Source organism: Pseudomonas parakoreensis (genome assembly GCF_021602155.1).
Taxonomy (GTDB): domain Bacteria; phylum Pseudomonadota; class Gammaproteobacteria; order Pseudomonadales; family Pseudomonadaceae; genus Aquipseudomonas; species Aquipseudomonas parakoreensis.
Map to the genome: position 1 here is coordinate 281,926 of NZ_BQHY01000007.1, position 57,671 is coordinate 339,596.

Annotated in this window: 48 protein-coding genes (2 of these 48 only partly in view); 19 read left to right on the forward strand and 29 right to left on the reverse strand. The window is 62.3% G+C overall.

Features of this window, described 5'->3' with window-relative positions:
* Together L6D63_RS13530 and L6D63_RS13535 are read left to right on the forward strand one after the other, a co-directional pair.
* Positions 1-577 carry the 3' portion of a chemotaxis protein CheV gene (locus tag L6D63_RS13530; RefSeq protein ID WP_003226705.1) on the forward strand. It extends 359 nt beyond the left edge of the window, so 577 of the gene's 936 nt are visible here — the last part of the coding sequence; its start codon lies beyond the left edge, outside the window; the stop codon is at positions 575-577.
* A 198-nt stretch (positions 578-775) separates the two neighbouring features.
* Entirely contained in the window at positions 776-1,582 is an 807-nt protein-coding gene (locus L6D63_RS13535) for an MOSC domain-containing protein (RefSeq protein ID WP_041069662.1), read from the forward strand.
* 72 nt (positions 1,583-1,654) lie between these two features.
* On the opposite strand, the gene ppnP is transcribed toward L6D63_RS13535, so the two are convergent.
* The 8 genes from ppnP to L6D63_RS13575 form a co-directional block, all read right to left on the reverse strand.
* Positions 1,655-1,939: a pyrimidine/purine nucleoside phosphorylase gene (ppnP, locus tag L6D63_RS13540; protein ID WP_003226701.1), complete on the reverse strand. Its 285-nt coding sequence runs from the start codon at positions 1,937-1,939 to the stop codon at positions 1,655-1,657.
* Positions 1,940-2,053: 114 nt separating this feature from the next.
* A complete protein-coding gene (locus tag L6D63_RS13545) occupies positions 2,054-2,596 on the reverse strand; it encodes a 3'-5' exonuclease (RefSeq protein ID WP_047295400.1) in 543 nt (180 codons plus the stop codon).
* A gap of 70 nt (positions 2,597-2,666) precedes the next feature.
* A complete protein-coding gene (locus tag L6D63_RS13550; protein WP_047295397.1) occupies positions 2,667-4,628 on the reverse strand; it encodes an acetyl/propionyl/methylcrotonyl-CoA carboxylase subunit alpha in 1,962 nt (653 codons plus the stop codon).
* Positions 4,629-4,746: 118 nt separating this feature from the next.
* On the reverse strand, positions 4,747-5,544 hold the full coding sequence (locus L6D63_RS13555; RefSeq protein WP_047295395.1) for an enoyl-CoA hydratase/isomerase family protein: 798 nt from the start codon (positions 5,542-5,544) through the stop codon (positions 4,747-4,749).
* Positions 5,541-6,698, reverse strand: coding sequence for a citronellyl-CoA dehydrogenase (gene atuD / locus L6D63_RS13560; protein WP_047295393.1), 1,158 nt, complete (start codon positions 6,696-6,698; stop codon positions 5,541-5,543). Before atuD ends, L6D63_RS13555 begins: the two co-directional genes overlap by 4 nt.
* Positions 6,699-6,728: 30 nt before the next feature.
* On the reverse strand, positions 6,729-8,345 hold the full coding sequence (atuC, locus tag L6D63_RS13565) for a geranyl-CoA carboxylase subunit beta (protein WP_047295391.1): 1,617 nt from the start codon (positions 8,343-8,345) through the stop codon (positions 6,729-6,731).
* 3 nt (positions 8,346-8,348) lie between these two features.
* The gene (locus tag L6D63_RS13570; protein ID WP_131671630.1) at positions 8,349-9,218 is read right to left on the reverse strand and encodes an SDR family oxidoreductase; all 870 of its coding nucleotides are present in this window, start codon (positions 9,216-9,218) and stop codon (positions 8,349-8,351) included.
* A 12-nt stretch (positions 9,219-9,230) separates the two neighbouring features.
* Complete coding sequence (locus L6D63_RS13575) at positions 9,231-11,021, reverse strand: acyclic terpene utilization AtuA family protein (RefSeq protein WP_131671629.1); 1,791 nt, start codon at positions 11,019-11,021, stop codon at positions 9,231-9,233.
* 183 nt (positions 11,022-11,204) lie between these two features.
* Between L6D63_RS13575 and L6D63_RS13580 the strand changes: the two genes are divergently transcribed.
* From L6D63_RS13580 to L6D63_RS13590, 3 genes are all read left to right on the forward strand, one after another.
* Positions 11,205-11,840: a TetR/AcrR family transcriptional regulator gene (locus L6D63_RS13580; RefSeq protein WP_145594058.1), complete on the forward strand. Its 636-nt coding sequence runs from the start codon at positions 11,205-11,207 to the stop codon at positions 11,838-11,840.
* Positions 11,841-11,920: 80 nt separating this feature from the next.
* Entirely contained in the window at positions 11,921-12,718 is a 798-nt protein-coding gene (locus L6D63_RS13585; protein ID WP_131671627.1) for a substrate-binding periplasmic protein, read from the forward strand.
* An 84-nt stretch (positions 12,719-12,802) separates the two neighbouring features.
* Entirely contained in the window at positions 12,803-13,816 is a 1,014-nt protein-coding gene (locus tag L6D63_RS13590) for a GNAT family N-acetyltransferase (protein ID WP_047295380.1), read from the forward strand.
* 96 nt (positions 13,817-13,912) lie between these two features.
* Here the strand turns inward: L6D63_RS13590 and L6D63_RS13595 are convergent, their stop codons facing one another.
* Positions 13,913-14,467 carry an RNA polymerase factor sigma-70 gene (locus L6D63_RS13595; protein ID WP_131671626.1) on the reverse strand — a complete coding sequence of 185 codons (555 nt, stop codon included), beginning with the start codon at positions 14,465-14,467 and terminating at the stop codon, positions 13,913-13,915.
* Positions 14,468-14,836: 369 nt separating this feature from the next.
* On the opposite strand from L6D63_RS13595, the gene L6D63_RS13600 reads away from it, so the two are divergent.
* The gene (locus tag L6D63_RS13600) at positions 14,837-27,835 is read left to right on the forward strand and encodes a non-ribosomal peptide synthetase (RefSeq protein WP_131671625.1); all 12,999 of its coding nucleotides are present in this window, start codon (positions 14,837-14,839) and stop codon (positions 27,833-27,835) included.
* Positions 27,836-28,063: 228 nt separating this feature from the next.
* Positions 28,064-28,876, forward strand: a complete 813-nt coding sequence (locus L6D63_RS13605; RefSeq protein WP_047295376.1) for an alpha/beta fold hydrolase — start codon at positions 28,064-28,066, stop codon at positions 28,874-28,876.
* Between the two features lie 83 nt (positions 28,877-28,959).
* Here L6D63_RS13605 and dsbG read toward each other — a convergent pair whose 3' ends face one another.
* The 4 genes from dsbG to L6D63_RS13625 all read right to left on the reverse strand — a co-directional run bounded on the left by dsbG (position 28,960) and on the right by L6D63_RS13625 (position 33,116).
* Complete coding sequence (gene dsbG / locus L6D63_RS13610) at positions 28,960-29,730, reverse strand: thiol:disulfide interchange protein DsbG (protein WP_047295374.1); 771 nt, start codon at positions 29,728-29,730, stop codon at positions 28,960-28,962.
* The gene (locus L6D63_RS13615; RefSeq protein ID WP_095668688.1) at positions 29,706-30,575 is read right to left on the reverse strand and encodes a TlpA disulfide reductase family protein; all 870 of its coding nucleotides are present in this window, start codon (positions 30,573-30,575) and stop codon (positions 29,706-29,708) included. The genes dsbG and L6D63_RS13615 overlap by 25 nt, the downstream gene beginning before the upstream one ends.
* Positions 30,576-32,309 (reverse strand): protein-disulfide reductase DsbD, encoded by a 1,734-nt coding sequence (gene dsbD, locus L6D63_RS13620; protein WP_047295371.1) that lies wholly within the window; start codon positions 32,307-32,309, stop codon positions 30,576-30,578.
* A 123-nt stretch (positions 32,310-32,432) separates the two neighbouring features.
* The gene (locus tag L6D63_RS13625; RefSeq protein ID WP_047295369.1) at positions 32,433-33,116 is read right to left on the reverse strand and encodes a hypothetical protein; all 684 of its coding nucleotides are present in this window, start codon (positions 33,114-33,116) and stop codon (positions 32,433-32,435) included.
* A 295-nt stretch (positions 33,117-33,411) separates the two neighbouring features.
* Here L6D63_RS13625 and L6D63_RS13630 point away from each other — a divergent pair, with 295 nt between their 5' ends.
* The 5 genes from L6D63_RS13630 (at position 33,412) to L6D63_RS13650 (ending at position 37,965) form a co-directional block, all read left to right on the forward strand.
* Positions 33,412-34,092 carry a response regulator gene (locus L6D63_RS13630; RefSeq protein ID WP_007969056.1) on the forward strand — a complete coding sequence of 227 codons (681 nt, stop codon included), beginning with the start codon at positions 33,412-33,414 and terminating at the stop codon, positions 34,090-34,092.
* Positions 34,092-35,414, forward strand: coding sequence for an ATP-binding protein (locus tag L6D63_RS13635; RefSeq protein ID WP_047295367.1), 1,323 nt, complete (start codon positions 34,092-34,094; stop codon positions 35,412-35,414). Before L6D63_RS13630 ends, L6D63_RS13635 begins: the two co-directional genes overlap by 1 nt.
* 202 nt (positions 35,415-35,616) lie before the next feature.
* Positions 35,617-36,102 carry a GNAT family N-acetyltransferase gene (locus tag L6D63_RS13640; RefSeq protein ID WP_047295366.1) on the forward strand — a complete coding sequence of 162 codons (486 nt, stop codon included), beginning with the start codon at positions 35,617-35,619 and terminating at the stop codon, positions 36,100-36,102.
* Positions 36,103-36,245: 143 nt separating this feature from the next.
* Positions 36,246-37,658 (forward strand): aspartate aminotransferase family protein, encoded by a 1,413-nt coding sequence (locus L6D63_RS13645; protein ID WP_131671624.1) that lies wholly within the window; start codon positions 36,246-36,248, stop codon positions 37,656-37,658.
* 82 nt (positions 37,659-37,740) lie between these two features.
* A complete protein-coding gene (locus L6D63_RS13650; RefSeq protein WP_041069721.1) occupies positions 37,741-37,965 on the forward strand; it encodes an MbtH family protein in 225 nt (74 codons plus the stop codon).
* Between the two features lie 142 nt (positions 37,966-38,107).
* Here the strand turns inward: L6D63_RS13650 and L6D63_RS13655 are convergent, their stop codons facing one another.
* Genes L6D63_RS13655 through L6D63_RS13690 form a run of 8 tightly spaced genes read right to left on the reverse strand, consistent with a single transcriptional unit; the run spans position 38,108 to position 44,368 of the window.
* Entirely contained in the window at positions 38,108-39,022 is a 915-nt protein-coding gene (locus L6D63_RS13655) for a metal ABC transporter substrate-binding protein (protein WP_131671623.1), read from the reverse strand.
* Positions 39,023-39,922, reverse strand: coding sequence for a metal ABC transporter permease (locus L6D63_RS13660; protein ID WP_003226663.1), 900 nt, complete (start codon positions 39,920-39,922; stop codon positions 39,023-39,025).
* Positions 39,922-40,767, reverse strand: a complete 846-nt coding sequence (locus L6D63_RS13665) for a metal ABC transporter ATP-binding protein (protein WP_131671622.1) — start codon at positions 40,765-40,767, stop codon at positions 39,922-39,924. Before L6D63_RS13665 ends, L6D63_RS13660 begins: the two co-directional genes overlap by 1 nt.
* Positions 40,764-41,693 (reverse strand): metal ABC transporter substrate-binding protein, encoded by a 930-nt coding sequence (locus L6D63_RS13670; RefSeq protein WP_095668696.1) that lies wholly within the window; start codon positions 41,691-41,693, stop codon positions 40,764-40,766. The genes L6D63_RS13665 and L6D63_RS13670 overlap by 4 nt, the downstream gene beginning before the upstream one ends.
* Positions 41,694-41,728: 35 nt before the next feature.
* Entirely contained in the window at positions 41,729-42,304 is a 576-nt protein-coding gene (locus tag L6D63_RS13675) for a DUF6162 family protein (protein ID WP_131671621.1), read from the reverse strand.
* Positions 42,301-42,642 carry a hypothetical protein gene (locus L6D63_RS13680; RefSeq protein WP_007965473.1) on the reverse strand — a complete coding sequence of 114 codons (342 nt, stop codon included), beginning with the start codon at positions 42,640-42,642 and terminating at the stop codon, positions 42,301-42,303. Before L6D63_RS13680 ends, L6D63_RS13675 begins: the two co-directional genes overlap by 4 nt.
* Positions 42,639-43,181, reverse strand: a complete 543-nt coding sequence (locus L6D63_RS13685; protein ID WP_041069742.1) for a hypothetical protein — start codon at positions 43,179-43,181, stop codon at positions 42,639-42,641. The genes L6D63_RS13680 and L6D63_RS13685 overlap by 4 nt, the downstream gene beginning before the upstream one ends.
* The gene (locus L6D63_RS13690; RefSeq protein ID WP_121186451.1) at positions 43,178-44,368 is read right to left on the reverse strand and encodes a PepSY-associated TM helix domain-containing protein; all 1,191 of its coding nucleotides are present in this window, start codon (positions 44,366-44,368) and stop codon (positions 43,178-43,180) included. The genes L6D63_RS13685 and L6D63_RS13690 overlap by 4 nt, the downstream gene beginning before the upstream one ends.
* 409 nt (positions 44,369-44,777) lie before the next feature.
* On the opposite strand from L6D63_RS13690, the gene leuC reads away from it, so the two are divergent.
* The gene (gene leuC, locus L6D63_RS13695; protein ID WP_131671620.1) at positions 44,778-46,196 is read left to right on the forward strand and encodes a 3-isopropylmalate dehydratase large subunit; all 1,419 of its coding nucleotides are present in this window, start codon (positions 44,778-44,780) and stop codon (positions 46,194-46,196) included.
* Complete coding sequence (gene leuD, locus L6D63_RS13700) at positions 46,193-46,807, forward strand: 3-isopropylmalate dehydratase small subunit (RefSeq protein ID WP_131671619.1); 615 nt, start codon at positions 46,193-46,195, stop codon at positions 46,805-46,807. The genes leuC and leuD overlap by 4 nt, the downstream gene beginning before the upstream one ends.
* A 123-nt stretch (positions 46,808-46,930) precedes the next feature.
* Here leuD and L6D63_RS13705 read toward each other — a convergent pair whose 3' ends face one another.
* From L6D63_RS13705 to soxR, 4 genes are all read right to left on the reverse strand, one after another.
* The gene (locus L6D63_RS13705) at positions 46,931-47,881 is read right to left on the reverse strand and encodes a LysR substrate-binding domain-containing protein (protein ID WP_095668701.1); all 951 of its coding nucleotides are present in this window, start codon (positions 47,879-47,881) and stop codon (positions 46,931-46,933) included.
* A 23-nt stretch (positions 47,882-47,904) separates the two neighbouring features.
* On the reverse strand, positions 47,905-48,780 hold the full coding sequence (locus tag L6D63_RS13710) for an alpha/beta fold hydrolase (RefSeq protein ID WP_131671618.1): 876 nt from the start codon (positions 48,778-48,780) through the stop codon (positions 47,905-47,907).
* A 239-nt stretch (positions 48,781-49,019) separates the two neighbouring features.
* Complete coding sequence (locus tag L6D63_RS13715) at positions 49,020-49,478, reverse strand: VOC family protein (protein ID WP_131671617.1); 459 nt, start codon at positions 49,476-49,478, stop codon at positions 49,020-49,022.
* A gap of 104 nt (positions 49,479-49,582) precedes the next feature.
* Positions 49,583-50,032, reverse strand: coding sequence for a redox-sensitive transcriptional activator SoxR (soxR, locus tag L6D63_RS13720; protein ID WP_131671616.1), 450 nt, complete (start codon positions 50,030-50,032; stop codon positions 49,583-49,585).
* A gap of 92 nt (positions 50,033-50,124) precedes the next feature.
* Here soxR and L6D63_RS13725 point away from each other — a divergent pair, with 92 nt between their 5' ends.
* On the forward strand, positions 50,125-50,490 hold the full coding sequence (locus L6D63_RS13725) for an antibiotic biosynthesis monooxygenase (protein WP_003226650.1): 366 nt from the start codon (positions 50,125-50,127) through the stop codon (positions 50,488-50,490).
* Here L6D63_RS13725 and L6D63_RS13730 read toward each other — a convergent pair.
* The 4 genes from L6D63_RS13730 to msuE form a co-directional block, all read right to left on the reverse strand.
* Positions 50,487-51,590, reverse strand: a complete 1,104-nt coding sequence (locus tag L6D63_RS13730; RefSeq protein WP_131671615.1) for a sigma-54 interaction domain-containing protein — start codon at positions 51,588-51,590, stop codon at positions 50,487-50,489. The two genes, L6D63_RS13725 and L6D63_RS13730, sit on opposite strands and share 4 nt — an antisense overlap.
* Positions 51,591-51,615: 25 nt before the next feature.
* Positions 51,616-52,803, reverse strand: a complete 1,188-nt coding sequence (locus tag L6D63_RS13735) for an acyl-CoA dehydrogenase family protein (protein ID WP_121186443.1) — start codon at positions 52,801-52,803, stop codon at positions 51,616-51,618.
* A 122-nt stretch (positions 52,804-52,925) separates the two neighbouring features.
* Positions 52,926-54,071 carry an FMNH2-dependent alkanesulfonate monooxygenase gene (gene ssuD, locus L6D63_RS13740; RefSeq protein WP_095137367.1) on the reverse strand — a complete coding sequence of 382 codons (1,146 nt, stop codon included), beginning with the start codon at positions 54,069-54,071 and terminating at the stop codon, positions 52,926-52,928.
* Between the two features lie 10 nt (positions 54,072-54,081).
* Positions 54,082-54,645, reverse strand: a complete 564-nt coding sequence (msuE, locus tag L6D63_RS13745) for an FMN reductase (RefSeq protein ID WP_121186441.1) — start codon at positions 54,643-54,645, stop codon at positions 54,082-54,084.
* A 393-nt stretch (positions 54,646-55,038) separates the two neighbouring features.
* Between msuE and L6D63_RS13750 the strand changes: the two genes are divergently transcribed.
* The 4 genes from L6D63_RS13750 to L6D63_RS13765 form a co-directional block, all read left to right on the forward strand.
* On the forward strand, positions 55,039-55,296 hold the full coding sequence (locus L6D63_RS13750; protein ID WP_131671614.1) for a hypothetical protein: 258 nt from the start codon (positions 55,039-55,041) through the stop codon (positions 55,294-55,296).
* A gap of 102 nt (positions 55,297-55,398) precedes the next feature.
* Positions 55,399-56,013 carry a LysE family translocator gene (locus L6D63_RS13755; RefSeq protein ID WP_041069783.1) on the forward strand — a complete coding sequence of 205 codons (615 nt, stop codon included), beginning with the start codon at positions 55,399-55,401 and terminating at the stop codon, positions 56,011-56,013.
* Positions 56,014-56,218: 205 nt separating this feature from the next.
* Positions 56,219-57,385 carry an aminotransferase class V-fold PLP-dependent enzyme gene (locus L6D63_RS13760; protein WP_095668708.1) on the forward strand — a complete coding sequence of 389 codons (1,167 nt, stop codon included), beginning with the start codon at positions 56,219-56,221 and terminating at the stop codon, positions 57,383-57,385.
* A 56-nt stretch (positions 57,386-57,441) separates the two neighbouring features.
* Positions 57,442-57,671, forward strand: partial view of an aminopeptidase P family protein gene (locus L6D63_RS13765; RefSeq protein WP_095668709.1) — the 5' portion only. Its footprint extends 1,579 nt past the window's final position; 230 of the gene's 1,809 nt are visible here — the first part of the coding sequence; it begins with the start codon at positions 57,442-57,444; its stop codon lies off the right edge, out of view.

Genomic DNA, 57,671 nt, shown 5'->3' on the forward strand with positions numbered 1-57,671 from the left:
CCTGCCGCCGCCGACCAGTGCTGGCCGCCAGCACTACCTGACCGCGATCAGCAAGGTCGACGATCAACTGGTGGAAATCATCGACGTCGAGAAAGTGCTCGCAGAAATCGTTCCGTACAACGCCAAGGTTTCGCGCGACAAACTCGACGATCCGGTGCTGGAGCGTGCCCGCGGCCGCGAAGTGCTGCTGGTGGACGACTCCAACGTCGCGCTCTCGCAACTGCGTGACACCCTCGGCCAGCTCGGGGTGAAGATGCACATTGCCAGTGATGGCCTGAAGGCGCTGAACATGCTCAAGGCCTGGGCCGATACCGGCGTGAACATGACCGACAAACTGCTGATGGTGTTTACCGACGCGGAAATGCCGGAAATGGACGGCTATCGCCTGACCACCGAGATCCGCAATGACCCGCGCCTGCGCGGTCTGTATGTGGTGCTGCACACCTCGCTGTCCGGCAGCTTCAACGATTCGATGGTGAAGAAGGTCGGCTGCGACAACTTCCTCTCCAAGTTCCAGCCGGACAAACTGGTGGACGTGGTGCGTCAGCGTCTGATGCTCGATGAAGTGCCGGCCTGAGGAAATTCTGTAGCGAGGGGATTTATCCCCGATGGACTGCACAGCAGTCCCGCTTTCTTGATTCAAGTGGGGCCGCTTCGCGCCCCATCGGGGATTAATCCCCTCGCCATAAACTATCTGTGCAGGCGCATGCATCAGGCTTTGATTCACAGATAAAGCTCGTATAGGGTGGCTTTTTTGCCCATCAGGAAGCTGGACATGCTGCGTCTGAGTGCGCTTTATCGTTACCCGTTGAAATCCGGCAAGCCCGAGATTCTGCAATCGATTGGCCTGGATAAACTGGGCCTTGAAGGGGATCGACGCTGGATGCTGGTGGACGAGGCCAGCGGCCGCTTCCTGACCCAAAGGGCCGAGGCGAAAATGAGCCAGCTGTCGGCGCTGTGGAATGCGCAGGGCGGGCTGACCCTCAGTGCGCCCGACCATGCCGCGCTGGATATTGCGTTACCGCAGGACGATGCCGAGTTGCGCGGTGTGACTATCTGGCGTGACACCCTGCGCGTTCCGGATGCCGGTGATGCAGCGGCCCGCTGGGTCAGCGATTTCATCGGCAAACCGACCCGTCTGGTGCAGGTGCCACTTGATCGCGCGCGTATGACGCAGGCCGGGTATGGCCGCGACGATGATCAGGTCGCGTTCGCCGACGGTTTCCCGCTGTTGTTGATTGGCCAGGCGTCGCTTGACGATCTGGTGCAAAAGGTTGGACGACCGCTGGAGATGCTGCGCTTTCGACCGAATCTGGTGATCGAAGGCAGTACGGCATTTGCCGAAGATGGCTGGAAGCGCATCCGCATCGGCGATGTCGAGTTCCGCGTGGTCAAGCCTTGTTCGCGCTGCATCCTGACCACGATTGATCCGCAGACTGGCGAGCGCAGTGCCGATCGCGAACCGCTGGCGACCTTGCAGAAGTACCGTGCCCAGGCTGATGGCGCGATGTTCGGGCAGAATCTGGTCAACGACAGCAATGGTCGGCTGGAAGTCGGTATGCCGGTGGAAATCCTCGAATAACCGAGGCCGGAAATGAAAAATGCCCGTGTCCATGGACACGGGCATTTTTTTGCACCGGGAAAAGCCGTGGGCTTAGCCGCGGTATTCGCACAGGTAAGCAGTATCGACGGCGACTTTCAGTTGGAACTTGCTGTTGGCCGGAACGTTGAACTGGCTGCCAGCGGCGAAGGTTTCCCAGTCGCTGCTGTCCGGCAGTTTGACGGTCAGCGCACCGGAGACTACGTGCATGATCTCGCGCTGAGCGGTGCCGAATTCGTATTCGCCCGGGGCCATGACGCCGATGGTCGCCGGACCTTCAGCGGTGCCAAAAGCGATCGACTTGACGGTGCCGTCGAAGTACTCGTTGACTTTGAACATGGGCGATTCCTCTTGAATGGGGCTTAAAAGGGTTAAAAAGGGCCGGCCAGTATGCACAAGGCTCCCGGCGCCGTCACCTGCCCGGGGCGTGTCCGGCGAGTTCTCGCCCTGACTTCAGAGTGGCAAGACCAACGGCAACAACCGCGCAGTATTGCGCGCATCTTCCAGGGCCCGATGCTGCTGACCGCTGAACTGCATGCCGGCCAGTTGCAGCGCACCGTTCAGGCCCAACGGTCGTTCCAGGCGTCGGGCCTTTGCAAAGCGCTGTTTGAGATTCATGTGCGGCACTCGGCCCAGCACGCTGTCGAGTTGCAGGCGCTGCCATTCCTGAAGTAACTGCTTGCGGTCGTAATCGCCCCAACTGGCCCAGCCCTCAAGGCGCGTCTGGTGTTGCCCGAGCCAGCGCTCAAAGGCTGGCCAGACCTCGTTCAACGGCTGCGCGGCATCGATATTGGCCTGGGTGATGTGCGTGAGTTCACGACAAAATGCCGTCAATAACGGCCGTCGGGTCGGTTTGACGAACCGCTGAAAATGATCCTGCTCGCGACCGGCTCGATCGACCAGCGTCGCGCCGATTTCGATGATTTCCATTTCCGTAACCGGCCAGCCACCTTCATCTGTGGTGGCTTCCAGATCAATGACCAGCCAATGGGGCATCGCAGGTTTCCTGATTTACGCGTCCTGATAGATCAGAGCGTAGTCAAACCTTGCGTTTGCGCCTGGCGACTCACTCGACCTGCAACAGAACCTGACGATTTTTTACCTGATCGCCGACCTTGACCTGCACCCGCTTGAGCACGCCGTCGATGCCGGCCTTGAGCGGATGCTCCATTTTCATTGCCTCCAGCACCACCAGCAACTGACCCTTGCTGACCGGACTGCCTTCGCTGACCAGCACGTCGACGATGGCACCGTCCATCGGCGCTTTCAGTGTGCCGGAGCTGACGCTGCTCTGACTGCTGATCAGCGCATGAGTTCGATCCTCCAGGCGCAGGTTGCCGGGATGGGTGAACAGCCAGAGTTCTTCGCCGACGATCCGATACGCATGACGCTGGCGCAGGCCGTCGACTTCCAGCGTCACCGAGCGTTCGTTGCACTCAATGATGGTCAGCATCAGTGCGCGCTGCATCACGTTCACGGTGAAGCGGCCAGCGCCGTCCGCAAGCAGTTGCAAGTTCCAGTCCTGCTGTTCCAGCCCGAGGCGGTAATCGAGCGGCGCGCCGACATTGTTGCGCCAACCCTTGAGCGGCGCGCGATGCGCCTGCGCGCCAGACTGATAAAACAGCACGGCGGCGACGGCCAGTTCCTCCGCGGTGGGGGCGTAGGTGTGCAGGCAGGGGTGATCAGTGAAATGCTGGGCAATGAACGCGGTGCTGAACTCGCCGCTGATGAACTGCGGATGCTGCAGCAGGCTGACCAGCAAACGCTGATTGCTCTGTACACCGAGCAGCACGCTGTCCTGCACTGCGCGCAGCAGCTTGCGCCGTGCCTCTTCGCGGGTCGCGCCGTGGGCGATCAGCTTGCCGAGCATCGGGTCATAGAACGGGCTGATCAACTGACCTTCGCGCAAGCCGTGATCGATCCGCGCGCCGGGATTCAATACCGGTTCCCAGGCCTGCACGCGACCGGTCTGCGGCAGGAAATTCTGCGTCGGATCTTCGGCATACAATCGCACCTCCATGGCGTGGCCGTTCAGCGTCACCTGTTCCTGTGTCAACGGCAGCGGCTGACCTTCGGCGACGGCCAGTTGCCAGGCGACCAGATCTTGCCCGGTGATCAGTTCGGTCACCGGATGCTCGACCTGCAGACGGGTGTTCATTTCCAGAAAGTAGAATTGCCCACGGGCATCAAGCAGAAACTCGACGGTGCCGGCACCGACGTAATTCACCGCCCGGCCAGCCTTCAATGCTGCTTCACCCATGGCCCGGCGCAACTCGCCGGTCATCACCGGGCAGGGCGCTTCCTCGATGACTTTCTGATGGCGACGCTGCACCGAGCAATCGCGCTCACCGAGGTAGATCAGATTGCCGTGGCAGTCGCCAAACAGTTGCACCTCGACGTGCCGTGGTTCGATCAGCGCCTGTTCGAGGATCAGTTCGTCACTGCCAAAGCCGTTCAGTGCCTCGGAGCGCGCGGTGCGCAATTGCGCCGGCAACTCGTCGCTGCTGTGCACCAGGCGCATGCCACGTCCACCGCCGCCGGCGCTGGCCTTGATCATCAGCGGGTAGCCGATGCGCTCGGCTTCGCGCAGCAAGGTAGCGTCGTCCTGCGCGGCGCCTTGATAGCCGGCGATGCAGGGAACGCCGGCGTCGAGCATGGCGATTTTCGACAGGCGCTTGCTGCCCATCAACTCGATGGCGTCGGCGCTGGGACCGATGAAGGTCAGACCGGCTTCTGCGCAGGCGCGGGCGAATCCGGGGTTTTCCGAGAGAAAGCCGTAGCCGGGGTGGATCGCGTCGGCACCGCTGCGGCGCGCGGCATCGAGGATCGCCGGGATGTTCAGGTAGGACTGGTGTACCGGTGCGGCGCCGATGTTCACCGCTTGATCGGCCATCTGCACGTGCAGGGCATCGGCGTCGGCATCGCTGAATAAGGCGACGGTGCGATAGCCGAGGGCCTGGGCGGTGCGCTGAATGCGGCAGGCGATTTCACCGCGGTTGGCGATCAGGATTTTGTGGATGGCGGGCATGGTGATCTTCCTGAGTATTTGGCGGTGGGTTGGCTGGCCTCTTCGCGAGCAGGCTCGTTCCTACAAGGAATTTGCATCGTTCACAAAACCTGTGGGAGCGAGCCTGCTCGCGAAGCTTTCAGGTGGCCCATCGCGGTTTTCGCTTTTGCACGAAAGCCATCGTGCCCTCGATCCCTTCGACACCGGTCACCGCTTTACTGAACCACTGCGCTGCGTCATCCAGCAATTCATTCGATGGCTGTCCGGCGCTGGCCAGCAACAGCTTTTTGGTCATCGCATTCGCGTCCGGTGCGCAGCACAGAACATGGTCGAGTACTTCGTCGAGGCGTTCGGCCAATGCCTGCGGATCCTGCTCGACAAAATGCACCAGCCCCAGGCGTCGCGCTTGATGACCATCGAAACGCGCGGCTGTCAGTGCCAGCCGACGGGTTTCGGTCAGGCCGATGCGTTGCACCACGAACGGCGCGATCTGCGCAGGCAGCAGCCCGAGGCTGGTTTCCGGCAGGCCGAATTGCGCCTGATGATCGGCCATGGCGATATCGCTCACACATGCCAGCCCAAGACCACCGCCGAGCACTGCGCCTTGCAACACCGTGATCAGCACTTGCGGCGCCTGCTGCGCCTCTTGCAACAGCGCACCGAAAGCGCGGTTCAAATCGCGATAGGCATCGGCGCCCCGGGCGCGTGCATTGGCCATGTCCTTGATGTCGCCGCCAGCGCAGAAGTGCCCGCCCGCGCCACTGAGCACCAGGGCGCGAACACTGCGCTCATCGCGTACCGTCGCCAGTACCGAACGCAGTTCGGCGACCATGTGCAGGCTCATCGCATTGCGGCTTTCCGGGCGATTGAGGGTGATGTGCAATACGCCGCCATGCAGCTCCAGCAGCAGTGTCTGGCAATCGGGCAGGGGGCTCATTGCTTTTTCCCCGGCAGAATGCCCATCAGTTTGCAGATGATCCCCAGCATGATTTCGTCGGCGCCACCGCCAATCGACACCAGCCGCACATCGCGATAGGCGCGGGCCACCGGGTTGTCCCACATGAAGCCCATGCCGCCCCAATATTGCAGGCAACTGTCGCTGACTTCACGACCGAGGCGCCCGGCCTTGAGCTTGGCCATCGAGGCCAGACGCGTGACGTCCTGACCTTTCACATATTGCTCGGTGGCCTGATAGACCAGCGCCCGCAGGCATTCGATTTCGGTCTGCAATTCGGCGAGGCGGAAGTGGATCACCTGATTGTCGATCAGCGCGTTGCCGAAGGTCTTGCGCTCCTTGCAGTACTCGATGGTGCTGTCGACGCAATATTCCAGGCCCTTGATCATGTTGGCCGCGCCGAACAGACGTTCTTCCTGGAACTGCAGCATCTGCATCATGAACCCGGCGCCTTCGTGGCCGATGCGGTTGCGCTGCGGCACACGCACGTTGTCGAAAAACACCTGGGCGGTCTCCGAACTGCGCATGCCGAGCTTGTCCAGGTGTGAGCTGAGGCTGATGCCCGGGGTGTTCATCGGCACCATGATCAGCGACTTGTTGATGTGCGGCTTGTCGTCCGAGGTGTTGGCCAGCAGGCAGATGAAATCGGCACTCGGTGAATTGGTGATCCACATTTTGCTGCCATTGATCACGTAATCGTCGCCATCCTTGCGCGCGCTGGTCTTGAGACCCGCGACATCGGAACCGGCACCGACTTCCGAGACGCCGATGCAACCGACCTGCTCGCCGGTAATCGCGGGGCGGAGGAATTCGTCGCGCAATTCATCGGAGCCGAAGCGGGCCAGCGCCGGGGTGCACATGTCGGTCTGCACGCCGATCGACATCGGAATGCCGCCGCAATGAATGGTGCCGAACTCTTCGGCGGCGACAATCGAATAGCTGTAGTCGAGGCCCATGCCGCCGAATTTTTCCGGTTTGGAAATCCCCAGCAGACCAAGGTCGCCGGCCTTGCGGAAAATCTCGTGGATCGGAAAGCGCCCGGCCTTTTCCCATTCATCAACGTGTGGATTGATCTCGTGTTCGACGAATTGGCGGACGGTGCGGCGCAGTGCTTCGTGTTCCGGGGTGAAGATCATTTTTATTGTTCTCCTTGGGATCCGTGGCGGTCAGAAGCGGCTGACGCCGAAGCTGTTGGGTTGCAACGTGCGGATGTCGGCTTCGTGGCAGATATCCAGCAGGTAACCGAGCAGGGTGCGCGTATCGCGCGGGTCGATCAGGCCGTCGTCCCACAGGTTGGCGCTGCCGTAGAGTGCGGTGGACTGGCTGTCGAGCTTCTGCGCGGTGACCTGTTCGAGCATGTCGAGCATTTTCGGATCCGGCACCAAGCCTTCCTTGAGCTGTTTGGCCTCGGTGACAATGCGCAGCACCTTGCCGGCCTGTGCGCCGCCCATCACCGCCGTGCGGCTGTTGGGCCAGGCAAAAATGAAGCGTGGATCGAGACCGCGCCCGCACATCGCATAGTTGCCGGCGCCGTAGGAGCCACCGACGACAATCGTCAGTTTAGGCACTCGGGCATTGGCCACCGCTTGAATCAGTTTCGAGCCGTGTTTGATCACGCCTTGCTGCTCGGATTCGGTGCCGACCATGAACCCGGTGGTGTTGTGGAAGAACAGCAGCGGCGTCTGGCTCTGATCGCACAGTTGAATGAACTGCGCGGCCTTGCTCGCCCCGGCGGGGGTGATCGGGCCGTTGTTGCCGATCAGGCCGCAGGCACGGCCCTGGATTTTCAACTGGCCGCAGATGGTCTGCTGATCGAACTCGCCTTTGAATTCGAGAAACTCCGATTCATCGGCTATCCGCGCAATGATTTCGCGCACGTCGTAGGGCTTCTTCGGGTCGTCGGGAATCAGCCCGAGCAACTCGTCGATCGGGTACAGCGGGTCCTTGTATTGCGGTTCCGGCAACCACGGCAGTTGTTCGTTCCACGGCAGCAGGCGCAGGATCTCGCGCACCAGACGCACGCCATCGGCATCGTTCTCGGCCAGGTATTCGGCGGTGCCAGCAACCTGTGCGTGCATTTCTGCGCCACCCAGCTCTTCATCGGTGGCGACCTCGCCCGTCGCGGCTTTGAGCAGCGGCGGCCCGGCAAGAAACAGCTTGGCCTTGCCGCGCACCACCACCACATAATCCGACAGCCCCGGTTGATAGGCGCCACCGGCCGTGGCCGAGCCATGCACTACGGTGATCTGCGGCAGCCCCATGGCCGACATCCGCGCCTGATTGGCAAAACTGCGCGCGCCCTCGACGAATATCTCCGCCGCATAATTGAGGTTGGCGCCGCCGCTTTCGGCGAGGGTGATCACCGGCAGTTTGTTCTCTTGGGCGATCTGTTGCAGACGCAGGGATTTCTTCAGGCCGGTGGGGGAAATGGTGCCGCCCTTGATTGCGCTGTTGTTGGCCACCACCATCGCCCGAATGCCGGACACATAACCGATCCCGGCGATCAAGCCACCGCCGGCGGCGCTGCCATCCTTGTCGTCGTGCAGTTTGTAGCCGGCCAGGCTCGCCAGTTCGAGGAACGGTGCGCCGGGGTCGAGCAACAGGTTCAGGCGTTCGCGGGGCAGCAGTTGCCCGCGCTTGTCGAATTTGGTCTTGGCTTCGGCAGCCTTGTTCAGCAGGTTCTGTTCCAGTTGCTGGACGTGCTCGATGGCCGTGAGCATCGCCGCGCGGTTGCGGGCGAAGGCTTCGCTGTGCGGATCAAGTTCGGACTGGATCTGCGGCATGGCTTACTCCTTGTCCTTGAGGACGTCGGGCAGGTACGCCCGATGGAAACCGTTGAACGACTCGCTGTGGCTCGCCTTGTGCAGCGGCCATGCACGGCTGCCGAGGCTGGCCGCACCATCGATTTTCAAGGTGCTGCCGCTGATGAACGCCGCCGCCGGACTGAGCAGGAAAACGATCGCCGCACTGACCTCGGATTCGGTACCAATGCGCTTGAGCGGTACGTGTTCGCGCAAGGTCGGGATCACCGCTTTGAACGCGCCCTCATAAGTGTCCATGCCGCTGGACGCGATCCACCCCGGCGCCACCGCATTGACCCGCACCCCGGCGTAACCCCACTCGAATGCGGCGGTCTTGGTGAAGTTGTCCATCCCCGAACGTGCCGCTCCGGAATGGCCCATGCCGGGCATGCCGCCCCACATGTCGGCGAGCATGTTGACGATGCTGCCGCCGTGTTTACTCATCGACTGGTTGAACACTTCCCGGGCCATCAGGAAGCCGCCGACCAGATTGGTGCGCAGCACGGTTTCGAAGCCTTTCTGATTGATCGCGGCCAGTGGCGACGGGTATTGGCCGCCGGCATTGTTGACCAGGCCGTGGATCGGCCCGTGCTCGGCGATCAACTCAGTGACCAGTTGTTTTACCGCGTCTTCGTCACGGATGTCGCAGGCGTGCCAGTGTGCGCGGCCACCGTCTTCGGCGATTTCGGCGGCGACTTTTTGCAGTTTTTCCGGCTTGCGCCCGACCAGCAGCACCCTGGCGCCGAGCGCTGCCAGTTCATGAGCGGTGCAACGGCCGATGCCACTGCCGCCACCGGTGACGATGAGGGTCTGGCCGCTGAACAGATCGGCTTTGAAAATCGATGCGTAAGCCATGAAGCCCAACCTCTAGTCGAGTTGTTCGGCGATGCTCTGCGGCACCGGGATCTGGATTTCCAGCAACTGCTGGGCGAAGGCCTTGCCCTGTGGATCAATGCGCAGACTTGCCACGCCACCGCCACCGAGGGCGTTTTCCAGCAGGAAATTCAGGCTGTGGGTGCCGGGCAGGTACCAGCGTTCGACCCGGCCATGGATCGGGTCGAGCACGTGGCGCATCCAGTCGACGATGACCGCCGGCGTCAGCGCTTCGGCGATCCACGGCAGGTATTCCGGCCGACGCGGCAGGACGCCGATGTTGCTGTGGTTGCCCTTGTCGCCGGAGCGCGCCACCGCCAGTTTGACCAACGCCACGCTGGCGTCGGCGCGGCCTTGGGGTTTGGGTGGCTGTTCGGGAGTTGGCAGAGCGTGGCTGTCGAGTGGTGTTTGCGCAGGCAGGGCGCAGGGGTATTGCTCACCGGCCATGTCGATTTGCAGGGTGCAGGCGTTTTTGTCGATCAGGAACGAGAACAGGCGGATCAGCGGATAGACCGTCGGCCGCCCGCCGACGATGCCGGTCAGTCCCGGCGCCATGCCGGTCGCGGCCTGGGCGATTTCCCGGGAGAACAGGATCAGCGCCGGTTTCAGTGGATGGCGCACCGCGAGTTTGATCACCACCTCGCGGCTGTCACGGCGCTGACCGTGAGGGCCGTAAGTGGCTTCACTGCCGAGCAGTTCGATGTTGACTTCGCTGTAGGGCGGCCAGCCGCGCTGGCTGAACATTTCCGAGGTTTTGTCGATGATCGCCTGGCTCACGCGACGGGCCTTGTCCACCGCATCGATGCCGGCGATCAGGCAACTGGCGGTGCAGCGAAAGCCGTCCGGGTAAGTGGCGCTGACCTTGTATTTATCGCTGGGTGGCAAGCCTTTGGCACCGTGCACATGCACGGTGTTTTTGCCCTGTTGCTGCAGTTTCACTTGAGTGAAATCGCAGACTACGTCTGGCAACAGATACGCCTGTGGATCACCGATTTCATAGAGCATCTGCTCGCCAACCGTCAGTGGCGTCACTAACCCGCCGGAGCCCTCGGGTTTGCTGACGATGAACTGGCCGTCGGCGCTGACGTCGACGATGGGAAAACCGATGTGTTCGTAATCCGGCACATCGCGCCAGTCGGTAAAATTGCCCCCGGTACATTGTGCGCCGCACTCGATGATGTGCCCGGCCAGCGCCGCCTGAGCGAGTTTGTCGTAGTCGTGCCAGGCCCAGCCGAACTCATGCACCAGCGCCGCGCTGACCACCGCGCTGTCGACCACGCGCCCGGTGATGACGATGTCGGCGCCCAGGCGCAGGGCTTCGACGATGCCCGGCGCGCCGAGGTAGGCGTTGGTCGATACGCACATCGGCGGCAGCGGCGCGCCGTTGAACATTTCGTGGATGCCTTGAGTGGCGAGTTGCTTGAATTGCGGCTGCAGGTCGTCGCCGAGCAGCACGGCGATTTTCAGACTGACCCCGGCCTTGTCGCAGGCGGCCTGCAGGGCGGCGGCACAGGCTTTCGGATTGATTCCGCCCGCGTTGCTGATCACGCGAATCTTCTGTTCGACCAGTTGCGGCAGCAGCGGCGCGAGCACTTCGACAAAATCCCCGGCGAACCCGGCCTGTGGGTCCTTCATGCGGGCGCCGGCCATGATCGACATCGTGATCTCGGCCAGGTAATCGAACACCAGATAATCCAGGCGCCCGCCTGCCACGAGCTGGGCAGCGGCGGTGCTGGTGTCACCCCAGAATGCGCTGGCGCATCCGATGCGAACGGTCGTGGGCATGGTGATCTCCGACTCAGGAACCTGCGACAGAAGTGTCTGGAGGCTACCAAGCAAGCGCTTGGTTTGTAAACAGCTGAAATATCTTCTGCCCAAGCGCTTGCTTGGTTGCCGCCTGCGGCTTAAATTGCGCGCAACCCTGCGTGTTCAGGGGGCAACAGACTGATCGACTGTAGGAGAGAACGGGTGGACGAGCAAAAAGCCCTGAGGGTCATGCGCGAACTGGTCGACCAAGGCCAACTGACCGACCCTGACAGCGCACGCGGCAAACTGCTGCAAGTGGCCGCCCACCTGTTCCGCAACAAAGGCTATGAACGCACCACCGTGCGCGATCTGGCCGGGGCGGTGGGGATTCAGTCCGGGAGCATTTTTCATCACTTCAAAAGCAAGGATGAAATCCTTCGTGCGGTGATGGAGGAGACCATCGTCTACAACACCGCGTTGATGCGCGCCGCGCTGGCCGAAGCCGCCAATGTACGCGAGCGGGTGCTGGCGCTGATTCGTTGCGAGTTGCAGTCGATCATGGGCGGCAGCGGCGAAGCAATGGCGGTGCTGGTCTACGAGTGGCGATCGTTGTCCGAGGAGGGGCAGGCCCGGGTGCTGGCCCTGCGTGATGTCTATGAAGAGATCTGGTTGCAAGTGCTGGGCGAAGCCAAGGACGCCGGGTTTATCCGTGGCGATGTTTTCATTACCCGACGTTTCCTCACCGGCGCACTGTCCTGGACCACCACCTGGTTCCGCGCTGGCGGCAGCCTGAGCCTTGATCAGTTGGCCGATGAAGCGCTGATTCTGGTGCTCGAAGAGCGCCAGTCCACTTTCTAACAGGCCGGGAAACTGGCTAACTGGGCGAAACCGCCTAGCTTGAATGCATTGATTGCCATTTTTTCGGGGAGTGGGGTGTTTTGAAGTCTTCGCCAATTCGGACGACCGCAGGGCTTTTGCTCGTAGCGCTGGCGGTATTTTGGGTGCTACCCGCACAGGCAGCGCAACTGGTTCGGGTGGGCGCGGCGCATTTTCCGCCTTACACCGTGCGTCCGGAAAGTGGTGCCGACACTGGCCTGCTGCCGCAACTGGTCGAGGCGCTCAATGCACTGCAGGCAGACTATCAGTTCGTACTGGTACCGACTTCGATTCCTCGGCGCTTCGGTGATTTCAAGCAGGGCCGGATCGACATGGCGATCTTCGAGAACCCCGATTGGGGCTGGAAGGAGATTCCTCATACCGACGTCGATATGGGCCTGGAAGATGCCGAGATTTTCGTCGCGCAACGTGAAGACGGTCGCCAGCAGAACTATTTCGCCGACCTCAAGGGCAAACGTCTGGCGCTGTACAGCGGTTATCACTATGAGTTCGCCAACTTCAACGCCGATCCCAAATACCTCGCCGATACCTTCAACGCGACGCTGACCTATTCCCACGACAGCAACCTGCTGATGGTGCTGCGCGGGCGCGCCGACATCGCTCTGGTCACGCGCTCGTACCTGTTCGATTATCTGCTGCGCAACGAGAAAGTGCGTGACGAATTGCTGGTGTCGCAACGCATCGATCAGGTCTACCACCATTACGCCATTCTGCGTCCGACGGCACCGATCACTGGCGAGGCGTTCGGCAAGTTGCTGCAGGGTTTGCGCGACAATGGCCAGATGCTGAAGATCTTCGATCCTTACAAGATTGCCGTGGTGCCGGTGGCTCATCGCTGACCGATTTTCATCCGGGCGGCTAAATTTCTCCTCTCGGCTCACGTCCCATCGTTGAACTGTCGACGATTATCGTGAGCCCGACCCATGTCCAATCTGAATGACCTGACTGCCCTGGCCCTGCCTTCGGGCAGCCAACTGGTAGCCGATGCCACTGAAAGCCGTCTGAGCCTGAGCCTGGACGGGCAACCGCTGATTCGCCTGCGCCTGGATCGCCTGGGCAAAGGCCCGATCCAGCTCGACGAGCGTTACGCACTGCCCGTGGGGCAGGCGCTGTGGGCGGCCTGTTACTGGTTGTTCGCACGCGATCCGGACTGTCAGCAACTGCTCTGGCAACTCGATCAACCACCCACTGAAGCGTTGCTCAGCGGTTTGCTGGTCAGCACCGAAGTGGCTGGTGAATACCGCTGCGAACGCACCCTGTTCTGGCAGTTGCCGCAACCCTGGCTGGGCACGTCGCTGACCGGCAGCTACCCGCAACAAATGGTGATCAGTCACGGCAAGCGCCATCCGCTGCGCCCGGCGAAGCCGCGCGGTGAGGTCTATCGGCGTTTCGATGCGCGTCTCGGTGCGTGGATTTCCCTGCGTACGCTGGAGATCGAGCAGGATCTGGCGCGTTTCAATCGCTGGCAGAACAGCCCGCGAGTCGCCAGTTTCTGGCAGGAGGAGGGCAGCCTCGAGCAGCATCGCGAATACCTGAGCAAGCTCGACGCCGATCCGCACACCCTGACGCTGATCGGCTGTTTCGACGATCAACCGTTTGCCTATTTCGAGGCCTACTGGGCCAAGGAAGACCGTATCGCGCCGTTCTACGACGCCGACAATTACGACCGTGGCATTCACATGCTGGTGGGAGAGGAAAACCACCGTGGCCCGCACAAGGTCGCGAGCTGGTTGTCGGCGCTGGTGCACTACCTGTTTCTGGATGATCCGCGGACCCAGCGCGTGGTCGCCGAACCGCGTGCCGATAACGCGAAGATGATCGGCCACATGCACAACCAGTGCTTCCACTGCGAGAAGGAGTTCGACTTTCCGCACAAGCGCGCGGCCTTGATGATTCTGGGACGTGAGCGGTTTTTTGATCGGTGCAAGCTGGCGTAAAAGCAAAAGATCGCAGCCTTCGGCAGCTCCTGCATGAAAGGTATTCCTCTGTAGGAACTGCTGAAGGCTGCGATCTTTTTCTGCGATGAACCGGGCTTAGCGCCGACCCATCGAGGCCGCATCCCCACGGCTGCCCGACACCTTGCGGCAGTGCACCAGTGCATCGCGAATCATGAAGTTGACCAGGGTCGGCGAGACGCCGAGTTCCTTGGCGATGTCCTTTTGCGGCACGCCGTGCAGGCGGTACATCTCGAAGGCGTAACGGGTGCGGCTGGGCAGTTCGGTCAGCGCGTCGGCGATGTGCTCCAGCGTCGAGAAATTGATGTGCGAGGTTTCCGGCGAAGCGCCCTGAATGACCACGTTCAACCCTTCCTCTTCGGGGCCCGAGTACTTTTGTTCCAGCGCCTGTTTGCGGTAGTGATCGATGGCGAGGTTGCGCACGATCTGGAACAGGTAACTCAATTGCGCCTTGATCGACGAGGTGATCGGCGGCGCCGATTGCAAGCGGAAGAACGCATCCTGCACCACGTCTTCGGCGCGCGAACGGCAGCCGGTAATGCGCGCTGCGATCTTCACCAGAATCACTCGATTGTCGACGAAGGCCTGAAGTAGCGGTGAATCGCACCTGCTTGTGGATACTTGTTCCGTCATGGAAATCACCTTGCTGCCAATAGGTTAGTGGGACGCCGGGGGACGAGGCCGTCCTACACATCGAGCGACAAATTATGTTGAATGATAATGATTGTCAATTGAGAAAGAGAACTAATGCTCCGTAAAGGTGCGAATCGAGAACTGCGACACACCGCCACACCCCGGCCCCCGTTGGCGATCCTGCCCGCTGACTAATTATTTGCAGACGCCATCCGTTCTCATTGGTGAATGGCTTCGGGGGTACAGCCCCGGCCAGACAGCATTCCCCAAGCCTTGCGCGGTCGGCACAGACCACGCCCTGCACGCCCACGACTGGCGTGACGCAGCAACCCGATTCCACTAGCAAGCCGAATTCAGGCAGGAAACCTCATGACCGACGCGTTCGAACTCCCCAGCACTCTGGTCCAAGCCCTCCAGCGCCGTGCGGCACACACGCCGGAGCGCCTGGCCCTGCGCTTTCTCGCCGAAACCGAGGAGCAGGGCGTGGTGCTCAGTTACCGCGAACTGGATCAACGCGCGCGCACCATTGCTGCCGCATTGCAGGCCCAGGCTGAGTTCGGTGATCGCGCGGTGCTGCTGTTCCCCAGCGGCGCGGATTACGTCGCGGCGTTTTTCGGTTGCCTGTACGCCGGGGTGATCGCGGTGCCGGCCTATCCGCCGGAGTCCGCCCGTCGTCATCATCAGGAACGCCTGCTGTCGATCATTGCCGATGCCGAACCGCGTTTGCTGCTGACCAGCGCCGACCTGCGCGATGCCTTGCAACACATCGAAGGCGCGCCGCCGTTGCTGTGCGTCGATACGCTCGACAACACGCTGGCCGAGAACTGGATTGAGCCGACCCTGCCGCAGGACCACATCGCCTTCCTGCAATACACCTCCGGCTCCACCGCGTTGCCCAAAGGCGTGCAGGTCAGCCACGGCAATCTGGTGGCCAACGAGCTGCTGATTCGCCACGGTTTCGGCATCGACGTGAACCCCGACGACGTGATCGTCAGCTGGCTGCCGCTGTACCACGACATGGGCCTGATCGGCGGATTACTGCAGCCGATTTTCAGCGGCGTGCCGTGCATCCTGATGTCGCCGGCGTACTTCCTCGGTCGCCCGTTGCGCTGGCTTGAAGCGATCAGCCAATACGGCGGCACCATCAGCGGCGGGCCGGATTTCGCCTATCGTTTGTGCAGCGAGCGGGTCAGCGAATCGGCACTGGAACGACTCGACCTGAGCCGCTGGCGCGTGGCCTATACCGGTTCCGAACCGATCCGTCTCGACACCCTCGAGCGCTTCGCCGAGAAGTTCACCCCGTGCGGCTTCAGCGAAGACAGCTTCATGGCGTCGTATGGTTTGGCCGAAGCGACCCTGTTCGTTGCCGGCACACCGCGTGGCACCGGTATTCCTGCGTTACGCGTGGACGATCAAGCGCTGGCGCAAAATCGTGCCGAGCCGGGCGACGGCAGCGCGATCATGAGTTGTGGCATCAGCCAGCCTGATCACGCGGTGCTGATTGCCGACCCGGTCACGCTCAAAGAACGAGCTGACAACTTCGTCGGTGAAGTCTGGGCCGCCGGGCCGAGCATCGCTCACGGCTACTGGCGCAACCCCGAGGCCAGCGCCAGGACCTTCGTCCAGCACGCCGGTCGCACCTGGCTGCGCACTGGCGATCTGGGCTTCATCCGCGACGGTGAACTGTTCATCACCGGGCGCCTGAAAGACATGCTGATCGTGCGCGGTCACAACCTTTATCCGCAAGACATCGAGCAAACCGTCGAGCGTGAAGTGGAAGTGGTGCGCAAAGGTCGCGTCGCGGCATTCGCGGTCACTCAGGGCGGTGAAGAAGGCATTGGCATCGCGGCGGAAATCAGCCGCAGCGTGCAAAAAATCCTGCCGCCCGAAGCGCTGATCAAAGCCATTCGCCAAGCGGTGGCCGAGGCCTGTCAGGAAGCGCCGAGCGTGGTGGTGCTGCTCAACCCGGGCGCGCTGCCGAAGACGTCCAGCGGCAAGCTGCAACGCTCGGCGTGCCGCACGCGTCTGGCCGATGGCAGCCTCGACAGCTACGCGGTGTTCCCGTCCGCCGAGGTGCAAAATACCGAATCGACCCTGGCGGCTTCCGAGCTGGAAGCCCTGATCGGCAAGCTCTGGGCCGAGCAACTCAATCTCAAACAGGTCAACGCCGACGACCACTTTTTCCTGCTCGGCGGCAACTCGATTGCAGCAACTCAAGTGATCGCCAAGGTGCGCGAAGAACTGGGCCTGGAGCTGAACCTGCGTCTGCTGTTCGAGGCGCCGACCCTGTCCGCGTTCGCCGCTGCCGTGGCGCAACAGCAACAGGACGGCGGCAGCGCCCAAGGCGAAATCACCCCGTTGTCGCGCAGCGAAGCACTGCCGCAATCGTTGGCGCAAAACCGTCTGTGGATCACCTGGCAACTCGACCCGCACAGCAGCGCCTACAACATTCCCGGTGCCCTGCGTCTGCGTGGCGAGCTGGACGAGGACGCGGTGCGCGCCAGCTTCCAGCAACTGATCGAACGCCACGAATCGCTGCGCACGCGCTTTTTCGAACGTGACGGTGTGGCGCTGCAACAGGTCGAGGCGGCGCCTGAATTCAATCTGCAACTGATTGACCTCAGCGACTTGCCAGTGCACGAGCGTGAAGCCCGCGCGCAACAGATCCGCGAAGACGAAGCGCGCACTCAGTTCGATCTGGAAAAAGGCCCGCTGCTGTGGGTGACGCTGGTGCGCCTCGACGACGAAGATCACCAGTTGCTGGTGACGCTGCACCACATCATCGCCGACGGCTGGTCGCTGAACGTGCTGATCGATGAATTCTCGCGCCTGTACGCTGCGGCATCCCAAGGTCAGCGCGCCGAACTCGCGCCGCTGCCCACCCGATACGCCGACTACGGCAGCTGGCAGCGCCAATGGCTGGCGCAAGGCGAGGCCGAGCGGCAACTGGCGTACTGGAAAGCCCGGCTGGGCGACGACCATCCGGTGCTGGAACTGGCCACCGATCGCCCGCGCTCGGCCAAGCAATTGCACAGCGCCGCGCGCCACAGCGTGCGCCTCGGTGTCAGCCTCAGCGATGCGATCAAGCAGACTGCGCAGGCGCATCAATCGACGCCATTCATGCTGTTGCTCTCGGCGTTCCAGAGCCTGTTGCACCGCTACAGCGGTCAACGCGATATCCGCATCGGCATCCCCAATGCCAACCGCCCGCGCCTGGAAACCCAAGGCCTGATCGGCTTCTTCATCAACACCCAGGTACTGCGTGCCGAGGTTGATTCGCGGCAGTCGTTTATCGAGTTGCTGGCGCAGACCCGCGAGGCTGCGCTGGGGGCTCAGGCCCATCAGGATCTGCCGTTCGAACAACTGCTCGAAGCGTTCCCGCAGGCTCGCGAACAGGGACTGTTTCAGGTCATGTTCAACCACCAGCAACGCGACCTGAGTGCGCTCAAGCGTCTGCCGGGTCTGCTCGCCGAAGAGCTGCCGTGGCACAGCCGCGAAGCCAAGTTCGACCTGCAACTGCACAGCGAAGAAGATCGCAACGGACGCCTGACCTTGTCCTTCGACTACGCCGATGAACTGTTCGACGCGGCGACCATCGAGCGTCTGGCCGAACACTTCAGCAACCTGCTGCGCAGTGTGTGCGAACACCCGCAACAGGCAATCGGCGACCTGCAACTGCTGACTCCGTGCGAGCACGAACAGCAACAAGCGTGGAGCATCGCCCCCTGCACCCCGGCGCGACACTGGCTGCCGGAACTGCTCAACGAACAGGCGCGGCAGACCCCGGAACGCACCGCTTTGGTGTGGGACGGTGGCAGTCTCGATTTCGCCGAATTGCACGCCCGGGCCAACCGTCTCGCGCACTACCTGCGCGACAAAGGTGTGGGCCCGGATGTGTGCGTGGCAATCGCTGCTGAGCGTTCGCCGCAACTGCTGATCGGCCTGCTGGCGATCATCAAGGCCGGTGGCGCTTACGTGCCGCTGGATCCGGATTATCCGGCCGAACGTCTGGCCTATATGCTCAGCGACAGCGGCGTCGAACTGCTGCTGACCCAGACTGCTCTGCTCGAGCGTCTACCGGCCAGTGACGGTGTCAGCGTGATCGCCATGGACGCATTGCACCTGGAAAACTGGCCGAGCCAGGCCCCGGGCCTGCACCTGCATGGCGACAACCTCGCCTATGTGATTTACACCTCCGGCTCCACCGGCCAGCCGAAAGGCGTGGGCAACACTCACGCGGCGCTGGCCGAACGTCTGCAATGGATGCAGAACACCTATCGCCTGAACGACAGCGACGTGCTGATGCAAAAGGCGCCGATCAGTTTCGACGTGTCGGTGTGGGAGTGCTTCTGGCCGCTGATCACTGGCGCGCGTCTGTTGATCGCCGGCCCTGGTGAGCACCGCGATCCGCATCGTATCGCGCAGCTTGTTCAAGAATATGGTGTGACCACGCTGCACTTTGTGCCGCCGTTGCTTTCGCTGTTTATCGACGAACCGCTGAGCACCGAATGCACCAGCCTGCGCCGGGTGTTCTCCGGCGGCGAAGCGCTGCCGGCGGAACTGCGCAACCGCGTGCTGGCGCAACTGCCGGCGGTGCAATTGCACAACCGTTATGGCCCGACCGAAACCGCGATCAACGTCACTCACTGGCACTGCACCACGGCCGATGGCGAGCGCTCGCCGATTGGCCGGCCGCTGGGCAACGTGATCTGTCGCGTGCTCGACGCCGATCTCAATCCCGTACCGGCCGGTGTGCCGGGTGAACTGTGCATAAGTGGTATCGGTCTGGCCCGTGGTTACCTCGGTCGTCCGGCGCTGACGGCCGAGCGCTTTGTGATCGATCCACTGGGCGAGCAGGGCGCACGTCTGTATCGCACCGGTGACCGTGCACGCTGGACTGCTGATGGCGTGATCGAATACCTCGGCCGTCTCGATCAGCAGGTCAAACTGCGTGGTTTCCGCGTCGAGCCGGAAGAAATCGAAGCGCGCCTGCTGGCTCAAAATGGCGTCGCCCAGGCCGTGGTGCTGGTGCGCGAAACCGTGGCCGGCGCGCAACTGATCGGCTACTTCACCGCTGTCGATGCGAGCGAAGATCAGCACGTGCAGATCGCCCGCCTGAAAACCGCGCTGGCCGCCGAACTACCGGAATACATGGTCCCGGCGCAACTGCTGCGTCTGGACGCAATGCCCCTGAGCCCGAGCGGCAAGCTCGACCGTCGCGCCTTGCCTGAGCCGCAGTGGCAAGTGCGTGAACACTTCGAACCGGTCACTGAGCTGGAGCAACAGATCGCCGCGATCTGGCGTGAAGTGCTGGGTCTGCCACGGATCGGTCTGCGCGACGATTTCTTCGCCCTCGGCGGGCACTCGTTGCTGGCCACACAAATCATCTCGCGCAGCCGTCAGGCCTGTGACGTCGAGTTGCCGCTGCGCGCCTTGTTCGAACACAGCGAACTCGGTGATTTCGCCGAACAGATCCGCCTGATCCAGGCCAGCGGCCAGACCAACCAACAGCCGCCGATTGCCAAAGTCGACCGCCGCCAAGCGGTGCCGCTGTCCTATTCGCAACAACGCATGTGGTTCCTCTGGCAGATGGAGCCGGACAGCCCGGCGTACAACGTCGGCGGCATGGCGCGCCTGCGCGGCGTGTTGCATGTCGAGCATTTCGAGGCGGCGTTGCAGGCGTTGATCCTGCGCCACGAAACCCTGCGCACCACGTTCCCGAGTGTCGATGGCGTGGCCCGTCAGCAGGTGCATGCCGAGACCGGCGTGCGCATGGGCTGGCAGGATTTCTCGAAATTGCCGGCTGACCAGCGCGAACAGAAAGTCCAGCAATTGGCCGACGAAGAAGCGCATCTGCCGTTCGACCTGGAAAGCGGCCCGCTGCTGCGCGCCTGCCTGGTCAAGACCGCCGAGCACGAGCATTACTTTGTCCTGACCCTGCACCACATCGTCACTGAAGGCTGGGCGATGGACATTTTTGCCCGCGAACTCAGCGCGCTGTACGAAGCGTTCGTCGATGAGCGCGATTCGCCGCTTGAACCGTTGCCGGTGCAATACCTCGATTACAGCGTGTGGCAGCGCAACTGGCTGGAGTCCGGTGAGCGTCAGCGCCAGCTCGACTACTGGACCGCGCAACTCGGTCGCGAACATCCGTTGCTGGAACTGCCCGGCGACCGTCCGCGTCCGCCGGTGCAAAGCCATCAGGGCGAGTTGTTCCGTTTTGATCTCAGTGATGACCTCGCCGCCCGCGTCCGTGCGTTCAATGCGCAAAACGGTCTGACCCTGTTCATGACCATGACCGCTGCGCTCGCCACCTTGCTCTACCGCTACAGCGGCCAGACCGACCTGCGCATCGGCGCACCGGTGGCCAACCGGATCCGCCCGGAAAGCGAAGGGCTGATCGGCGCATTCCTCAACACTCAGGTGCTGCGTTGCCAGCTCGACGGGCAGATGTCGGTGGGTGAGTTGTTCGAGCAAGTGCGCCACACCGTGATCGAGGGCCAGTCGCATCAGGATCTGCCGTTCGATCATCTGGTCGAAGCGCTGCAACCGCCACGCAGTGCGGCGTACAACCCGTTGTTCCAGGTGATGTGCAACGTGCAGCGCTGGGAGTTCCAGCAGAGCCGGACGCTCGCCGGGATGACTGTCGAATACCTGGCCAACGATGCACGGGCGACCAAGTTCGACCTCAATCTTGAAGTCACCGACCTTGATCATCGCCTCGGCTGCTGCCTGACGTACAGCACCGACCTGTTCGACGAACCGACCATCGCGCGCATGGCCCGGCATTGGCGCAATCTGCTGGAAGCGTTGATCGCCGATCCGCAACAGCGTCTGAGCCAGTTGCCGCTGCTCGACCCGGCTGAGCAGCAACACCTGCTCGACAGCCTCGGTGTCGAACCGGGCGAACGGCGTCTCGATCAATGCATCCATCACCTGTTCGCCGAGCAGGCGCTGGCGCGCAAAGACGCCCCGGCGCTGACGTTCGCCGGGCAGACGTTGAGCTACGCCGAACTCGATGCCCGCGCCAATCGCCTGGCCTGGGCCCTGCGCGAGCGTGGGGTCGGTCCGCAGGTGCGGGTCGGTCTGGCGCTGGAGCGCTCGCTGGAAATGGTCGTCGGCCTGCTGGCGATTCTCAAGGCTGGTGGCGCTTATGTGCCGCTGGACCCGGAATACCCGCTCGACCGTCTGCGCTACATGATCGAGGACAGCCGTGTCGGTCTGTTGCTCAGTGATCGGGCGATGTTCAACGCCCTCGGCGTTCTGCCGCCGAGCATGGCGCGCTGGTGCCTGGAAGATGACAGCGCGGCGCTGGCCGATTACCCGGCCAGCGAGCTGCCATTCATCAGCCTGCCGCAGCATCAGGCTTATCTGATTTACACCTCGGGTTCGACCGGCCAGCCGAAAGGCGTGGTGGTGTCGCACGGTGAAATCGCCATGCATTGCCAGGCGGTGATCGAGCGTTTCGGCATGCGTCCGGACGACTGCGAACTGCACTTCTATTCAATCAACTTCGACGCCGCTACCGAGCGTCTGCTGGTGCCGCTGCTCAGCGGCGCGCACGTGGTGCTGCGGGCGCAAGGGCAGTGGGACGCGGAAGAAATCTGCAACTTGATCCGCACCCACCGGATCAATGTGCTCGGTTTCACCCCGAGCTACGGCAGCCAGTTGGCGCAATTCCTCGCCACGCAGAATGAAACCCTGCCGGTGCGGATGATCATCACCGGCGGCGAAGCGCTGACCGGCGAGCACCTGCAACGGATTCGCGCCGCATTCAAACCGAGCCTGTTCTTCAACGCCTATGGCCCGACTGAAACCGTGGTCATGCCGCTGGCCAGTCTGGCGCCGGAAGTGCTGGAAGAGGGCGCCGGCAGCGTGCCGATCGGCAGCGTGATCGGTGACCGTGTGGCGTACATTCTCGACGCCGATCTGGCACTGGTGCCGCAAGGCGCGACCGGTGAGTTGTTCGTCGGCGGTGCCGGTCTGGCCCAGGGTTATCACGACCGTCCGGGCATCAGCGCCGAGCGTTTCGTGGCTGATCCGTTTGCCGCCGATGGCGGACGCATGTACCGCACCGGCGACCTGGTGCGCCAGCGTGCCGACGGGCTGGTGGAATATCTGGGGCGGATCGACCATCAGGTGAAAATCCGTGGTTTCCGCATCGAGCTGGGCGAGATCGAAACCCGGCTGCTCGATCACGCTTCGATCCGCGAAGCGGTAGTGCTGGCGCTGGATGCGCCGAGCGGCAAGCAACTGGTGGGCTACCTCGTCACCGATGTCGCCGAACAAAGTGAAACCCACCAGGCCGAACTGCGCGAAGCACTGAAGTCACACCTCAAGGCGCAACTGCCGGATTACATGGTGCCGACGCACTTGATCCTGCTGGCGAGCATGCCGCTGACCGCCAATGGCAAACTCGACCGTCGCGCCTTGCCGGCGCCGGATCCGGAGTTGAACCGTCAGCACTATGTCGCCCCGAGCAATGAGCTGGAGCAAACCCTGGCACAGATCTGGTGCGAGGTGCTCAACGTCAAACAGGTCGGTCTCAACGACAACTTCTTTGAGCTCGGTGGCGACTCGATCCTGTCGATTCAGGTGGTCAGCCGGGCGCGGCAGCAGGGCATTCATTTCAGCCCGCGGGATCTGTTCCAGCATCAGACGGTGCAGACCCTGGCCGCCGTCGCCAGCCGCAGCGAGCAAGTCACTGCCGAGCAGGGACTGGTGCTCGGTGAGTCGGCCATGACGCCGATTCAGCACTGGTTCTTCGACACTGAAATCCCTGAGCGTCAGCACTGGAACCAGGCGCTGCTGCTGGAGCCGAGCGTGGCACTGGAACCGCATCGTCTGGAACAGGCGCTGCTGGCGGTGATCGAGCAACACGACGCCCTGCGTCTGCGTTTCACCCAGGTCAACGATCAATGGCAGGCCACGCATCAACCGGTGTCCGACGCCGAGGTGTTGTGGCAGGTGCGGGTGGCGGCGATGGACAAGTGCGCAGCCTTGTTTGCCGATGCCCAGCGCAGTCTCGATCTGCAAAATGGCCCGCTGCTGCGCGCCATGCTGGTCGATGGTCCCGAAGGTCAGCAACGCCTGTTCATTGCGATCCATCACCTGGTGGTCGACGGTGTCTCGTGGCGCGTGCTGCTTGACGATCTGCAAACTGTGTATCGCCAGCTCGACGCCGAACAGTCAGTACAACTGCCGGCGAAAACCAGTGCCTTCAAGGATTGGGCCGCACGTTTGCAGGCCTATGCCGGCAGCGAATCGTTGCGTGAAGAATTGAACTGGTGGCAAATCCAACTGGCCGGCCCGAACGCCGAGCTGCCGTGCGAAAACCCGCAGGGCGGACAGCAGAATCATCACGCGCAAACCGTCAGCGTACGCCTGGGTGCCGAGCGTACCCGACAATTGCTGCAGCAGACGCCGCGCGCCTACCGCACGCAAGTCAACGATCTGCTGTTGACCGCGCTGGCCCGCGTGCTGTGCCGCTGGAGCGGGCAGCCGTCGGCATTGGTTCAACTGGAAGGCCACGGCCGCGAAACCCTGTTTGACGAGATCGACCTGACTCGCACCGTCGGTTGGTTCACCAGCGCCTATCCAGTGCGCCTGACTCCGCACAACATCGAAGAAGCGGCCGGGCAGGGCGCTTCGATCAAGGCGATCAAGGAGCAACTGCGCGCGGTGCCGCACAAAGGCCTCGGTTATGGCGTGCTGCGTTATCTGGCCGATGACCTCAGCCAGCGCAGCATGGCGGCGTTGCCGAACGCACCGGTGACCTTCAACTACCTCGGCCAGTTCGACCAGAGTTTCGCCAGCGATGCGCTGTTCCGTCCGCTGGATGAGCTGGTCGGTGCAGCCCACGATCCGCAGGCGCCGCTGCCCAACGAGCTGAGCATCGACAGTCAGGTGTATGGCGGTGAACTGTTGCTGCGCTGGACCTTCAGTGCCGAGCGTTATGACGCGCAGACCATCAATGACCTGGCCGACGCTTACCTCGGCGAGCTGCAAAGCCTGATCGAACATTGCCTGCAGGAGGAGGCCGGCGGCCTGACACCGTCGGACTTCCCGCTGGCGAAACTGACCCAGGCGCAACTCGATGCCCTGCCGGTGCCAGCGGCGCACATCGAAGATGTCTACCCGCTGACGCCGATGCAGGAAGGCATGTTGCTGCACACCTTGCTCGAACCGGGCACCGGTCTGTACTACATGCAGGATCGCTACCGCATCAACAGTGAGCTTGATCCCGAGCGTTTCGCCCAGGCCTGGCAAGCGGTGGTCGCCCGTCATGAAGCGTTGCGTGCATCGTTCTGCTGGAACGTCGGCGAAGACATGCTGCAAGTGATCCACACCCCGGGGCGCACGCCGATCGAGTACCTGGACTGGTGTGACATTGCCGAGGACGAGCAAGAACCGAAGCTGCAAGCGCTGCTGAAAAGCGAGCGCGAGGCCGGGTTCGATCTGCTCAATCAGGCACCGTTCCACCTGCGCCTGATCAAGGTTGGCGCGGCGCGCTACTGGTTCATGATGAGCAACCACCACATCCTCATCGATGCCTGGTGCCGCTCGCTGCTGATGAACGATTTCTTCGAGATCTACACCGCCCTCGGTGAAGGTCGCGAAGCACAATTGTCGGTGCCGCCGCGTTACCGCGACTACATCGGCTGGCTGCAACGCCAGAGCCTGGTCGAGGCACGTCAGTGGTGGCAGCAGAACCTGCAAGGTTTCGAACGCACCACGCCGATCCCGAGCGACCGGCCGTTCCTGCGCGAACACGCAGGCGAAAGCGGCGGCATGATTGTTGGTGACTGCTATACCCGTCTCAACGTTGAAGATGGCGTCCGTCTGCGCGAGCTGGCCCAGACCTATCAACTGACCATCAACACCTTCGCCCAGGCGGCATGGGCCTTGGTGCTGCGCCGCCTGAGCGGTGATCGCGACGTGCTGTTCGGCGTGACCGTGGCCGGGCGCCCGGTGGAGTTGCCGGAGATGCAACGCACCGTCGGCCTGTTCATCAACAGCATTGCGCTGCGAGTGCAGATCCCGGCGGACGACCAACGCGCCAGTGTGCGTCAGTGGTTGAGCGGACTGCTCGACAGCAACATGCAGCTGCGCGAGTACGAATACCTGCCGCTGGTGAACATTCAGGAACAGAGCGAACTGCCGAAAGGCCAGCCGCTGTTCGACAGCCTGTTCGTGTTCGAGAACGCCCCGGTGGAAGTCTCGGTGCTGGACCGTGCGCAAAGCCTCAACGCGACGTCGGACTCCGGTCGGACCCACACCAACTTCCCGCTGACGGCGGTGTGCTATCCGGGCGATGACCTCGGCCTGCACCTGTCTTACGACCAGCGTTACTTCGACCAGTCGACCATCGAACGCATGCTCGGCGAGTTCAAGCGCCTGTTGCTGGCGCTGGTCGATGGTTTCCATGGCGACATGGCCGACCTGCCGCTGGTGGGCCACGAGGAACAGGACTTCCTGCTGCACGGCTGCAACCAGAGCGCGCAGGATTATCCGCTGGAGCAAAGCTATGTGGCGCTGTTCGAAGCACAGGTCGCGGCGCATCCGCAGCGCATCGCCGCCACTTGCCTCGATCAGCAACTGAGCTATGCCGAGCTGAACCAGAATGCCAACCGTCTCGGTCATGCGCTGATTGCAGCCGGGGTACAGATGGATCAACCGGTGGCGTTGCTGGCCGAGCGTAATCTCGATCTGCTGGGGATGATCATCGGCAGCTTCAAGGCCGGTGCCGGTTACCTGCCGCTGGATCCGGGTCTGCCGAGCCAGCGTTTGCAGCGGATCATCGAGCTGAGCCGCACGCCGGTGTTGGTGTGCAGCGAGGCCTGCCGCGAACAGGCGCAGACTTTGCTCGATGAATTCAGCTGCGCCAACCGTCCTCGGCTGTTGGTCTGGGAAGACGTGCAGGCGCTGGCGACATCGCTGCAGAACCCGGGAATCTACAGTGGCCCGGACAACCTGGCCTACGTGATCTACACCTCGGGTTCGACCGGGTTGCCGAAAGGCGTGATGGTCGAGCAGCGCGGCATGCTCAACAACCAGTTGAGCAAGGTGCCGTACCTGCAACTGACGGACGCCGACGTGATCGCGCAGACCGCCTCGCAAAGCTTCGACATTTCGGTCTGGCAGTTCCTCGCTGCGCCGTTGTTTGGCGCGCGGGTGGACATCGTGCCGAACGTCATCGCCCACGATCCGCAAGGCTTGCTGGTGCATGTGCAAGCGCAGGGCATCAGCGTGCTGGAGAGCGTTCCTTCGCTGATTCAGGGCATGCTCGCCTCCGATCGCCTGAGCCTCGACGGCCTGCGCTGGATGCTGCCCACCGGTGAAGCGATGCCGCCGGAACTGGCGCATCAGTGGCTGCTGCGTTATCCGGACATCGGTCTGGTCAATGCTTACGGCCCGGCGGAATGCTCCGATGACGTGGCGTTCTTCCGCGTCGATCTGGCTTCGACCCGCGGCAGCTATTTGCCGATCGGTACGCCGACCGACAACAACTTGCTGTACCTGGTCGATGGCGCGCTGGAACTGGTGCCGCTGGGCGCGGTGGGTGAGTTGTGCGTGGCCGGGACCGGCGTCGGTCGCGGTTACGTCAGCGATCCGTTGCGCACCGCGCCGGTGTTTGTGCCGAACCCGTTCGGCGCGCCGGGCGAGCGTCTGTATCGCACCGGTGACCTCGCGCGGCGGCGCAGTGACGGGGTGCTGGAGTACGTCGGCCGGGTAGACCACCAGGTGAAGATTCGCGGTTACCGCATCGAACTGGGTGAAATCGAAGCGCGTCTGCACGAACAACCGGAAGTCCGCGATGCGGCGGTCGGCGTGCAAGAGGGGGCGAACGGCAAGCACTTGGTGGGTTATCTGGTGGCGGCTGATAGCGCGTTGAATTCGGGCGAACGTCTGGAGCGGATCAAGCAGCGCCTGCGCAGCGAATTGCCGGAGTACATGGTGCCGCTGCACTGGTTGTGGCTCGATCAGCTGCCGCACAACGCCAACGGCAAACTCGACCGCAAGGCCTTGCCGGCGCTGGAGATCGGCCAGTTGCAGAGCGAGTATTACCTGGCCCCGCGCAACGAGCTGGAGCAGACCCTGGCCGACATCTGGGCCGAAGTGCTCAAGGTCGACAAGGTCGGGGTGCGCGACAACTTCTTCGAGCTGGGCGGTCATTCATTGCTGGCCACACAGATCGCCTCGCGTGTGCAGAAAACCCTGCAACGCGATGTGCCGCTGCGGGCGATGTTCGAGTGCAGCACGGTGCAGGCGTTGGCCGAGTACATCGAGGGTCTGGCGGCCGGTGACATGACCGAGGACAAGGTGGATCGCTTGAATGATCTGATGGCGGAGCTGGAAGGCTTGTAATCTTCAGCGCCTGTTCCGGCCCCATCGCTGGCAAGCCAGCTCCCACAAGTTTCATGGTGAACACATGATTTGTGTACACATTCGATCACTGTGGGAGCTGGCTTGTCAGCGATGGCGTCAGTGCATTCAACACCGATAAACCGGCATATTCACGTACATATCCAGGGTTGACGATCAACAACCGGCAGCTCAGTCTGCCGGTTCTCTTTTTCATCGCGGGGGTGGTCGATGCCTTTCTTCACGGTTGACGGACAAGCGCTGCACTACATTGATCAAGGCACCGGCCCAGCCGTGTTGCTGGCGGGCAGTTATCTGTGGGACACGGCCATGTGGGCGCCGCAGATCGCTGCACTGTCACCGCACTACCGGGTGATTGCGCTGGATTTGTGGGGCCACGGTGAGTCCGGGCGTTTACCTTCAGGCACCACGTCGCTGGATGACATCGCGCGGCAGATCGAGGCCTTGCTCGATCACCTGGGTATCGACCGGGTCACGTTGATCGGACTGTCTGTCGGCGGTATGTGGGGCGTACGTCTGGCCTTGTCGGCACCGCAGCGGCTCAATGGCCTGGTGCTGATGGATACGTACGTTGGCGTGGAGCCGGAACCCACCCGCCAGTACTACTTTTCGCTGTTCAAGCAGATCGAGGACAGCGGCGAGATCTCCGAACCATTGCTCGACATCGTGGTACCGATCTTCTTCCGCCCGGGCATCGATCCGCAGTCGGCGCTGTATCAGGACTTCCGCGCGAAACTGGCGGCGTACACTGCGGACCGCCTGCGCGAAAGCATCGTGCCCATGGGGCGTATCACTTTCAGTCGGGATGACCTGCTACCGCGTCTGAGCGAATTGAATGCCGCGACCACGCTGGTGCTGTGCGGCGATCAGGACAAACCGCGACCGCCGTCAGAGGCCAAGGAGATGGCGCAGCTGATTGGTTGCCCGTGTGTGCTGGTGCCGGAGGCGGGGCATATCTCCAGTCTGGAGAATCCCGAATTTGTCACCGAGGCGTTGCTCGGCTTTTTGGCTGAGCGTCATTGAAAATGATCGCAGCCTGCGGCAGCTCCTACAGAAAACGCGTTCCCATGTAGGAGCTGCCGCAGGCTGCGATCTTTTGATCTGGCTTATTTAGGCCCGAGAATCTTCGCCAGTTTGTCCGGCGAAGGCGCGCCTTGCTGCTGTTGCAGCTCACCCTTGTCGTCCATGTAGAAGATGGCCGGCGTCGCCTGCAACTCCAGGTCTTCCATCAACTGCATGTTGGCGGCCAGTTTGGTCTGCACCGCTTTTGGAATGTCTTTCAAGGGCTTGAGGGTGCTGGCCTTGCCGGCCTTCTCATGGTCTTCCAGGGCTTTGGCCGGATCTTTCGCGGCCAGCAGGGCGGCGGATTTCGCCGGGCTGTCTTCGCGGATGATCCCGACCATGATGTGCCGCAGTTGCACCTTGCCGGCCTTGACCCATGGCCGCGCCTGTTCCCAGAACATGTTGCAGTACGGGCAGTTCGGATCGCTGAACAGGTACACGGTACGCGGCGCATCCTTGTCGCCGTCCTGAATCCAGTTGCTGGCTTCGAACTTGCCCCAGATTTCCTTGGCCATCGGCGCGTAGACCAGTTTTTGCAGCGGTTCGCTGCTCAAGTCCTTGCCGTCGGCGTCGTACAAATTGCCGAGCAACACATGCTGGCCGTCCGGCGTCAGGTACAGCGCCATGCCACGGTTCTGGTACTGCGCCGCATAGCCGCGCAAGCCGTCCGGGGCGTCGAACTGGCCGACGATTTTTGCGCCCTTGGCTTCGATCTGCTTGATCGCGGCGGGCAATTCTTCGGCAGCCTGCACCGACGGCAGGTGCAGCAGGGCAGTGCCCAGGGTCAGCGTCAGCAGGTGGCGGAGGCGGGGCATGGCAGTTTCCTTGCAGAGGTGGCCGGTGCGGCGGTTGGATTCGGGGTGTCGAAGTTTTCCAGGGCGCGGGCCAGACTGGCGTTCGACAGTTCGCCCAGATGGCTGCTCAGCAAGCGACCGTCAGGGCTATAGAACAGCGTAGTTGGCAGTGCCATGGAACCCACGGCCTGGCCGAGTCGACCGCTGCGGTCGAACAGCACGTTGTTCAGGCTCAGGCCCTGGGTTTCAAGAAAAGTCGCAACGCTTTGCATGCTTTCGGCCTGATTGACGAACAGAAAGGTCAGGTCCGGGCGTTGTTGTTGCGCATTTTCCAGCACTGGCATCTCGCGCCGGCACGGCGGGCACCAGGTTGCCCACAGGTTGATCACCAGCGGGCCGCCCTGATAGTCGCTGAGCTGGATGGTCTCGCCGGCGGCGTTGCGCAGGGTGATGTCCGGCAGGCGCGTGCCTTGTTCGTAGATATTCAGTGACAGGGTCGCCAACAGCCAGAACACTACGCCACTGGCCACGCCAAAACCCAGTGGCCGACGCAGCCCCGGGCGACGCCAGCCGCGATAGAGAGCGGCGAGCAGCAGCACGATCACCCCCGGCCAGGCGAGGAAACCGCCGTCGCGCAGGTCGATGATCTGCCACGGATCGTTGCGATAGTGGCCCCAGTACAGGGCCACAAAGGCCACGCGCGCCGCGAGCATGCCCAACAGGAACAGGCTGAACAGCGCCGACTCGGGGTTATCGCCACCACGCTTGGCCACCCGCCAGCCGACAAAGGTCGCCAGCGCCAAGGCACTGATCAGCAGCAGGTGGTTGAGCGCGATGGCAAAGGTGCCGAGGGTGAACGTCAGCATTTAATTGGCGTCTCGGGTGGTGGTCCAGCGTTGCAGGAACGTCTCGGCATCGACTTCGCCGGTAATGCGCTGGCTGCGCCGTTCTTCGCCGTCGGTGCCGATCCAGACAAAACTCGGTGGCCCCGGGACTTTGTAGCGGCCGAGCAGCTCGCGGCTGGCGGCATTGTCGGCAGTGACGTCGAGGCGCAGCAGGCGCACATCGCTCAACGCTTGCATGACTTTGTCTTTGCCGAACACCTGTTTCTCCATGACCTTGCACGACACGCACCAGTCGGCGTAGTAATCGAGCAGCACCCATTGGCCCTGAGCCTTGGCGCTATCCAGTTCGCGCTGCAGGGCTGCCGGATCCTTGATCGTGGTGAACGCGTCATGCCCGCTCGGCGTGGTGCTGGCGACCCGGCCAGCGCTGTACACCTGCAGCGGCTGATACGGGTCGTCACTGCCGCCAGCGGCACCGATCAGCAGCAGGCTGCCCCACAGACCGAGCAGCAGCGAACTGGCGCCGAACACTTGGGCGACGCGGCCGAAGCCTTCCGATTGCTTCCAGGCGCAGAACGCCGCGATCAGCAGCAGCGCGCCGCACAGGCCCAGCCACAGCGACGAGTCCAGCACCGGGCGCAACATCAGCAGCGCGGTCGCGAGGAACAGGAAACCGAAGATGCCCTTGAGCAGGTTCATCCACGCCCCGGGTTTGGGCAGGAAGCGATTGCCAACGGTCACCAGCAGCAACAGCGGTACACCGATGCCGATGCCCAGCGCGAACAGGATCAAGCCACCGTGCAGCGCATTACCGCTCTGCGCGATGTACAGCAAGGCGCCGGCCAGCGGTGCGGTCATGCACGGGCCGACCAGCAGACCGGACAATGCGCCGAGCACTCCGGCGCCGATCAGGCTGCCACCGTTGCGGCTGCGCGAAGCGTGTTCGAGGCGATCACGCAAGGCCACCGGCAATTGCAATTCGAAGAAGCCGAACATCGGCAGCGCCAACACCACGAAAATCGCCGCAAAGGCACCCAGCAGCCACGGATTTTGCAGCCACGCCTGCAGGTTGGCGCCGAGCAACGAGGCGATCACACCCATCGCGGCATACACCAGCGCCATGCAGATCACATAGCTGCTGGCCAGGGCGAAACCACGACGCGGGGTGGCGCCGCTGCCGACAATCATGCCCGCCAGAATCGGCAGCATCGGCAATGAACACGGGGTAAACGCCAGCAGCAGGCCGAGGCCGAAGAACACCAGCAGGCTCCAGCCCAGCGCCCGTTGTTGCAGGCTGCTGGCCAAGGCTTGATCCGGCGCTTCAGCACTGGCCGTTGGTGTTGCTTTGCCGCCCAGGTCGATGACCCGGGTCTGCGGCGGATAACACAGGCCGGCATCGGCGCAGCCCTGATAGCTGACCTTGATCTGACCGCTGGCCGAGGCCGGGACTTTCACCTCCAGCCCTTGGCGATACACCGGTTGTTCACCGAAGAATTCGTCGCTGTGCGACTCGCCCTCGGGCAACGACGGCTGCTGCTCTGCCGACAAACCGTCGAATTTCAGGCGTTTCTGGTACAGGTAATAGCCGTCGGTGATCTGCCAGAACAGCTGGGTTTCCCCGGATTCAAGGCGTTCGGAGGTCAGCACGAAGGCTTTGTCGACCGGCAGAAACTCCGGTTTGGTCTCGAATGGATTGTTCCCGGCCTGGGCCAGGCTGGAGATCAGCAGTGCAAACAAAAGAAAAAAATGACGCATGGAGGAGCCTTGTCCCTGTGCAAGTCTGGTGCACAGTGGCGGGTGGCGATTAACCGATGATTAACCGCCCCGCACGATGTCGGATGGCGACCCGACGCCGATTCACTGGTGCCTGCGAGTGGCTCAGTCCTTCAGCAGTCCGGGCCAGGTTGAGTCGGAGATTGTATACGGGCCAAATACTTTTTTCGCGTTCTGTTCATAACGCAGGTAGCGGTTGTCGTTCAGGAAAACATAAAAGTAAGTGTCGAAGGTCGGGTAGTCATTGGTGACGGCTGTCATCATTTGGTTTTTATATTCTTCCAGCGGTGCCCAGGGCGAACCTTTTAGAGGTAGTAGTTCCAGGGTCTTTGAGTATATTTCGTAGATCAGATAATTTCCGTCATTCAACAAGAACCAGTAACTCTCTCTTTGTGCAGTGCTTTCAGCCCACATGACGCCAACGATTTTTTCGTAGTAAGGCAATATTTTTTCCCACTTTGATTTGGCGATGGGGGTTTTCGAGATTGCCTTGTCGGTTTGTTGGCTGTACTCGCAAACGCAGGGTGTTGTTCCTTCGTCGTAGAACAGCCAGAGCGTGTCGACGCCACCGTTCCAGTGGGTGGTCGTCGTGGTAAAGCCAAAGCGCAAGTCTGCAGCAGTCTTGTCGAAGCCTTCCCATTTGCCATCCACCGGCTTGGGGAAGCCGGAAAGTACTTTGTTATCCTCGAAGTCGAAACGGGAATAACTGTTTTTCTCCGGGAAGAAGAAATAAATGCGGTCGGGGCCGGTGCGCCAGTCAACGGCTACGAAGTTTTTTGTAATGCTCATTCATGGTTCCTTTAATAGGTTGATTTATGTTTTAAAGTTTTGATTGGTTGTATGTAACTTGCGAAAGCGAGGTTAGTTATTAGTTGTGGTTTTGTATAGTTTGAAGGTGTTGGAATTCATGTCGGTTAGTTTGTTTTCAAGTTGATCAAGCGTTGTTCTTGCGCAAGCGGTCTGTTGGCAGTTTTGAGTCCGGACCTGGCGAACGGGTGAGTCGCTGCCGTGTCGGTTGTCGCCCTGCCATAATTGCGGCTTAATCCTGTTCTGTTCGACTTGCCTTTTATTTCAGGGAACCACCATGCACGTACTGGTTTGCGAAGACGATGAGTTGATCGCCAGTGGCATCGTCGCCGGCCTGACAGCCCAAGGCTTGACGGTCGAGCACGTCAACACCGCCTCCAAAGCACGGGCGATGCTCAAGGTCGCCGAATTCGACGTGATGGTGCTCGATCTTGGCCTGCCCGACGAAGATGGCCTCAAGTTGCTGCAACAATTACGTCAGCAGGGGCTGGAAATCCCGGTGCTGATCCTGACCGCGCGCGACTCGGTGACCGACCGGGTCGACGGCCTGCAAGCCGGGGCTGACGATTACCTGCTCAAACCCTTCGATCTGCGTGAATTGTTCGCGCGCCTGCAAACCCTGCTGCGCCGGGTCGCCGGGCGCAGCGTCAACCTGATTGAGCACGGTGCGCTGACCTACGATCCAAGCAGCCGCGAAACCACTCTGGCCGGGCAACCGGTGGATTTGTCGCGCCGCGAGCAATCGCTGTTGCAGGCGTTGTTGCACAACCGTGGCCGGGTGTTGTCCACCGAGCAGTTGAAGGACAGCGTCTACGGCTTCAATGACGAACTGGAGAGCAACGCCCTCAACGTGCATATCCACCACCTGCGCAGCAAACTCGGCAAGGGCATCGTCGAAACCGTGCGCGGTCTGGGTTATCGCCTTGGGCCGGCCGATGGTGGAGAACAACAGAAGTGATGAGCCTGCGTCTGCGCCTGAGTCTGACCCTCGGCGCCGCGTTTGCCCTGATCTGGGCCCTCGCCGCGGCCTGGATGCTCAGCGACTTGCGCAATCAGATGATGTTTTCTCTCGATCAGCGATTGGTGGCTTCGGCGCGCATGGTCGCCGGGCTGCTGGAGCAACTGCCGGCGCTGCCGAGCAAGGGCGAGGGCACCCATTTCAGCGCCGAACAATTGAACATTCCCGGCGGCATGGCCTGTCAGGTCAGTTCGTTGCGCGGGGAGATTCTCGCGCGTAGTCACAGCAGTCCCGAGCAAACCCTGGAAGCGGAAAAAATGGGCTTCCATGACCAGATGATCGATGGCGCGCCGTGGCGCAGTTTTACCCTCGCACGAGGCGACGTGCGGATCACCACGGCTGATCGGCAGATCGAACGCGAAGCGCTGAACATGTCGATCCTGCTGGCGGCCTCGGTGCCGGTCGGCGTGGCGTTGCTCGGTTGTCTGTGCCTGTTGTGGCTGGGCATCGGCCAAGGCCTGGCACCGCTTAATCGCCTGCGCGAAGCCTTGATGCGGCGTAACGCCGATTCGCTGGAACCGTTGCAACTGCAGTCGTTTCCCAGCGAACTGAAACCGCTGCTCGATACCCAGAATCAGTTGTTTCAGCGCATCGGCAAGACCATCGAGCGCGAACGACGGCTGACCGGCGATGCCGCGCATGAACTGCGCAGTCCGCTGACCGCGATCAAGACCCACCTGCAAGTGGCGCGCATGACCGAAGGCAGTGCCCGCGATCAGTCGCTGGCGCGGGCCGAGGAGGGCGCCGACCGCATGCACCGTACGCTGGAGCAACTGCTGTTGCTGGCGCGGGTCGAGGGCAGTCTGTCGTTCGATGATGGCGTGCAGTGCAGCGCCGAGCAGGTGGCAAAACTGGCGATGCAGGATGCAGCGGGCGGTGAGCGTCAGCGCATCAAACTGCACTTGCCCAAGCAGCTCTCCAGTGCGCCGGTGCAAATGCCGGCGGTGCTGTCGATTGCCGCGTTGCGCAACTTGCTCGACAACGCTCTGCGCCATACCCCCGCGGACGCTGAGGTGGAACTGAGCCTGGAAACCGTCGGCCAGCGCGCCCGTTTTGTGGTGCGCGACCACGGTCCGGGGATTGCGGCGGAAGATCTGCAGCACCTGACCCAACGCTTCTGGCGCAACGGCCAGAGCACCGGCTGCGGCCTCGGCCTGGCCATCGTCCAGGCCATTGTTCAGCGCTGCGCCTGCACCCTGCATTTCGACAGCCGCGCGGATGGGCTGCGCGTTGAGCTGACCATGCCGCTGCAGTCCATCTGAAAACACTCCCCCCTTGTAGGAGCTGCCGCAGGCTGCGATCTTTTGATTTTGATTTTCAAGATCAAAAGATCGCAGCCTGCGGCAGCTCCTACAGGGGATTTGTGGTGTGGCACATCAAATGTAACGTCTATGCGTTGGTGATTTGGCAATCGCGGCGCTAAGGTCGGGGCTGCTCTGACTCAATGGATTGAGGGAACGCGCCATGCAAGCACCGATCTGCATTCGTCCAGCGAAACCTGCCGACGCCGGCCTCATCAGTCGCATCATCGAGCGTTCGATTCGCGTCGGTTGTGCGCTGGAACATCGCAACGACCCGCAGCAGGTCAACCGCTGGATTGACCGGCAATCCGCCGACATCATCAGTGCGCGCCTTGCCGACTCGCATTGCTACCTGAACGTCGCCCTGCTGCAGGACAAACCGGTGGGGGTCGGCATGGCCACGGCCAGCGGTGACATCGGTTTTTGTCATGTGCAGCCGGAATGGTTTCGCCGTGGCGCAGGACGTGCACTGATGAGCGACCTGGAGGGCTGGCTGCGGATTCGTGGCGTGCTGCAGGCGCGCATCGCCAGCACCCAGAGTGGCGCGGCTTTTTATCGACATCTGGGCTACCGCGATCTGGCGCCACCCGCCAGCGATCAGGGCTTGCACCGCGTGACGCTGCACAAGCCGTTGGCATTGTCCGGCTGACAACTCGATCAAGGGTCTAAATCCTCGCTCCGCTTAAGCGTTTCCAGAACAGGAAAACCTGCATGTGCGCCCCGTGACCGGAACGCGCACCTGTGCGGTGTGCTGTTTTGGTCACTATCCATAGCGTATTGAGGGGTCGAGAGATGTCAGTCGCCACCAGCCTTATCGAAGAGTCGTCAGGGCGGATCACCGCCACGCCGGCGGAAACCCTGTACCAGTTCAACGAATCGCCACTGTTGGCCCGGCAGAACCAGCAGGAGTCCAATGCCCGCAGCTACCCGCGACGCATTCCGCTGGCCCTCAAACGCGCCAAGGGCCTGTACGTCGAGGATGTCGAAGGGCGTACGTTCATCGATTGTCTGGCCGGCGCTGGCACGCTGGCCTTGGGGCATAACCACCCGGTGGTGATCGAGGCGATCCAGCAAGTATTGGCGGATGAATTACCGCTGCACACCCTCGACCTGACGACGCCAGTGAAGGATCAATTCGTCCAGGACCTGTTCGGCCTGTTGCCGCCGGCACTCGCGGCCGAGGCGAAAATCCAGTTCTGCGGGCCGACCGGCACCGATGCGGTGGAAGCCGCGCTGAAACTGGTACGCACCGCCACCGGGCGCAGCACCGTTCTGTCGTTCTCCGGCGGTTATCACGGCATGAGCCAGGGCGCCTTGAGCCTGATGGGCAGCCTGGGGCCGAAAAAGCCGCTGGGCGCCTTGCTCAGCAACGGTGTGCAATTCATGCCGTTTCCGTACGACTACCGTTGCCCGTTCGGTCTCGGCGGCGCAGCCGGGGTCAAAGCCAACCTGAGTTATCTGGAAAACCTGCTCAACGATCCTGAAGCCGGCGTGCAGTTGCCAGCAGCGGTGATCGTCGAGGCGGTGCAGGGCGAAGGCGGGGTGATTCCGGCTGACGTCGAGTGGCTGCGCGGTTTGCGCCGGATTACCGAGAAGGCTGGCGTGGCGCTGATCGTCGATGAGATCCAGAGCGGTTTCGCCCGTACCGGCAAAATGTTTGCCTTCGAACACGCCGGTATCGTCCCCGACGTAGTGGTGTTGTCCAAAGCCATCGGCGGCAGCCTGCCATTGGCGGTGGTGGTCTATCGCGACTGGCTCGACACCTGGCAACCGGGTGCCCACGCTGGCACGTTCCGTGGCAATCAGATGGCGATGGCCGCCGGTTCCGCAGTGATGCGTTATCTGCTTGAGCACAAGGTCTGCGAACACGCCGCCGCCATGGGCGAACGCCTGAGCGAACATCTGCGCATCCTGCAACGCGACTTCCCGCAACTGGGCGACATCCGCGGGCGTGGCCTGATGCTCGGCGTCGAGTTGGTTGACCCGAACGGCGCGCCGGATGCGCTTGGTCACCCACCCGCGTTCGCCCGTCTGGCACCGCTGGTGCAGCGCGAATGCCTCAAGCGCGGACTGATTCTCGAATTGGGCGGCCGGCATGGCGCGGTGGTGCGCTTCCTGCCGCCGCTGGTGATCACCGCCGCCGAAATCGACCGTGTCGCCGAGATCTTTGGCCGGGCCTTGGCCGCTGCCACTGCCGCTGAGTAAATTTTTCGCAGCGCCGGACGTTCTTTCTACATAACCGGCTGCACTCGGCTGCAGCCCACCCTCACAACGATGGAGAACCAGCATGACGTCAGTATTCGACCGCGAGGACATCCTCTTTCAGGTCGTGGTCAACCACGAAGAGCAATACTCGATCTGGCCGGATTACAAAGCCGTGCCGCAAGGCTGGCGCACCGTGGGCAAGAGCGGCCTGAAGAAGGAATGCCTGGCCTACATCGAAGAAGTCTGGACCGACATGCGTCCGCTGAGCCTGCGCCAGAAGATGGAAGGGCAGATGGCTGCTCAGTAATCTGACAGGTAAAAACAAACCCGCTGGACTGGTGACAGTCAGCGGGTTTTTTATGGGCTTCAAAAGATCGCAGCCTGCGGCAGCTCCTGCAGGGTGTAAATATTCCCGTGTAGGAGCTGCCGAAGGCTGCGATCTTCTGATCTTAGGCCGAAGGCCCGCCGCTCAACCCCTTGAGCAACAAATCCACATTCCCCACCAGCTCCGCCACCGGATCCTCGGCATCGGTACTCAACACCAGCAAATGACTGCCCGACGCGGCAATCGCCGCTTTCACCGCCTCGGACGGCTGACGATGATGCAGCACCACGGCCACGTCATTGTCCTTGAGCGTCGACGTGAGTTTCTTCAAGTCCTCGGTTGTCCACTCGGCATCCGGCCTTGGATCCTGACCAATCAGCTCCAGATTCAGGCTGCCGATCAGGTAACCGAAGTGATCGCTGAGGCTCAGCACACTGAGGTTGTCGACCTCGGCCAGACGCGCTTCGCTGTCGGCGCTGAGTTTGAGCAGGCGCTGTTTCAGCGCCGCCAGATTGGCCTCGATCTTCGGTTTGGCCGACGGCGCCAGGCGCACCAGATCCGCCGCGATCACGTCAGCCATCCGTCCCATGTTGTTGCTCGCCAGCCATGGCTGACTGTTCAAGCCATCGACCTTCAGCCCCGGCTGCACAGCGATCCCCGGCAGGGCGCCGTCCACCGGACGTGCTGCGTCGACCTCGACAATGCGAATGTTGCTGCGCCGTGCGATCGGGTACAGCGGATCGTCCGCCCACAGCGAGCGCACGCCGATCACCGCATCGGCATCGCCTGCCAGTTTGCCCAGCGCCGGTGCGCCGCGACCGGTGAAGTACGCAGTCTGACGGCTGCCCGGCAGATTGGCCGGGGCCGCGCGTTCCAGGCTGACGTCGGTGCCTTTGAGCAGCACTTCGCCGAGGCCGTAGGTGATGGGCAGCGAGGCCAGTACGCGTAGCGGTTGAGGGTTTTCAGCCGCCAGCAACGGGCTGCCGACCACGCCGCACAGGGTCATGGCCAGGGTCAGTTTTCGCAGGGAGAAAGTCATTTATCCAAGGTTCCCTTTCAGACTCGGAACAACCCCGCGCGCAATGGCGGCGAGGGCAAAGGCGATGCCGGCGACCAGAATGATCGCGGCGCCGGACGGGATCGGCAGATCGAAGACAATCGGCGCGAGAATTCCGCACAGGGTGCTGACGGTGGCAATCAGCACCGAGCACCAGAAGAAGCCCTTGAGCGACTGGCTGAGCAAACGTGCTGCTGCCGCCGGAATCACCAGCAACGCGCCGACCAGAATCGCGCCGATGACCTTCACCGCCGCGACGGTGATCAGCGTCACCAGAATCACGAACAGGTAATCCAGAGTCTTCACCGCGACGCCGCGCACCGCCGCCAGTTGCGGGTTGAAACTGGCGAGCATGATCCGGTTGTACAGCGGCAACGCCAGGGCCATGACCAGCGAGCCGACAATCGCCAGCACCAGCAGGTCGTTGCCGTTGACCGTCAGCACCGAACCGAACAGCACGTTCTCCAGAATGTGCACGTTGATCTTGCCGGCCAGAATCAGCAGCAGGCTTGCACCCAAGGCCAGCGACACCGAGAGGAACACACCGATCAGGGTGTCCGGCGCCAGACCGGTGCGGTTGCGCAGGTAATTGAGCAGGATGCCGAACAACAGGCAGTAGCCGAACAGGCTGCCGTACGGCCCGGTGTAGGGTTCGCCGAGCAGAATGCCGATGGCCACGCCGGTCAGCGCCGCATGGCCGACCGCTTCGGAGAAAAACGCAAAGCGCTTGACCACCACCAGCGTGCCGAGGCCACCGAGCACCGGGCCGATCAGCAGCCCGGCGAGCAGCGCGTTGACCACAAATCCGTAGGCCAGCGCTTCCGGCAGGTAACCGGACGACGCCCAGCCCTGAACCATCAAACGAAAGGCTTCGTAACTCATCAGACCGCGCTCCGAGGATGGGTGGAAAACAGGCTCAGCAGCCGTTCCGGGGTCAGCGCCTGTTGCGGCGTGGCGTCGAACAGCACGCGGCGGTTGAGACCAGTCACCCGGTCGGCCAGGCGCTTGACCGCTTCCAGATCGTGCTCGATCCACAGCACGGTGATGCCGGCGGCGCGCCAGTCGCCGAGCAGGCGTTCGAAGACCTGGATCCCGGCTTCGTCGAGCGCCGACATTGGCTCATCCAGCACCAGCAGTTGCGGGGCCGGGATCAAGCCTTGGGCGAGCAACACACGCTGGCGTTCGCCACCGGACAGCGCACCCATGCGCCGCTTGCGTTTGTCCTGCATGCCGACCCGTTCCAGCGCCTCGCCGATGGCGTTGGCGTAGTGTCTGCTCAAACCGAGAAAGGCCGGACGCCGCTGGCACATGGCGGCCATGAAATCGTCGACGGTCATCGGCAGGCCGCGATCGAACTCCAGCGCCTGCGGCACGTAGCCGGTGGTCCCGGGTTGGCCGGGCCAGTGCAGGCTCAGTTGACCCTGATGCGGCATTTGCCCGAGCAGGGTCTTGATCAGCGAACTCTTGCCGCCGCCGTTGGGGCCGACCAGGGCGTGCACGTGGCCGGGTTGCACTTGAAAGGTGACGTTGTCGAGGATTGTCGTGCGCCCGAGCGTCAGAGAGACTTGCGCAAAATCCAGAGTCGGCCCCAATCCCTGTGGGAGCGAGCTTGCTCGCGAATGCGGTGTGTCATTCGACAAAGATGTTGGCTGACCCGGCGCCTTCGCGAGCAGGCTCGCTCCCACAGGGGATTGATGGGTGTCAGAGAGGGTTTCTTTTGCTGTCATGCCCCGGACTCCTGAATCGCCCGCACCACGGTGTCGAGGTTGCCGGTCATTTCCTTTTCGTACTTGTCGGCGCTGTATTCGCCGTAGGAAATGTGCGACAGCGGGTACAGCTTCACCCCAGACTCACGCTGGATGGTTTCGACGTAGGTCGAAGGGAAATCCATCTCGGAGAAGATCACCTTCACATCGAGCTCGCGCAGTTGGTCGATGGTCTTTTTCAACTGGCTCGGGCTCGGTTCGATGCCGTGGGCCGGCTCGACCACGGCCGTCACTTCCAGGCCGAATTCGCGCAGCAGGTAGTCATAAGCCGCATGCACCGTGGCCACGCGCAGTTCGGCGTTCGGTGCCTGGGTCAGTTTGGCCAAGGCATCGGCGCGCATCTGCCGCAAGCGTTTGCCGTAGGCGCGGGCGTTCTGGGTATAGGTCTTGGCGTTGTCCGGATCGAGCTTGCCCAGCTCGCGGGCAATATTGTTGACCTGAGCAATCGAGGCGCTGATCGACAGGAAGGTGTGCGGGTTGACCACTTTGCCGGCGCCGCGCGCCGCGGTACCGGTGGCGGCCAGCAGCGGCACGTTTTCGTTGGCTTCGATGGTCTTGATGTTCGGTGTTTCGCTGGCGGCGATCATGCGGTCGGCGAAGTCGTCATGGCCGACCCCGTTGAGCACAATCACGTCCAGCCCGCTGATGCGCTTGATGTCTTCGGCGCGTGGCTCGTAGGCGTGCGGGTTGAAACCGGCGGGAATCAGCGGCACCACCTCGGCCTTGTCGCCGACTATGTTCGCCACATAGCTGTAGTACGGGTGCAGGGTGATGCCGATGCGCAGGCGTTTGCCCGGATCGGCGCTGGCCAGCGGGCTCAGCAGGCACGCGCACAGGCCTAAGAGCAAGGTGCGCAGGAGGGGACGGCGAGGCAGGGAAATAAGCATGGGCAAGCGGTCTTCTCTCGGGTGAAGGCGAAGGTTCAGTGGCGATGCTCGCGGGTCACGCCGGCATCGAACTGCGCGATGATCTGTTTCCAGCCAGCGGCGGACAGCGCGGCGTCGGTCAGGTCGGCGGGCGTCTGCAGCTCGGCGGCGCGGTTGAGCCAGATGTCCGGCGCGGCAGTGGCGTCGGCGCTCAGCCGCATCAAGAATGAACCGGCGACGGCGGGCGCCTGGCTGTGGCCGAAATAGGCGGTGTCCGCCAGCAATTGCCAGGCATGCCCGCCACGGCTGACCGAACTGGCGTCCTGGGCGAACGGGGCGAAACCTTCTTCGGCCAGGGTCGGTGGCGTCGGCAGGCTTTGCTGTTCTGCACGCAGCAGGCGGATTTCGTCGAGGGTCACTCGCAGGTCGGCGTAGATGCCTTGCTCGGCGGCACTCAGGTCGCGCCGCGCATCGAGCTGATGGCTGGCAACCGGTTCCGGTTCATGGGACACCCCGCGCCATGCCACCACCGAGCCGGCGACGGCAAGGATCAGCAAACACAACAGCAGAACGTTAAGGGTTTCATGCCCGGCACCGGCCGGGCGGACGACTTGGGTGGTGGGCGTGCTCATGGGGCCTCGATGTCGGCTTGGTCGATTTCCACAACGTGGCCGGGGCCGGCGTCGAACAGCACATAAAACTCGGCCGCTGGTTTTTTGAACGTCACGGTCGAGTCGGCGCCGAGCTTGCCCGGCAGCAGAATGGTTTCGTCGTAACCGATCACATCGAGGGTCACCCCCGGGGCGCCGCTGCCGTCGGAGAAGCCGCCGGTGCATTTGATCTGCTCGGCATCAACGGCTTTGCATTCGCACATCGGGTTATGGGCCAGGGCGCCGGCGCTGAAACCTGCGCACAGCATCAGCAACGCGGCGCGCAACCGCAGGCGGGAAGGGCGTTGAACGCGGTTCATGGTTTGGCTCCTTGTTTGGTCAGCCAGGCGAGGGTCGCGGGAGAGGCCTGGCTCAGGGGAATCGAGGCTTGGTGCAGGCTGCCGTCCCAGCCTTCCATGGTGATCCACAGTTCGGCATCGGCCTTGGTCTTTTCCGCCACCGGCAGTTGCGCGCCCATGCGATACGGCGTGCCGAAGAAAATCACCCCGGCGGCGCGCAGGCTGCGCGGTTTGCCGATGCGCAGGTAGGTGGCCTTGACCTGTTCGACGCAGGCGTCGCAGAGGGCGGCATTGAAGTCCTTCATGTAGCCGGCGGGGCCGCTCAGGCGCGGTGCTTCGTTACGCAGTTCGGCCAGGCGCAGGCTCCACGGGCCGACCTGGATTTCGCCGACCTCATGTTCACCGAGGCCGACGTCACCGCGAAACAGCGCAGCATCGGCGAAGTACTTGGGCATGAACCCCAGCGGAATCAGCAGCAACAAGGCGTTCAGGTGAAAGCGCCATTTGTGCCAGAAGCGGCGCAGGGCGGACGGTTGGGCAGTGCGATTGGACGGGCTCACAGGCTGACCTCCGCCGGTTCACGGCTGACGCGGGGGCTGCGGGCCTTTTTATTCTCGCGCTTGAGGGCGTTGGCGGTGGCCAGCGCGGTGCGCTTGGTCCAGATCAACAGGCCGCTGAGGACCATCATGCTCAGCAGCAGGCCGAAGAAGAACCAGATCAGTTTGATCCACAGACCGCCGAAATCACCGGTGTGCAGCGGGCGCATCGACTCGGTGACGAACTCCAGCGAAGAGCGGTCAGTCAGCAGTCGGGTGGCGGCCATGTCACCGTTGTACGGGTTGAGCGTGGCGGTCTGGAACATCAGTGGATACCAGCCGCGACCGCCAACACTCAAGTGACTGTAGGCATTGCCCGGCAAGCTGACGAAGCTGACGTCCAGCCCGGGGATGTGCTGTTCGGCGATCTGTACCGCGCGATCAAGGCTGATTCGTGGGGGAGGACTGGCGTCGTTCGACATCGGTACGCTCTCCCGGGACATGGCGGGAATGATCGGCTCGCTGCTGATGGACACCTGGTTGTCGGCCAGAATGGCCTGAATCAGAAACCAGGTGCCGGTGATCGAGATCACCGCGATGAACCAGATTGACCAGATGCCGCTCAGTCGATGGAAATCGCCCCAGAAGATCCTCGCGCCGTGGCGAAATCGCAGGGTGGGCTTGAAGAAGCCTTTCCAGAATCGTTTGTAGACCACCAACCCGGTGACCAGCGAGGCCAGCATCGGCAGGCCGAGGAATGACACCAGGTACCAGCCCCAACTGAAACCGTTGGTGAACGGCACCAGCCACCAGCCGTGCAGGGCCCGGGTGAACGCCTTGAAGTTGAAGTCCGGCGCCGGGCCTTGAATCACCCCCGTGTACGGGTTGACGTAGACCGTCTGGGTGCGGCCGTCGGGGTAGCTGACCTCGACATCGAGGGCGAAGTGCGACTCGTCGGGACGGCTGATGCTTTCCACCAGCGTCTGCGGTTCGGCCTGTTTGATCGCGGCCAGCACCTGATCGTAACTGAGCCGCGGCGCATCGTCCGACGGTTGGCTGGCGCGCATCTGCGGGTTGGCCAGCCAGACGATTTCCTGGCTGACCACCGCCAGCGTGCCGGTGACACAGACGATCAGGACAAAAAACCAGATCGGCAACGCGAGCCAGCTATGCACCAGGAACCACAGTTTGGAACGGGATTTCTTCGACATGTTTGCGCGTCTTGATTTCGATGAAAGGGCACGCGGCTACGGGCTTCGCAGCGCGGGTGTCCGCAAAAAGGCGCGGTCGTGGCGGTTGCCTGTGCGAACGGCCTGCATCTCTATAGGACGGATGAGCCGGACAAATCCCGATGGCTGATATGAAAGTAAATGTTTCGCACTTCGCAGGGGGCGACGACATCCCCCTGTAGGAGCTGCGGCACGCTGCGATCTTTTGATCTTGATCTTTAAACAACAGATCAAAAGATCGCAGCCTCGTTGCACTCGACTGCTCCTACAGGATTTTTGCGGGCAGGCGATCAAACACGCTTCATGAATGCCGCTCTCACTGCCTGCCAATTGATGCGATCAAGGCGCTCCCTATGATGGAAAGCACTGGATTTCCCGAGTGAGCCCCCTGATGAGCCCCAGAACCCTCTACGACAAACACATCGATTCGCACACCGTGTGCCGCCTCGACGATCAGGGCCATGTGCTGCTGTATATCGATCGCCAGGTGATCAACGAATACACCAGCCCGCAGGCGTTCAGCGGTCTGCGCGCCGCCGGGCGCAAGGTCTGGCGGCCGGGCACGGCGCTGGCGGTGGTCGATCACGTCAATCCGACCACGCCGCAACGGGTGGCGGCGATGCCCGATGCCGGCGGTGCGCGGCAGGTGTCGTATCTGGCGGAAAACTGCCGGGACTTCGGCATCGAACTGCTGGATATCCTCGACAAACGTCAGGGCATCGAGCATGTGATCGCCCCGGAGCAGGGCTTCATTCTGCCGGGCATGGTCATCGCCGCGGGCGACAGCCACACCACCACCTACGGTGCGCTGGGGGCGTTCGGGTTTGGCATTGGCACCTCGGAAATCGAGCACCTGCTGGCCTCACAAACGCTGGTCTACAAACGCCTGAAAAGCCTGCGCGTGACGGTGGAGGGCGAGCTGGCACCGGGGCTGACGTCCAAGGATGTGATCATGGCGCTGATCGGCCGCATCGGTGCGTCGGGTGCCACGGGTTATGCCATTGAATTCTGCGGTTCGACCATCGAAGCCCTCAGCGTCGAAGCGCGGATGACCATTTGCAACATGGCGGTCGAAGCCGGTGCACGCGGTGCATTCATGGCGCCGGACGAAAAAGTCTTTGCTTATCTCAACGGCAAACCCCGCGCACCGCAAGGCGAACGCTGGGCGCGCGGCGTGGAAAAATGGCGTGAACTGCGCAGCGATCCCGGTGCGGTGTTCGACCGCGAAATCCACCTCGACGCCACTCTGCTGGAACCGATGGTCACTTGGGGTACCAGCCCGGATCAGGCGGCGCCGATCGGCGCGCAGGTGCCGGACCCGCAAAGCATCGACGATCCGATCCTGCGTCAGGACATGCGCCGCGCCCTGCACTACATGGGCCTGGAGCCGGGCATGGCGCTGCGCGATATTGTCATCAGTCACGCGTTTATCGGCTCCTGCACCAACGCGCGGATCGAGGATCTGCGTGACGCCGCCAGCGTTGTGCGCGGGCGGCGGGTGGCCGGGCATGTGCGGGCGATGATCGTGCCCGGTTCCAGCGAAGTGCGCGCTCAGGCCGAGGCTGAAGGGCTGGCGCAGATCTTTATCGACGCCGGGTTTGAATGGCGTCAGTCCGGTTGCTCGATGTGCCTGGCGATGAACGATGACGTGCTCGCGCCCGGCGACCGTTGCGCCTCCAGCACCAACCGCAATTTCGAAGGCCGCCAGGGTGCCGGGGCGCGTACGCACCTGATGAGCCCGGCGATGGTCGCCGCCGCCGCGATCAGCGGCCACCTCACCGACATCCGCCACTTTGGAGAACGTCCATGAGTCTGCAACCCTTCACGCAAGTCAGCGGCCAGGCCGCGCCGCTGCTCGCGGCCAACGTCGACACTGACGTGATCATGCCCAAGCAGTTTCTCAAGGGGATCGACCGTCAGGGACTGGATCGTGGGCTGTTTTTCGATCTGCGCTTTCTCGCCGACGGTACGCCCAACCCGGAATTCGTGTTGAACCAGCTAGCCTGGCAGGGCGCGAGTTTTCTGGTGGTCGGGGCGAATTTCGGCTGCGGTTCCAGCCGCGAACACGCGGTGTGGGGGCTGCAGCAAATGGGCATTCGCGCGCTGATCGGCAGCCGTTTCGCCGGGATCTTCTTCGACAACTGCCAGCGCAACGGGGTGTTGCTGATCACGCTGGATGAGGCGCAGGTGCAGCGTATTGGCCGGTTGGTGAGTCAGCCTGAAACGGCGCAGATCAGTGTGGATCTGGAGACGCAGCAGATTCGTCTGGCGGACGGTGAAGTCATCGATTTCCAGATTGACGGCTTGCGCAAGACCGCGCTGTTGCTGGGGCTGGATGCGATTGGCAGTACCTTGCAGCGACAAGCGCAGATCGAGGCGTTCGAGCGCGAACACCTGGCCGCCAACCCATGGCTGGCCTGACACCCCTTTGACCCCGTGGGAGCTGGCTTGCCAGCGATGAGGCCAGCACATCCAGCATTTATATTGGCTGAGCTGACGCCTTCGCTGGCAAGCCAGCTCCCACAGGGTTTTGTGGTGTTTGGGCTAGAGAGAAAGATCCTTGAAATGCCCCTGCAAAAACTCCACACACGCCCGCAGCTTTCCGGAGTTGGCCAGCCGCGTCGGGTACACCGCCCAGACATTGGCGCTCTGGCTGTAATCGGCCAGCACCGGCAGCAGTCGGCCCTGTTCCAGCAACGGTTTCACATCCCACAATGAGCGCAGCAACACCCCGCGTCCGTCGAGCGCCCATTGCAGGACGATCTCGCCGTTGTTGGACGACAGCGGCCCACTGACGCGCACGCTTTCCTGCGTGCCGTCACGATCCAGATGCCAGATGCCGAACGCGTTGTCGCGCTCCTTGATCACCAGACAATCGTGTTGTTGCAGATCGTCCAGGGTCTGCGGTGTACCTCGGCGTTCAAGGTATCCGGGCGCAGCGCACAGCACCCGGCGGTTGCTCACCAGTTGCCGGCCGATGTGCTGACCGGGCAGGTCGTCGCCGACGCGGATTTCCAGATCGAAACCTTCATTGACGATGTCCACCGCGCGGTCGAACAGGTCCAGGCGAATCTGCAATTGCGGGTGCCGTTCCGCCAGCAGCGAAACCGCAGGCGCCACATGGTTGCGGCCGAAACCGAAACTGCTGCAGATGTGCAGGCGTCCGCGTGGGCTGTCGTGGGCGTCGGCCAGATCGTCGTGCAGTTGCTGGAAATCATCGAGGATGCGCAAAGCCCAGCGCTGCACGCGCTCGCCGTCCTCGGTCAGCGACACGCGGCGACTGGTGCGGTGCAGCAGGCGGGTGCCGAGGGTCGATTCGAGAATCTGGATGCGTTTGCTGACGTAGGCCGGGCTCAGGCCCAGCTCATCGGCGGCGGCTGCGAAGCCGTTCTTGCGGATCACGGTCAGCAGCACCCGCAGGTCTTCGGGCAGGGGCACGGGGTCTTGGTTCCGGGACATGTGGGGGCGGGCACTGGCGGCACAAGCCGCCAGCATAGCATCGGTGGGGAACGCTCGATTCAGCGCAGGAAATCCAGCGCTTCGGCGAGCAACAGTTCGGGCACTTCTTCGGCCAGATAATGCCCGGCCGGCAGCGCCTTGCCACTGACGTTGGTTGCCACGTGCTGCCATTCCTTGAGCGGGTCGAAGCAGCGCCCGACCGTGCCTTGCGCGCCCCACAGCACCCGCAGCGGCAGGTCAAGATGATGGCCGGCAGCGATGTCGGCCCGGTCATGTTCCAGGTCGATGCTGGCGCTGGCGCGGTAGTCCTCGCAAATGCCTCGGGCGCTGCCGGGACGTTGCAGACAACGCAGGTATTCGCTGAACGCTGGCCCGGTAAACGGCGTGAGCCCGGCGCTGCGGCTGCCCATGACGCTGCGCAGATAGCCTTCGGGATCGGCTTCGATCAGGGTTTCCGGCAACGGCGCCGGGCGGATCAGGAAGAACCAGTGCCAATAGGCGCGGGCAAAGGCCTCGTTGGTCTGCGTGTACATCGCCAGGGTCGGGGCGATGTCCAGCAGCATCATCCGTTGCACCGCAGCGCGGTGGTCGAGGGCCAGGCGATGGGCGACCCGCGCGCCACGGTCGTGGGCCAGCACCGAAAACTGTTCAAAGCCCAGCGCCTGCATCAACTCGAGGTTGTCCCTGGCCATTTCGCGTTTTGAGTAATGACGATGCTGTTCATCGGCAGCCGGCCGGGCGCTGTCGCCGTATCCGCGCAGGTCGGCGGCGACCACGGTGAAATGCTCCGCCAACTGCTCGGCAATCTTGTGCCAGATCACATGGGTCTGCGGGTGTCCGTGCAACAGCAACAGGCCCGGGCCGCTGCCGCCGAGGCGGTAGGCGATGTCGACACCGTTGAGGTGGCGCTGGTCTTTGCTGAATCCGGCAAACATCGGGCTGATCCTTGTTCAGGTGCTTGTAGGGTGCATCCTGAAAGTCTCTGGCATGCGGGGCAAGGGGTGAAGCGTGGTGTGGTGGTTCATGAAGTGTGATGTGTGTCGCCAGGGCTGGCCCCTTCGCGGGCAAGCCCGCTCCCACAGTGTTTTTCTGTGTGACACCAATCGTGTAAACACCAAAGATCTCTGTGGGAGCGGGCTTGCCCGCGAAGAGGCCAGCCCAGCCCCTGAAAATCTCAACCCTGCTGAAACATCTCCATCGCCCGCTGCCTGATCTGCTCCTCGGTCAGATCCTCCTTGCGCGTCGCCAGAAACCACAGATGCCCATAAGGATCTTTCAGCGTCCCGCTGCGATCACCATAAAACTGATCCTTGACCTCGGACACCGCTTGCGCCCCGGCCTCCAGTGCCCGCTGAAAGGATTTGTCGACATCGGTGACATACAGATGCAGACCGACCGACACGGCATGGTCCGGGCCGCTCAATGGCCCTTGATCGCACGGTGTGCCGAGCATGATCGCGCTGTCGCCAATGCGCAGCTCGGCGTGGCCGATACGGCCGTCCGGCATGTCCAGGCGCATGACCACCGTGGCGCCGAAGGCTTTTTTATAGAATTCGATGGCCTCGGCAGCCTCGAGGATGCCGAGGTACGGGGTAATGCTGTGATACCCCTCGGGAATGGGTTTGACGCTCATGACGTTCTCCCTGTTCTTTGTTTTGCGAGGTAGGGCTCCACCGGATTTGTGGAAAATTCACTATAGAACTGTCTGCGCGGGCAGAATTTTTCCCCGACGAGCCGTCAGCCGAGAAAGTGCGCCCCCGGCCCTTTCTCACCGAGCACATCGCCCTGGTTGCGCAACGGGCAAGCTTCCATCGACAGACAGCCGCAGCCGATGCAGCCGGTAAGCCGGTCACGCAACAGGGTCAGCTGATTAATCCGTTCATCCAGCTCGCAGCGCCATTGCTCGGAGAGGATTTTCCAGTCCGCTGCGGTTGGTGCGCGGTCGTCGGGGAGTCTCTTCAGCGCCTCGCCAATCTCCGCCAGCGGAATACCCAGGCGTTGCGCGACCTTGATCAACGCTACTCGGCGCAAGACCGCCCGTGGATAACGGCGCTGATTGCCGGCATTGCGCTGGCTCTTGATCAGGCCTTTGGCTTCATAAAAGTGCAGGGCAGTGACCGCGACACCGCTGCGCGCGGCGACTTCGCCGACCGTGAGCTGTTTGTGCAGGTTTTCCGGAGTGATCATTTTGCAAAGGACTCTTGACCTTGACTTAACTAGAGGTTTTACCCTGCAGGTCTTCGAGTCGCAAGACTCGGCTTAATCAGTGGGGACTTCTCATGCAAACCTCAGCGAAAAATCGCAGTTTTACCCAATTGATCGAATTCGAGATCGAGCCGCGTCAGCAGCCGGCATTGGTTTCGGCGCTGTCGCAGCAGAGCGAACATCTGGCGCAGCGCTACGCAGGCTTCGTCAGCGCCAGCGTCCAGGTCAGCGACGACGGTCGGCGGGTGCTGAGCTTGCTACAATGGCAAAGCCGCGAAGCCGGGGAGGCGGCGTTCTGTCGCTATGAAAGCGGCGAGCAGGATTTCTGGCAGCTGATCCGCGCCCATCAGGCGAAAACCGTGACCTTCAATTCATTTCAGGTGTTGAGCAGCATCGCCCGCAGCCATGACGATGCGCTGCACTGCAACCTGGTCGGCTAGATCGACAACTGGATCAGGCGTTCACCGCGCAGGTTCTCCGTGAGCCGCCGCTTGTTCACCGCCAGTTCGCCGATCTTGATCAGCCGTGTGCGCGTGACGTTGCGGCTCAGACCGAGCAGCGCGGCGGTGTGCACCTGGTTGTAATGGCAGAAGCGATAGGCGGCGCGCAGCAAGGCGTCTTCGACCTTTTCGTGGAGGGCGCCGGCCTGTTGCTCGAAGAGCTTTTGAAAGGCCCGTTCCAGCAACGCTTCCGGTGAATCGTCGGCGCCTGACTGCTGATCGTCCGCGCGCTCGATGCGCAGGTTCGACAGGCGCAGATCATCGCGCTCGATCACGCCATTGCGGCAGATCAACAGGGTGTGATGGATGACGTTTTCCAGTTCGCGGATGTTCCCTGGCCAACTGTAGCTGCGCAGTTTCTGTTCGGCACCGGGGCTGATGCTGACCCGTCCGTAACCCAGGCGCTGGCTGTAGGCCTCGATGAAATGCCGGGTCAGCGGCAGGATGTCGCCGGGCCGTTCGCGCAGCGGACTGAGTTCCAGATTGACCACGTTCAACCGGTAGAACAGGTCTTCGCGGAAGTTGCCGGCATTGATCGCTTTCTCCAGTTGCACGTTGGTCGCGGCCAGCACCCGCACATCGATCGGAATGCTTTTGCGCGAACCGAGGCGCACCACTTCGCGTTCCTGCAACACCCGCAGCAACTTGACCTGAATCGCCATCGGCAAATCGCCGATTTCGTCGAGGAACAAAGTGCCGCCGTCCGCCTCTTCGAACCAGCCGGCCTTGGCGCTGAGCGCGCCGGTGAAAGCGCCTTTTTCATGGCCGAACAGCTCGGCTTCCACCAGTGATTCGGAGAAGGCGCCGCAGTTGACTGCGACAAACGGCCGATGCCGGCGGTGGCTCAGGTTGTGAATATGCCGCGCCACCAGTTCCTTGCCGGTGCCGGTCTCGCCGATGATCAGCACGCTGGCTTCGCTCGGCGCGATTTGGTTCAGATGCGCCAGCAAGGCCTGGGATTTCGGGTCTTCGAAGACTTGCGCGGTGGCACGGATCGACGTCGCCAGAGCGGGTGAGGGCGGAAGGGTCAGCAGTTGCATGGGACTCGCTCCATTAAAGGCAAGATCAGGAATAGAACGTCGGCACCGGCAGCGCCTGGTTCAGCGCCCAGTCGCCCAGCTCGTGTAGTTTGTAATCGAGCGGGTCGTGCAGAGTCTGCGTGCGCAGGTTGCGCCAGTGTCGGTCGAGACGCAGCGAGGCGTGGGTTGAACGCGCGCCGGTGACTTCGAACAAACGGCTGCAGATGTCCAGTCCCTGACGACTGGCGGCGACCTTGGCGGTGGCAATCGCCGTGGCCAGATGTCCACGTTCTTCTGCGGTCAGGTTCGGGCCTTTGGCCCAGGCCTCGTCGAGCAGCGCGGCGGCCCGCTCGACCAGCAGACGAATGCCTTCCAGTGCGACCCAGAACTCGCCGTAATGCGCGAGCACGTATGGGTCTTCGCGCACGTCGCGGGCGGCGGATTTGTGCCAGAGCCGGGTTTCGCTCAGGGTGTATTGGCGGGCTTCTGCAAAGGCACCTTCGGCGATCCCGAGAAACAGGTGGGTGAAGGTCAACTGCGCAATCAGCGGACGCAGGCAGGCGAACGGCGTGCTCAACGGGCCTGGATCGAGCAGCAGCTCGGATTCTTCGACCCGCACCCGTTCGAACGTGGCGCTGCCGCTGTCGGTCTGGCGCTGGCCGATGTTGTTCCAGTCGTCGTGCAGAGTGATGCCGCTGCGACCGCTGGGGATCGCCGCGATCAGCAACTTGCCGCCGGCACTTTCGTCGACGGCGGAAGCGATCAACATCTGCGAATCGCTGGCGCCGGAGCAGAAGCTTTTCTTCCCGGAAAACTCGCGCCAGCCGCCGAAGTCCTTGACCACAGTGCGGGTGTCGAGTGGGTTGAGGGCGTTACCCCAGAACCAGTTCTGCCGCGCGGTCTGTTCGAACCATGGCTGCCATTGTTCGGGCCGCGAGAACAGGCGCACGGTGGCAAGCATCAGGTGATGAAAGCCGAAGACGTGGGCGATGGAACTGTCGACCTTGGCGAACTCGCGCACGACTTGCAGGGTTTCGCTCCATGTCGCGCCGAGGCCGCCGTAACGGTTGGGAATGCTCAGAGCCAGCAGGCCGCTGTCGCGCAGGGCATCGCGTTCGGCCTTCGGTGTACCGCCGCGCTCGTCACGTTCGACGGCGGTCAGGGCAAATTCGGCGGCCAGTTGGCGCGCGGTCTGCAGCGGGGAGAGCAGGGTGCTTTGTGGTTTGGCGGTCACACCAAAACTCCTATGTTCTACAACTTCCGTGTAGGAGCTGCCGAAGGCTGCGATCTGTTGATTTGATTTTTACAAGCAAGATCAACAGATCGCAGCCTTCGGCAGCTCCTACAGTGGACGTTTTAGGCCTTTGCCTGGGTGGGCAACACATCGTTGGCAATCATTTCGCCAAACGGCCCGGTCAGGTTAGTGACGCCGCGTCCGGCCAGGCTCGCATACGGCTCGGGCAGCAGTGGGAACACCAGTTCGGCAAAGCGATAAGCTTCTTCCAGATGCGGATAGCCGGAAAAGATGAAGCTCTCGATGCCGAGGTCGGCGTACTCCTTGATTCGCGCGGCCACTTGCTGCGGATCGCCCACCAGCGCGGTACCGGCACCGCCGCGTACCAGACCGACGCCGGCCCACAGGTTGGGGGCGATTTCCAGGTTGTCGCGACGCCCGTCATGCAACGCCGCCATGCGCCGCTGGCCTTCGGAGTCGAAGCGCGAGAAGGATTTCTGCGCGGCCTCGATGGTCTCGTCGCTGATGTGCTCGATCAGTTTGTCCGCAGCCTTCCACGCTTCTTCGGCGGTCTCGCGAACGATCACGTGCAGGCGAATCCCGAACTTCACCTTGCGCCCATGCCGCGCGGCGCGTTCACGCACATCGGCGAGTTTTTCGGCAACGGCGGCGGGCGGTTCGCCCCAGGTCAGGTACACGTCGACTTGCTCGGCAGCGAGGTCATGTGCCGCGTCGGACGAGCCACCGAAATACAGCGGCGGATAGGGCTTCTGCACTGGCGGATAAAGGGCCTTGGCGTTCTGTACTTTCAGGTGTTTGCCTTCGAAATCCACCGATTCGCCTTGCAACACCCGGCGCCAGATCTTGAGGAATTCGTCGGTGACTTCGTAGCGTTCGCTGTGGCTGAGGAAGCTGCCGTCGCCACGGTTTTCGTCGGGGTCGCCGCCGGTCACCACGTTGATCAGCAGGCGGCCGTTGGACAGTCGATCGAGCGTCGCCGCCATGCGCGCCGAAACGGTGGGCGAAATGATCCCCGGACGGATCGCTACCAGATAACGCAGGCGCTCGGTCAATGGCACCAGCGCCGAAGCGATCACCCACGAGTCTTCGCAGGAGCGCCCGGTGGGAATCAGCACGCCGTGGTAGCCGAGGCTGTCGGCGGCTTGCGCCACTTGTTTCAGGTAATTCAGGGTGACCGGGCGCGCGCCTTGGGTGGTGCCCAGGTAATGCCCGTCGCCGTGGGTCGGCAGGAACCAGAAAACATCCATGAACAGCTCCTTAAGCGATTTTCAGCAACGGTTTGATTTGCGTGCCGAACAGCGGCGCGGCGCGTTCGGCGGCCAGGCGAATGCGCGCTTTCAGCGGTTCGCTGGTGATCTGGTAGTCGGCGAAATCGGCCTCGGTGGCATAGACCCCGATCGGCAGGGTCACGGCCTGGAAGAAACTGAACAGCGGCCGCAACTGGTGATCCAGCACCAGCGCATGGCGCTCACTGCCCCCGGTGGCGGCGAGCAGTACCGGGGTGTCGATCAGCGCGTTGAGGTCGATCAGGTCAAACAGATGCTTGAGCAGGCCCGGGTAGGAGCCGCGATACACCGGCGCGGCGACGATCAGCAGATCCGCCTGTTCGATGGCTTGCAGTTCGGCCTCGACCTCGGCGTTCAGCTCCTGACGCGACAGGGCACCACCCAACGGCCGGGCGATGTCACCGAGTTCGATCAGATGACTCTCGACCGGCAAGTGTCCGGCCAGTTCGGCCAACAGCGCTTGGGTCAGTACCAGCGTGCGCGATGGACGCCAGGTGCCGCCGGAGAGGGCGACGACTTTCAGGGGACGCGACATGATCAGTTCCTTTTTTTCAACAGTTGCTCAGCGAGCAGTGAGTCAGTGCCGAGGCTTGAGCAAGCGCTGTACCAATTCCTGAGAGGCCCGGTTTTATTGGGCCTGAGCGCTCTGGCGTAAGTCGGTTGTGCGGATATCAGGCGGGTTTGTTGATCTGCTGTTGCCTGGGCAACAGTTGCTGGAGCAACAGTTGTTCGCCGTGTGCAGGGATTTATAGCGACTGCTGTTTATTCCGTAAAAGAACGTTAATCGATATTTATAGATCATTAGGAGATATGGCGACGATACAGCTGAAATCCTGATAGCCACTATTGAACGCGTTGATTTTTGCCCGGACGGGCGCGGGCGTAGCCTTTGTCCATCGACTACCACCGCCCCGCCAGGACGCTCCCCATGAATCATTTACTGACTGTTTCGCTGTTGCTCGCTGTCTCCGTACTCGCCGGTTGCGCGACCCACGTTTCCCCCGAACAACGGCCTTACACCGCCGAAGAAACCCGCGAACTGGCGATGGAAGCGCTGAATCGCAGCGGCTTGTCCTTCGACGAATATCACGCGAAGAAAGCCGCACTGCTGGGCGAATCGCGATTCGACAAGAAAGCTGAAATGAGCGCCGGGCGAGCCATACAGCTGCACGGTCGTCCAAGTTAATCGAAAACTGTACTGCTCGAATTTTCGCGTAACTGTCCGTGGGTTTGCGGGCTGCCGTGCGATAGGGTCAACACCTGAATGACCCCCGACGGATTGCCCTCCATGACCCTTTCGCTTGATCTGCTGTTGGGCTTTGCCCTGTTTGCCCTTGTCACCTCGATTACACCGGGGCCGAACAACACCATGTTGCTGGCGTCGGGGGTGAACTTCGGCTTCAACCGCACCATTCCTCACATGCTCGGCATCACCTGCGGTTTCTTCGTATTGGTGGTCGCGGTGGGCTTTGGCCTGGGCGCGGTATTCCAGACATACCCGATTCTGTACACGGTGCTGCGCTATGTCGGCGCCGCGTATCTGTTGTACCTGGCGTGGAAAATCGCCCACTCGGGGCCGGTGGGCGAGGGCGTCGAAGGCGAGGCCCGGCCGATCAGCTATCTCGGCGCGGCGGCGTTCCAGTGGGTCAATCCCAAGGCCTGGATCATGGCCATCGGCGCCATCAGCACCTACACGCCGATGCAGGGTTATTTCACCAACGTGGTGGTGATTGCCGCCGTGTTTGCCATCATCAACCTGCCCAGTGTCGGCGTCTGGGCGGCGTGTGGCACGCTGTTGCGCAACGTGCTGAAGGACCCGCGCTGGTTGCGCGTGTTCAACTGGGGCATGGCGGCGCTGTTGGTGATTTCGCTGTACCCGTTACTTCTCGAAAGCTTTCACTGACGCATTGCTTCAACCGCCGGCCCGATGCCTGTTAAGCTCGGCTTCAGGAGCGTTCCTACGCACTTTTAAATGAAGTTGTTCTTCTTTAACGGCATCCGATCAGGTATTGATGACGCTCTCGAACCAACGCGCAGCTCACGAGGCTGCGTTGTGCCGTTTGCAGACACGAGCCTCCTGATCCCGGAACACGCTCTGCGAGTCTTTTATGAATAAACGTCCGCTGTATTTCGATTACGCCGCCACCACCCCGGTGGACGAACGGGTCATCCAGGTGATGATCGACTGTCTGGGTTTTCACGGTAACTTCGGCAACCCGGCGTCCAGTTCCCATGCCTTTGGCCAGCAGGCCCGGCAAACGGTCGAGCAGGCCCGTCGACAAGTCGCCGAACTGGTGGGCGCCGAAGCCGCGCAGATCGTCTGGACCTCCGGCGCCACCGAATCCAACAACCTCGCCCTCAAGGGCGTAGCCCAGGCGCGCGGCGTTGCTGGTGGCCACATCATTACCAGCCAGATCGAACACAAAGCCATTCTTGATACCGCCCGGCAATTGCAGGACGCCGGTGTTGCGGTGACCTATCTGGTGCCGGATGCCGAAGGCCTGATCACCCCGCAAGCGGTCAGCGAAGCCATGCGCGACGATACCTTTCTGGTGTCGCTGATGCTGGTCAACAACGAACTCGGCACCCTCAATGATATCCCGGCCATTGGTGAAGTCGTGCGCGGCCGTGGCGCGCTGTTCCACGTCGATGCCGCGCAGGGTGCGGGCAAAGTGGCGATCGATCTGCAGCAATGGCCGGTGGACTTGATGTCGTTTTCGGCGCACAAACTCTACGGCCCCAAGGGGATCGGCGCGTTGTATGTCGGCCCGCGCGCGCAGCAGCGTTTGCAGGCGCAGATTCATGGCGGCGGCCACGAAGGCGGGCTGCGTTCCGGGACGCTGGCGACGCATCAGATCGCCGGCATGGGCGCGGCATTCGCCCTGGCCGCTGTGGCGTTCGATGCGGAGAAAACATCCATCGTGGCGCTGCGTGAGCGCTTGCTCGAACAGTTGTCGAGCCTGCCTGGCGTGCGTCTCAACGGCAGCGATAGCCAGCGCATCCCGCATACGTTGAGCCTGACGTTCAGCGAAGGTGAGTTCAACGGTGCAGCCTTGAGCCAGTCGATCGCCTTTTCCGCGACCTCGGCCTGTAACTCGGCGAGCAACACGCCCTCTCATGTGCTGTTGGCCCTGGGGCACGATGCCCGGCTGGCCGGTCGCACCATTCGCCTGAGCCTCGGCCGTTTCACCACCGCCGACGATATCGATCAGGCGGCAGAACTGATCAAAAGCGCCTGCGCCAGTGCCCCGGCATTCTGGGCGACAGGGCTTTAACCAGCCGGTTTTCACGGCTACGAACAATAACGATGAAGTGATTGGCAGGAGACATGATGAGTACCCAGACTTTGACCGAAGGAACGGTTCCCCAGCGCCTGGCGCGCACCCGTGAACTGATGCGCCGCGAAGGCATTCATGCGTTGCTGGTGCCATCGGCGGACCCGCACCTCTCGGAATACCTGCCGGGTTACTGGCAAGGGCGCCAATGGCTGTCGGGCTTTCATGGCTCGGTCGGCACGTTGATCGTGACTGCCGATTTCGCCGGGGTCTGGGCTGACAGTCG

What these genes read in the sequence shown, in the direction of transcription:
- L6D63_RS13645 (WP_131671624.1), top strand. Translation starts at nt 36,246, where the DNA reads ATGTCAGTCGCCACCAGCCTTATCGAAGAGTCGTCAGGGCGGATCACC.
- L6D63_RS13690 (WP_121186451.1), bottom strand. Translation starts at nt 44,368, where the DNA reads ATGTCGAAGAAATCCCGTTCCAAACTGTGGTTCCTGGTGCATAGCTGG.
- L6D63_RS13760 (WP_095668708.1), top strand. Translation starts at nt 56,219, where the DNA reads ATGAATAAACGTCCGCTGTATTTCGATTACGCCGCCACCACCCCGGTG.
- L6D63_RS13660 (WP_003226663.1), bottom strand. Translation starts at nt 39,922, where the DNA reads ATGAGTTACGAAGCCTTTCGTTTGATGGTTCAGGGCTGGGCGTCGTCC.
- L6D63_RS13605 (WP_047295376.1), top strand. Translation starts at nt 28,064, where the DNA reads ATGCCTTTCTTCACGGTTGACGGACAAGCGCTGCACTACATTGATCAA.
- L6D63_RS13680 (WP_007965473.1), bottom strand. Translation starts at nt 42,642, where the DNA reads ATGAACCGCGTTCAACGCCCTTCCCGCCTGCGGTTGCGCGCCGCGTTG.
- L6D63_RS13675 (WP_131671621.1), bottom strand. Translation starts at nt 42,304, where the DNA reads ATGAGCACGCCCACCACCCAAGTCGTCCGCCCGGCCGGTGCCGGGCAT.
- L6D63_RS13750 (WP_131671614.1), top strand. Translation starts at nt 55,039, where the DNA reads ATGAATCATTTACTGACTGTTTCGCTGTTGCTCGCTGTCTCCGTACTC.
- ppnP (WP_003226701.1), bottom strand. Translation starts at nt 1,939, where the DNA reads ATGTTCAAAGTCAACGAGTACTTCGACGGCACCGTCAAGTCGATCGCT.
- leuD (WP_131671619.1), top strand. Translation starts at nt 46,193, where the DNA reads ATGAGTCTGCAACCCTTCACGCAAGTCAGCGGCCAGGCCGCGCCGCTG.
- L6D63_RS13555 (WP_047295395.1), bottom strand. Translation starts at nt 5,544, where the DNA reads ATGAGCCCCCTGCCCGATTGCCAGACACTGCTGCTGGAGCTGCATGGC.
- L6D63_RS13640 (WP_047295366.1), top strand. Translation starts at nt 35,617, where the DNA reads ATGCAAGCACCGATCTGCATTCGTCCAGCGAAACCTGCCGACGCCGGC.
- L6D63_RS13550 (WP_047295397.1), bottom strand. Translation starts at nt 4,628, where the DNA reads ATGCCCGCCATCCACAAAATCCTGATCGCCAACCGCGGTGAAATCGCC.
- L6D63_RS13705 (WP_095668701.1), bottom strand. Translation starts at nt 47,881, where the DNA reads ATGCTGGCGGCTTGTGCCGCCAGTGCCCGCCCCCACATGTCCCGGAAC.
- L6D63_RS13600 (WP_131671625.1), top strand. Translation starts at nt 14,837, where the DNA reads ATGACCGACGCGTTCGAACTCCCCAGCACTCTGGTCCAAGCCCTCCAG.
- L6D63_RS13715 (WP_131671617.1), bottom strand. Translation starts at nt 49,478, where the DNA reads ATGAGCGTCAAACCCATTCCCGAGGGGTATCACAGCATTACCCCGTAC.
- L6D63_RS13535 (WP_041069662.1), top strand. Translation starts at nt 776, where the DNA reads ATGCTGCGTCTGAGTGCGCTTTATCGTTACCCGTTGAAATCCGGCAAG.
- L6D63_RS13670 (WP_095668696.1), bottom strand. Translation starts at nt 41,693, where the DNA reads ATGCTTATTTCCCTGCCTCGCCGTCCCCTCCTGCGCACCTTGCTCTTA.
- L6D63_RS13650 (WP_041069721.1), top strand. Translation starts at nt 37,741, where the DNA reads ATGACGTCAGTATTCGACCGCGAGGACATCCTCTTTCAGGTCGTGGTC.
- L6D63_RS13730 (WP_131671615.1), bottom strand. Translation starts at nt 51,590, where the DNA reads ATGCAACTGCTGACCCTTCCGCCCTCACCCGCTCTGGCGACGTCGATC.
- dsbD (WP_047295371.1), bottom strand. Translation starts at nt 32,309, where the DNA reads ATGCGTCATTTTTTTCTTTTGTTTGCACTGCTGATCTCCAGCCTGGCC.
- L6D63_RS13630 (WP_007969056.1), top strand. Translation starts at nt 33,412, where the DNA reads ATGCACGTACTGGTTTGCGAAGACGATGAGTTGATCGCCAGTGGCATC.
- msuE (WP_121186441.1), bottom strand. Translation starts at nt 54,645, where the DNA reads ATGTCGCGTCCCCTGAAAGTCGTCGCCCTCTCCGGCGGCACCTGGCGT.
- L6D63_RS13590 (WP_047295380.1), top strand. Translation starts at nt 12,803, where the DNA reads ATGTCCAATCTGAATGACCTGACTGCCCTGGCCCTGCCTTCGGGCAGC.
- dsbG (WP_047295374.1), bottom strand. Translation starts at nt 29,730, where the DNA reads ATGCCCCGCCTCCGCCACCTGCTGACGCTGACCCTGGGCACTGCCCTG.
- atuC (WP_047295391.1), bottom strand. Translation starts at nt 8,345, where the DNA reads ATGCCGCAGATCCAGTCCGAACTTGATCCGCACAGCGAAGCCTTCGCC.
- L6D63_RS13625 (WP_047295369.1), bottom strand. Translation starts at nt 33,116, where the DNA reads ATGAGCATTACAAAAAACTTCGTAGCCGTTGACTGGCGCACCGGCCCC.
- L6D63_RS13725 (WP_003226650.1), top strand. Translation starts at nt 50,125, where the DNA reads ATGCAAACCTCAGCGAAAAATCGCAGTTTTACCCAATTGATCGAATTC.
- L6D63_RS13635 (WP_047295367.1), top strand. Translation starts at nt 34,092, where the DNA reads ATGAGCCTGCGTCTGCGCCTGAGTCTGACCCTCGGCGCCGCGTTTGCC.
- L6D63_RS13710 (WP_131671618.1), bottom strand. Translation starts at nt 48,780, where the DNA reads ATGTTTGCCGGATTCAGCAAAGACCAGCGCCACCTCAACGGTGTCGAC.
- L6D63_RS13570 (WP_131671630.1), bottom strand. Translation starts at nt 9,218, where the DNA reads ATGGCTTACGCATCGATTTTCAAAGCCGATCTGTTCAGCGGCCAGACC.
- L6D63_RS13665 (WP_131671622.1), bottom strand. Translation starts at nt 40,767, where the DNA reads ATGACAGCAAAAGAAACCCTCTCTGACACCCATCAATCCCCTGTGGGA.
- L6D63_RS13575 (WP_131671629.1), bottom strand. Translation starts at nt 11,021, where the DNA reads ATGCCCACGACCGTTCGCATCGGATGCGCCAGCGCATTCTGGGGTGAC.
- soxR (WP_131671616.1), bottom strand. Translation starts at nt 50,032, where the DNA reads ATGATCACTCCGGAAAACCTGCACAAACAGCTCACGGTCGGCGAAGTC.
- atuD (WP_047295393.1), bottom strand. Translation starts at nt 6,698, where the DNA reads ATGATCTTCACCCCGGAACACGAAGCACTGCGCCGCACCGTCCGCCAA.
- ssuD (WP_095137367.1), bottom strand. Translation starts at nt 54,071, where the DNA reads ATGGATGTTTTCTGGTTCCTGCCGACCCACGGCGACGGGCATTACCTG.
- leuC (WP_131671620.1), top strand. Translation starts at nt 44,778, where the DNA reads ATGAGCCCCAGAACCCTCTACGACAAACACATCGATTCGCACACCGTG.
- L6D63_RS13755 (WP_041069783.1), top strand. Translation starts at nt 55,399, where the DNA reads ATGACCCTTTCGCTTGATCTGCTGTTGGGCTTTGCCCTGTTTGCCCTT.
- L6D63_RS13655 (WP_131671623.1), bottom strand. Translation starts at nt 39,022, where the DNA reads ATGACTTTCTCCCTGCGAAAACTGACCCTGGCCATGACCCTGTGCGGC.
- L6D63_RS13545 (WP_047295400.1), bottom strand. Translation starts at nt 2,596, where the DNA reads ATGCCCCATTGGCTGGTCATTGATCTGGAAGCCACCACAGATGAAGGT.
- L6D63_RS13595 (WP_131671626.1), bottom strand. Translation starts at nt 14,467, where the DNA reads ATGACGGAACAAGTATCCACAAGCAGGTGCGATTCACCGCTACTTCAG.
- L6D63_RS13615 (WP_095668688.1), bottom strand. Translation starts at nt 30,575, where the DNA reads ATGCTGACGTTCACCCTCGGCACCTTTGCCATCGCGCTCAACCACCTG.